Annotated in this window: 51 protein-coding genes and 3 pseudogenes; 28 read left to right on the top strand and 26 right to left on the bottom strand. The window is 61.8% G+C overall.

The genetic code is table 11. The annotated features are described in order from the left end of the window. Positions 1-163 precede the first annotated feature (163 nt). Positions 164-691, top strand: a complete 528-nt coding sequence (locus AC0L3O_RS05370) for a gamma carbonic anhydrase family protein (RefSeq protein WP_473609172.1) — start codon at positions 164-166, stop codon at positions 689-691. Positions 692-745: 54 nt separating this feature from the next. Here AC0L3O_RS05370 and AC0L3O_RS05365 read toward each other — a convergent pair whose 3' ends face one another. Further along, on the bottom strand, positions 746-1306 hold the full coding sequence (locus tag AC0L3O_RS05365) for an ankyrin repeat domain-containing protein (protein WP_473534516.1): 561 nt from the start codon (positions 1304-1306) through the stop codon (positions 746-748). Between the two features lie 534 nt (positions 1307-1840). Between AC0L3O_RS05365 and AC0L3O_RS05360 the strand changes: the two are divergent. The 3 genes and pseudogenes from AC0L3O_RS05360 to AC0L3O_RS05350 all read left to right on the top strand — a co-directional run. Continuing rightward, positions 1841-3852, top strand: a pseudogene (locus AC0L3O_RS05360) (BTAD domain-containing putative transcriptional regulator). A gap of 1129 nt (positions 3853-4981) precedes the next feature. Next, positions 4982-6451, top strand: a complete 1470-nt coding sequence (locus tag AC0L3O_RS05355; RefSeq protein WP_473534515.1) for a hypothetical protein — start codon at positions 4982-4984, stop codon at positions 6449-6451. A 1200-nt stretch (positions 6452-7651) separates the two neighbouring features. Then, a pseudogene (locus AC0L3O_RS05350) lies at positions 7652-7816 on the top strand (SAM-dependent methyltransferase); the annotation flags it as partial. 236 nt (positions 7817-8052) lie between these two features. Here the strand turns inward: AC0L3O_RS05350 and AC0L3O_RS05345 are convergent. From AC0L3O_RS05345 to AC0L3O_RS05335, 3 genes are all read right to left on the bottom strand, one after another. Continuing rightward, positions 8053-8661, bottom strand: a complete 609-nt coding sequence (locus AC0L3O_RS05345; RefSeq protein ID WP_023798174.1) for a transglutaminase-like cysteine peptidase — start codon at positions 8659-8661, stop codon at positions 8053-8055. Between the two features lie 262 nt (positions 8662-8923). Further along, positions 8924-9541: a PilZ domain-containing protein gene (locus AC0L3O_RS05340; RefSeq protein ID WP_027154470.1), complete on the bottom strand. Its 618-nt coding sequence runs from the start codon at positions 9539-9541 to the stop codon at positions 8924-8926. Positions 9542-9658: 117 nt separating this feature from the next. Beyond that, complete coding sequence (locus AC0L3O_RS05335) at positions 9659-10297, bottom strand: PAS domain-containing protein (RefSeq protein ID WP_091591271.1); 639 nt, start codon at positions 10295-10297, stop codon at positions 9659-9661. Between the two features lie 421 nt (positions 10298-10718). On the opposite strand from AC0L3O_RS05335, the gene AC0L3O_RS05330 reads away from it, so the two are divergent. The 5 genes from AC0L3O_RS05330 to AC0L3O_RS05310 all read left to right on the top strand — a co-directional run bounded on the left by AC0L3O_RS05330 (position 10719) and on the right by AC0L3O_RS05310 (position 15055). Further along, on the top strand, positions 10719-11477 hold the full coding sequence (locus AC0L3O_RS05330) for a rhomboid family intramembrane serine protease (protein ID WP_027154468.1): 759 nt from the start codon (positions 10719-10721) through the stop codon (positions 11475-11477). Between the two features lie 102 nt (positions 11478-11579). Then, the gene (locus AC0L3O_RS05325; RefSeq protein WP_128168516.1) at positions 11580-12011 is read left to right on the top strand and encodes a CBS domain-containing protein; all 432 of its coding nucleotides are present in this window, start codon (positions 11580-11582) and stop codon (positions 12009-12011) included. A 343-nt stretch (positions 12012-12354) separates the two neighbouring features. Continuing rightward, positions 12355-13854 (top strand): Asp-tRNA(Asn)/Glu-tRNA(Gln) amidotransferase subunit GatB, encoded by a 1500-nt coding sequence (gene gatB / locus AC0L3O_RS05320; protein WP_023798169.1) that lies wholly within the window; start codon positions 12355-12357, stop codon positions 13852-13854. Positions 13855-13858: 4 nt separating this feature from the next. Next, positions 13859-14347, top strand: a complete 489-nt coding sequence (locus AC0L3O_RS05315) for a GNAT family N-acetyltransferase (RefSeq protein ID WP_473534655.1) — start codon at positions 13859-13861, stop codon at positions 14345-14347. Between the two features lie 255 nt (positions 14348-14602). Further along, positions 14603-15055, top strand: coding sequence for a phasin (locus AC0L3O_RS05310; RefSeq protein ID WP_027154463.1), 453 nt, complete (start codon positions 14603-14605; stop codon positions 15053-15055). Between the two features lie 152 nt (positions 15056-15207). On the opposite strand, the gene panC is transcribed toward AC0L3O_RS05310, so the two are convergent. After that, positions 15208-16059 carry a pantoate--beta-alanine ligase gene (gene panC, locus AC0L3O_RS05305; protein ID WP_473534513.1) on the bottom strand — a complete coding sequence of 284 codons (852 nt, stop codon included), beginning with the start codon at positions 16057-16059 and terminating at the stop codon, positions 15208-15210. A gap of 13 nt (positions 16060-16072) precedes the next feature. Continuing rightward, positions 16073-16915, bottom strand: coding sequence for a 3-methyl-2-oxobutanoate hydroxymethyltransferase (gene panB / locus AC0L3O_RS05300; RefSeq protein ID WP_473534512.1), 843 nt, complete (start codon positions 16913-16915; stop codon positions 16073-16075). A 248-nt stretch (positions 16916-17163) separates the two neighbouring features. Between panB and AC0L3O_RS05295 the strand changes: the two genes are divergently transcribed. The 3 genes from AC0L3O_RS05295 (at position 17164) to AC0L3O_RS05285 (ending at position 18996) form a co-directional block, all read left to right on the top strand. Beyond that, positions 17164-17562 carry an NADH:ubiquinone oxidoreductase subunit NDUFA12 gene (locus tag AC0L3O_RS05295; protein WP_023798164.1) on the top strand — a complete coding sequence of 133 codons (399 nt, stop codon included), beginning with the start codon at positions 17164-17166 and terminating at the stop codon, positions 17560-17562. A gap of 374 nt (positions 17563-17936) precedes the next feature. Then, the gene (locus AC0L3O_RS05290; protein ID WP_473495175.1) at positions 17937-18530 is read left to right on the top strand and encodes a DUF2155 domain-containing protein; all 594 of its coding nucleotides are present in this window, start codon (positions 17937-17939) and stop codon (positions 18528-18530) included. Positions 18531-18627: 97 nt separating this feature from the next. Further along, positions 18628-18996: a hypothetical protein gene (locus tag AC0L3O_RS05285; RefSeq protein ID WP_473534511.1), complete on the top strand. Its 369-nt coding sequence runs from the start codon at positions 18628-18630 to the stop codon at positions 18994-18996. 25 nt (positions 18997-19021) lie between these two features. On the opposite strand, the gene aat is transcribed toward AC0L3O_RS05285, so the two are convergent. From aat to AC0L3O_RS05255, 6 genes are all read right to left on the bottom strand, one after another. Then, positions 19022-19639, bottom strand: a complete 618-nt coding sequence (gene aat / locus AC0L3O_RS05280; RefSeq protein WP_473534510.1) for a leucyl/phenylalanyl-tRNA--protein transferase — start codon at positions 19637-19639, stop codon at positions 19022-19024. Between the two features lie 29 nt (positions 19640-19668). After that, positions 19669-21012 (bottom strand): acetyl-CoA carboxylase biotin carboxylase subunit, encoded by a 1344-nt coding sequence (gene accC, locus AC0L3O_RS05275; protein WP_473615030.1) that lies wholly within the window; start codon positions 21010-21012, stop codon positions 19669-19671. 19 nt (positions 21013-21031) lie between these two features. After that, positions 21032-21490 carry an acetyl-CoA carboxylase biotin carboxyl carrier protein gene (accB, locus tag AC0L3O_RS05270; RefSeq protein WP_023798158.1) on the bottom strand — a complete coding sequence of 153 codons (459 nt, stop codon included), beginning with the start codon at positions 21488-21490 and terminating at the stop codon, positions 21032-21034. Between the two features lie 26 nt (positions 21491-21516). Then, positions 21517-21951 carry a type II 3-dehydroquinate dehydratase gene (gene aroQ / locus AC0L3O_RS05265; protein WP_031254564.1) on the bottom strand — a complete coding sequence of 145 codons (435 nt, stop codon included), beginning with the start codon at positions 21949-21951 and terminating at the stop codon, positions 21517-21519. Between the two features lie 307 nt (positions 21952-22258). Then, the gene (locus AC0L3O_RS05260; RefSeq protein ID WP_473534509.1) at positions 22259-23062 is read right to left on the bottom strand and encodes a DsbA family protein; all 804 of its coding nucleotides are present in this window, start codon (positions 23060-23062) and stop codon (positions 22259-22261) included. Positions 23063-23180: 118 nt separating this feature from the next. Then, complete coding sequence (locus tag AC0L3O_RS05255; RefSeq protein WP_128168522.1) at positions 23181-24575, bottom strand: M48 family metalloprotease; 1395 nt, start codon at positions 24573-24575, stop codon at positions 23181-23183. Between the two features lie 207 nt (positions 24576-24782). Between AC0L3O_RS05255 and AC0L3O_RS05250 the strand changes: the two genes are divergently transcribed. Further along, positions 24783-25931 carry a pyridoxal phosphate-dependent aminotransferase gene (locus AC0L3O_RS05250; protein ID WP_473615029.1) on the top strand — a complete coding sequence of 383 codons (1149 nt, stop codon included), beginning with the start codon at positions 24783-24785 and terminating at the stop codon, positions 25929-25931. A gap of 4 nt (positions 25932-25935) precedes the next feature. Then, the gene (locus AC0L3O_RS05245) at positions 25936-26865 is read left to right on the top strand and encodes a glutaminase (RefSeq protein ID WP_473615027.1); all 930 of its coding nucleotides are present in this window, start codon (positions 25936-25938) and stop codon (positions 26863-26865) included. Between the two features lie 94 nt (positions 26866-26959). Here the strand turns inward: AC0L3O_RS05245 and AC0L3O_RS05240 are convergent, their stop codons facing one another. Then, a complete protein-coding gene (locus AC0L3O_RS05240; protein ID WP_473534506.1) occupies positions 26960-29992 on the bottom strand; it encodes an Rne/Rng family ribonuclease in 3033 nt (1010 codons plus the stop codon). A gap of 687 nt (positions 29993-30679) precedes the next feature. On the opposite strand from AC0L3O_RS05240, the gene AC0L3O_RS05235 reads away from it, so the two are divergent. The 6 genes from AC0L3O_RS05235 (at position 30680) to AC0L3O_RS05210 (ending at position 38303) form a co-directional block, all read left to right on the top strand. Continuing rightward, a complete protein-coding gene (locus tag AC0L3O_RS05235) occupies positions 30680-32005 on the top strand; it encodes an N-acetylmuramoyl-L-alanine amidase (RefSeq protein ID WP_473534505.1) in 1326 nt (441 codons plus the stop codon). A 212-nt stretch (positions 32006-32217) separates the two neighbouring features. Beyond that, complete coding sequence (locus tag AC0L3O_RS05230; RefSeq protein ID WP_473534504.1) at positions 32218-34674, top strand: penicillin-binding protein 1A; 2457 nt, start codon at positions 32218-32220, stop codon at positions 34672-34674. A gap of 243 nt (positions 34675-34917) precedes the next feature. Next, positions 34918-36049 (top strand): peptide chain release factor 2 gene (gene prfB / locus AC0L3O_RS05225; RefSeq protein WP_128246558.1). Its coding sequence is split into 2 segments (ribosomal slippage): positions 34918-34983 and positions 34985-36049, totalling 1131 coding nucleotides; the frame shifts between segments, so codons are not numbered across the junction. 443 nt (positions 36050-36492) lie between these two features. Next, complete coding sequence (locus AC0L3O_RS05220) at positions 36493-36879, top strand: hypothetical protein (RefSeq protein ID WP_128168528.1); 387 nt, start codon at positions 36493-36495, stop codon at positions 36877-36879. Positions 36880-37083: 204 nt separating this feature from the next. After that, on the top strand, positions 37084-37452 hold the full coding sequence (locus AC0L3O_RS05215; RefSeq protein ID WP_473615026.1) for a GFA family protein: 369 nt from the start codon (positions 37084-37086) through the stop codon (positions 37450-37452). Between the two features lie 200 nt (positions 37453-37652). Further along, positions 37653-38303, top strand: coding sequence for a YiaD family glycine zipper/OmpA-like lipoprotein (locus AC0L3O_RS05210; RefSeq protein ID WP_128246555.1), 651 nt, complete (start codon positions 37653-37655; stop codon positions 38301-38303). Between the two features lie 102 nt (positions 38304-38405). Here the strand turns inward: AC0L3O_RS05210 and AC0L3O_RS05205 are convergent, their stop codons facing one another. From AC0L3O_RS05205 to AC0L3O_RS05175, 7 genes are all read right to left on the bottom strand, one after another. Continuing rightward, positions 38406-40031, bottom strand: coding sequence for a DEAD/DEAH box helicase (locus AC0L3O_RS05205; protein WP_288142059.1), 1626 nt, complete (start codon positions 40029-40031; stop codon positions 38406-38408). 190 nt (positions 40032-40221) lie between these two features. Beyond that, positions 40222-40995, bottom strand: a complete 774-nt coding sequence (locus tag AC0L3O_RS05200; protein ID WP_128246554.1) for an NAD kinase — start codon at positions 40993-40995, stop codon at positions 40222-40224. Positions 40996-41476: 481 nt separating this feature from the next. Beyond that, positions 41477-42238, bottom strand: a complete 762-nt coding sequence (locus AC0L3O_RS05195; protein ID WP_473534503.1) for an MBL fold metallo-hydrolase — start codon at positions 42236-42238, stop codon at positions 41477-41479. Positions 42239-42241: 3 nt separating this feature from the next. Beyond that, positions 42242-43306, bottom strand: a complete 1065-nt coding sequence (locus AC0L3O_RS05190; RefSeq protein ID WP_128246552.1) for an ABC transporter ATP-binding protein — start codon at positions 43304-43306, stop codon at positions 42242-42244. After that, the gene (locus AC0L3O_RS05185) at positions 43303-44085 is read right to left on the bottom strand and encodes an ABC transporter permease (RefSeq protein ID WP_128246551.1); all 783 of its coding nucleotides are present in this window, start codon (positions 44083-44085) and stop codon (positions 43303-43305) included. Before AC0L3O_RS05185 ends, AC0L3O_RS05190 begins: the two co-directional genes overlap by 4 nt. 2 nt (positions 44086-44087) lie before the next feature. Next, positions 44088-44975 carry an ABC transporter permease gene (locus AC0L3O_RS05180; protein ID WP_128246550.1) on the bottom strand — a complete coding sequence of 296 codons (888 nt, stop codon included), beginning with the start codon at positions 44973-44975 and terminating at the stop codon, positions 44088-44090. Positions 44976-44988: 13 nt separating this feature from the next. Continuing rightward, complete coding sequence (locus tag AC0L3O_RS05175) at positions 44989-46095, bottom strand: polyamine ABC transporter substrate-binding protein (protein WP_128246549.1); 1107 nt, start codon at positions 46093-46095, stop codon at positions 44989-44991. Positions 46096-46186: 91 nt separating this feature from the next. Between AC0L3O_RS05175 and AC0L3O_RS05170 the strand changes: the two genes are divergently transcribed. Continuing rightward, positions 46187-46801 carry a TetR/AcrR family transcriptional regulator gene (locus tag AC0L3O_RS05170; protein WP_287062035.1) on the top strand — a complete coding sequence of 205 codons (615 nt, stop codon included), beginning with the start codon at positions 46187-46189 and terminating at the stop codon, positions 46799-46801. Between the two features lie 509 nt (positions 46802-47310). On the opposite strand, the gene AC0L3O_RS05165 is transcribed toward AC0L3O_RS05170, so the two are convergent. The 3 genes from AC0L3O_RS05165 to AC0L3O_RS05155 form a co-directional block, all read right to left on the bottom strand. Further along, on the bottom strand, positions 47311-47556 hold the full coding sequence (locus AC0L3O_RS05165; protein ID WP_128246547.1) for a hypothetical protein: 246 nt from the start codon (positions 47554-47556) through the stop codon (positions 47311-47313). A gap of 221 nt (positions 47557-47777) precedes the next feature. Continuing rightward, the gene (locus AC0L3O_RS05160; protein WP_128246546.1) at positions 47778-48056 is read right to left on the bottom strand and encodes a hypothetical protein; all 279 of its coding nucleotides are present in this window, start codon (positions 48054-48056) and stop codon (positions 47778-47780) included. Between the two features lie 149 nt (positions 48057-48205). Continuing rightward, on the bottom strand, positions 48206-48520 hold the full coding sequence (locus tag AC0L3O_RS05155) for a hypothetical protein (protein ID WP_236393095.1): 315 nt from the start codon (positions 48518-48520) through the stop codon (positions 48206-48208). 259 nt (positions 48521-48779) lie between these two features. Between AC0L3O_RS05155 and AC0L3O_RS05150 the strand changes: the two genes are divergently transcribed. From AC0L3O_RS05150 to AC0L3O_RS05120, 7 genes are all read left to right on the top strand, one after another. Next, positions 48780-49016, top strand: a complete 237-nt coding sequence (locus AC0L3O_RS05150; RefSeq protein WP_023798134.1) for a hypothetical protein — start codon at positions 48780-48782, stop codon at positions 49014-49016. Positions 49017-49303: 287 nt separating this feature from the next. Then, entirely contained in the window at positions 49304-50647 is a 1344-nt protein-coding gene (locus AC0L3O_RS05145) for a tyrosine-type recombinase/integrase (RefSeq protein WP_288142074.1), read from the top strand. A gap of 311 nt (positions 50648-50958) precedes the next feature. Then, positions 50959-51141, top strand: a complete 183-nt coding sequence (locus AC0L3O_RS05140) for a helix-turn-helix transcriptional regulator (RefSeq protein ID WP_128246544.1) — start codon at positions 50959-50961, stop codon at positions 51139-51141. A gap of 193 nt (positions 51142-51334) precedes the next feature. Then, positions 51335-51520 (top strand): hypothetical protein, encoded by a 186-nt coding sequence (locus AC0L3O_RS05135; RefSeq protein ID WP_128246543.1) that lies wholly within the window; start codon positions 51335-51337, stop codon positions 51518-51520. Next, complete coding sequence (locus AC0L3O_RS05130; protein WP_287237655.1) at positions 51517-51864, top strand: hypothetical protein; 348 nt, start codon at positions 51517-51519, stop codon at positions 51862-51864. Before AC0L3O_RS05135 ends, AC0L3O_RS05130 begins: the two co-directional genes overlap by 4 nt. Next, complete coding sequence (locus AC0L3O_RS05125) at positions 51857-52294, top strand: hypothetical protein (protein WP_287237656.1); 438 nt, start codon at positions 51857-51859, stop codon at positions 52292-52294. Before AC0L3O_RS05130 ends, AC0L3O_RS05125 begins: the two co-directional genes overlap by 8 nt. 386 nt (positions 52295-52680) lie before the next feature. Then, the gene (locus tag AC0L3O_RS05120) at positions 52681-53334 is read left to right on the top strand and encodes a hypothetical protein (RefSeq protein ID WP_128246541.1); all 654 of its coding nucleotides are present in this window, start codon (positions 52681-52683) and stop codon (positions 53332-53334) included. A gap of 310 nt (positions 53335-53644) precedes the next feature. On the opposite strand, the gene AC0L3O_RS05115 is transcribed toward AC0L3O_RS05120, so the two are convergent. The 3 genes and pseudogenes from AC0L3O_RS05115 to AC0L3O_RS05105 form a co-directional block, all read right to left on the bottom strand. Continuing rightward, positions 53645-54079: a GFA family protein gene (locus tag AC0L3O_RS05115; protein ID WP_128246732.1), complete on the bottom strand. Its 435-nt coding sequence runs from the start codon at positions 54077-54079 to the stop codon at positions 53645-53647. Between the two features lie 587 nt (positions 54080-54666). After that, a pseudogene (locus tag AC0L3O_RS05110) lies at positions 54667-54906 on the bottom strand (recombinase family protein); the annotation flags it as partial. 76 nt (positions 54907-54982) lie between these two features. Then, positions 54983-55855, bottom strand: a complete 873-nt coding sequence (locus AC0L3O_RS05105) for an alpha/beta fold hydrolase (protein ID WP_128246731.1) — start codon at positions 55853-55855, stop codon at positions 54983-54985. Positions 55856-56651: the final 796 nt, after the last annotated feature.

The following is a 56651-nucleotide window of genomic DNA, read 5'->3' as shown; positions in this document are numbered from 1 at the left end:
CACACACTTGTTGCTTTTAGTGTTGCCTGACGGCGCTGATCTCTTGCGGTTGCACGGCGACGATCTTTGGCGTTGGGCGTCGTGCTGATCGACATTGCATCCCAGGCAGGCACTCACCTAGGGTCGACCGATCTTTCAGCCTGAGACGATTCGGAGGAGAAACATGCCGCTCTATGCGATCGACGGAAAAGCCCCCGGTTTCGAGGACGCCGACAGCAACTGGATCGCGCCCGACGCTACCCTGATCGGCGACATACAGATCGGCCGCAACGCGGGCTTCTGGTTCGGCGTCGTCATCCGCGGCGACGACGAGCCGATCATCATCGGCGCCGATACCAATGTGCAGGAACACACGGTCATGCATACAGATGTCGGTTTTCCCCTGACCATCGGGCAAGGCTGCACGATTGGCCATCGCGCCTTGCTGCATGGCTGCACGATCGGCGACAACAGCCTGATCGGCATGGGCGCCATCGTGCTGAACGGCGCGAAGATCGGCAGGAATTCGCTGGTCGGCGCCGGCGCCCTCGTCACCGAAGGCAAGGAATTCCCCGATAATTCGCTGATCATCGGCTCGCCCGCCCGTTTTGTGCGAACACTGGACGATGCCGCGGTGGCAAGCCTGCGCGCTTCGGCCGCGCACTACGTCGCCAACGGCAAACGCTTCAAGGCGGGGCTGACGAAGACCTGAGGCCAGCCTTGGTCAAATCTTCGGCTATATGGTTCACCGGCATCGTCGCCCAACTCACCGTCCATTGGAGCCACGCCTGGTCATTGCATCGCACAGCAACGAAGCGCCGGCTTCAAAGCCGGCATTGTGGGCGTCCTCAAGGGCTGTCGTATAGTCGTCGATGCGGGTTTCGAGCGATGGGTCGGCGCCCGCCGCCAACAGCAGGCGGATGGCATCGACGCTACGGATGGCGACCGCATAGTGAAGCGGCGTCCAGTCGTTTACGCCCCGCATGTTGAGGTCTGCGCCCCCATCGATCAGGGTTCGGACTATTTCCAGTCTGTCAGCCCGGTCGGCGGAGAGTGCCGCAATGATTGCCGGAAAACCGCCGTGGTGGTGATAGTTCGAGTCCGAGCCCGCATCCAGTAAGATCGAGATGAAAGCGGCGGGGCTCCAATAGATCGCATACTCCAGTGGATGCCCAAGGCCGAGTTCAAAGGGCATCTGCTCGTCGAACCAGCCGGGTGAGCCGCCGAGAGCCACACCGAGGGCCTCGAAGTCGCCCGCCTTGAACGCGTCATCGATGGCCTTGAACAGGCGGTGGCGCTCGCATCGATCTTCCGGGATTTCCAACATCGCAGCGATCCGGAGGTTGAATTGGCCGCCATATTGCTCCCATCCGCCGCTGCCTGAAAGCCCCATGGGCGGGTTGCGATTGGAGAGCAGGTCGATAGCTTTGCGCAGCCGTACGCCGAACTTATCGCATCGACATCAAGTTCGTGATCAGACCTGCCTTGATGTCGAGTGCGGGTCGATGGGCCTCCGGATGACCGATGTCGTTCAGCTGATCGGCCATCAAGTCGGCTAGTGCCCTGCGTCTTGCGACGGTCCGTCGCCACCCCCTGAAATCGGCGATCATCATTGTTACGCTTTTCAGGCTGGGTCCAAACAGATGTCTTTTCGACGTGCGGGCGGCGCGAGTTTGCGTGTCAGCCATTTTTAGTCTCCCATTTCGAGATTTGCGGATGAGAGCGTGCCATGCGGGTGTTTTCGGGCTGTTCGGCTGTGCGTGAAAAAAACCGAAAAGCCCGACGAGCTGCCGTTAAATCGGTGTTAAAACTATCCTCCGAAATGTATTCCGCCGCGGCGGTCAAAGTCTGGAGACCATCTGTGCGCATCAGGTTGCTGGGCGGCCTCGAGGTTACTTCGCCGGAGCGCCGGCCCGTCCGTTTCGCCACGCGCAAGACTTCGCTTCTTTTTGCTGCCCTGGTGCTGGCGGGCCACCGCGGCCATCGTCGCGAGCAGCTTTCCGAGGCCTTTTGGCCGGGACGAAGCAATGGCCAGGCCCGCAATAGTTTGCGGCAAGCGCTGGTCGACATCCGGCGCTCGTTCCCGACCAGCAAGGATGCCACCCTCTACATCGATGGGGATCAGGAAGCCATCGCGCTGATTGCCGGTCGGGATGACGCGGACATTTCGATCTTCGACCGGAAACTGGAGCAGGGCGGGGCGGCCGATCTCGCCGTCGCCGCCGACCTCTACCGCGGTGGGGTGCTTGCGGGGGAAGCCATTCCTGAGGAACTGGATGAGTGGTTTGGACCCTATCTGGACAGGTATCAGTGCAAGGCCCTGCAGTTGGTCGATCGGCTGAGCCTCGCGCTGCCGATACCCGGCTCAGCGGAAGAGACGGCCTGCGAAGGGCTCGCCGAGAGATTGCTCGCCTCAGATCCTACCGCGGAGGCCGCCCATCGGGCGCTGATCCGGATCCACGCGCATCGCGGCCACGAAAACGCCGCCTTGCGCCAGTTCGAACTTTGTCGGACTGCCCTGAAAAAGCAGCTGGATGCTGAGCCGGAGGCGCAGACAAGCTCGCTGGCGGCTTCTCTGCAGTCCCGCGAACGACCTGGGGATCAGCAGCCGGGGCCAAGCTCTGGCGTCGCGGCGCCGGCACAGGTGCTGGCAGTCCTAACGAGACACGGCGACCAGCCGTCAATTGCGGTGCTGCCGTTTCAGAATCTAAGCGGTGATATCGAGCAGGAATATTTCGCCGACGGAATGGTGGAGGACATCGTCACCGCCCTGGCTCACTTTCGTGCCCTGTTCGTAGTCGCACGGAATTCGAGTTTTACCTCCAAGGGACGTCGATAGACATAAAGCAGGTCGGGCGTGAACTGGGCGTGCGCTATGTGGTCGAGGGAAGTGTGCGGAAAGCGGGTGAGCGCCTGCGCATCACCGGACAACTTCTCGACGCTTCGAGCGGCCTCCACCTGTGGGCTGACCGTTTTGAAGGTACTCTAGCCGAGGTTTTCGATTTTCAGGACCAGATCGCCTCGAGCATCGTCGGCGCGATCACCCCAAAGGTCGAGGAGGCCGAAATTGAGCGCGCCAAGCGCAAGCCGACTGAGGACCTCGACGCCTACGACTATTATCTGCGCGGGTTGGCGTCCCACGACCGAGCGGTCAACACCAAGGAAACCATGGATGACGCTCTGCGGTTCTTCATGAAGGCGATCGGCTGTGACCCGGTGTTCGCTGCCGCCTATGCCCGGGCGGCGCGCTGCTATGCGGCGCGAAAGAGCAACCGCTGGATGATCGATCGCCTAGAAGAGACTGCCGAGGCGACCCGACTGGCAAAGAGAGCGATCGAATTTGGATGGGACGATGCAATTGCCCTTTCGTACGGCGGATACGTGCTCGGCTATGTAGGCGGCGATGTGGAGGAAAGCGCGGCGTACATCGAACGCGCGCTTGGCCTGAACCCGAACTTGGCTGCGGCGTGGGGTTACAGCGCCTGGGTTCAAGCGTGCTTAGGTGAGCCGGAGAACGCCGTCGAGCGCGCCGCGCAGGCAATGCGCCTCAGTCCGTTCGATCCTCGCTTTTTTGTTTGGGAATTTTGCACCGCACTCGCTCACTTTTGTGCCGGGCGCTACAACGATGCTGCTGAGTGGGCGAAAAGGTCTTTGCGCTCGCAACCAAACTACGCGAGTGCGACGCGTGTGGCGACGGCAAGTTACGTCTTGGCCGGTCGGCTTTCGGAAGCCGAGAAGATGATGGCCCGCCTGCGCGAACTCGACCCTACGTTGCGGCTTTCGAATCTCGCTGAGGTGCTGCCGCCGTTTTGTCGACCGGACGATCGCAGCAGATATATCGAAGGACTTCGCAAGGCGGGCCTGCCCGATTAACGCCGTGTCAGCGTGAAGCGAGGCAAACGGCTTCGGCACCAGATGGCCGACGTACTGCCGATGGATGCTAACTATAAGGTGACGGTTGACCGTGGAAGCCTGTGACCTAGCTTAAAGCTTAGCCGGACCGTCCAGAGCCGGAAATGGTGGGATGGTGCGCTACCGTGGGAGAACTCTCGGGACGTTGAGATGCAGAGGTGCAAGTCGGCTTTTCAGAGCCTGTGCGCCCTTGGCGGCCGACAATCGGCGGCCATGGCCTGTCAAGTTTCGTTTCAAACAAAAGTCATCTGCGCCGGCACGCCTATCAACGCGCGACCGCCGCTCCGCCATGCAACAACAATTCGAGCACTGGAGGGACCTCGAAGCAAGTGACAGCTTCGAACGCGACCAAAGGCTTTAGCCAGCACCAAGGCGAGGGGCCAACAACGCTTCACGATCTTAAGATTACACCCAAAACCGCACAGGCACGGCAATGCCAAATCATCTTGCCGAAATTTACGCAAACAGCGCAGATCTCGCCGTCCTGGGCGGGATAGCAGCATTTGCCTCGATGGGCCTCTATCTTGTGCTAAGGCGTATCCTTATCGGGGTGCAACGGCGTCGCCTCAAATCAGATGTGAGCGAACGCGGATCTGACCTCCCCGAGGAGGAGGTGTCTTGGGATTGGGAAATCCCGGTCGACCTTGCAACCGAGTCTGCTTCTTCTTCTTCTCAGGTTGCCGTGCCCTCAGACGCGGCAGACCTGGATATTCGGCGTCAGGATGCCAATTGCCTTCGGTTCGGGGTGCGAATCGAGTATTTCGACGTGATCTCCGAAGATTGCGAGAGCTCGTCTGTGACCCGGACCAACGCTTTCGCTTCCGCGACGAACATAGCGCAATCCGGCCGACTTGCGACATCGATCAGGGAAATCGCTGGCTATGTTCATAGGCAGGTGGCGGCAAATCTTGCCGCCCTAACTAGTCCAGTATTGACGGCTCTGAGCCGTATGCCAACACAACTCGCCCTCGCGGAGAATCCCGACCCCACCACAGCGACGGCCTCACCTCCTCGCATTCGCAGGCCGATCGGTCTTGTGCCCCGCTTTGGCGTCGCAGCAATCTGTCTGGCCGTGCCGCTTAGCTATGCGATGACGAGACAAAACTGGGTCGAAAGCGCCCCCGCCATTTCGCTGGTCCAGGGCAACGTCAATCCGGAGCTTTCGCGATCCTTCGAGCTTCCGGCGAGTGCTGCATTGGATGTGCGTAGGCCAGCCCAGGGAGACGAGCGCACGAGTGTCGAATTGCTCAGCCCGGATCTCACGGCTGCCCGGGCGCAAGTCGGAGCAGCTGGTGCTCAGGCAGCCGCAGCGAAGGAATTGGACGGCCAGGAGCGCCGGGCGGCGGGAGGTGAGCGCGCCAGGAGCGCCGCTCTGCAGCGAGCGCTGCTCGAATCGCGCAAGGAGATCGACGCGCTGAGGACAAGCATGGCAGCCGCCGCCAACGCACGCCAGGAGCAATTGCGCAACGAGCTCGCGGCAGCCCGTACAGCTGACGCATTGCGGCGCCTTGCGGGAGATGCCCGTACGATGCTGAGCGAGGCCACCAACTATGTCTTTACGGAGATGCCCGCTGCTCACCTGGAGCGTCAGCGAGCCGAATGGGTGGCGCGCGATCTATCGCGAGCGCAGGCGCAAATTGAGCGGCTTGAGACCGAGGCCGCCGAGGATCGCGCCAAGGCCAAGGCTTCGCTGGCGCAAGCGAGCGGAATGCTCGATGACGAACGCCGAAAGTCAGACGAACTTCGTGGCGAGCTCTCCAAAGTGAAACTGTCCAATGCTGCGCTCATGGAGCGCGCGGACGCGGCTGAGCAGGAATTGACCGGTGCCGTCACAGCGAGAGAACGAGTGGAGCAGACGGCAGCCGAGACGGAGCGGGCGCTGGCGCGACAACAGGCGGCAGCAGCGTCGACGCGTGAGGAGCTGAAAAAAGCTCGCCTCGAGCGCGACGCGGCTGAACAGGAACGAGCCAGGGCAGTCTCAGCGAGAAAGCGTGCCGAGCAGACTGCAACCGAGACATCGCAGGCTCTGGCAAGAGAACGCGCTGCAGCAGTCTCGACGGGGGAGGAGCTGAAAAAAACTCGCATCGAGCGCGACGCGGCTGACCAGGAACGAGCCAGAGCAGTCGCAGCGAGAGAACGAGTGGAGCAGACTGCAACCGAGACGGCGCATGCTCTGGCACGAGAACGCGCTGCGGCAGTCTCGACCCATGAGGACCTCGATAAAGCTCGCCTCGAGCGCGACGCCGCCCGAGCACTTTTGCTACAGGTCGCCAAGCTGAAGGAGGCTTTGGACAAGCAACGTGACGTCACTGTTTCTCTTTCCCGCGACCTGGCCGCCGCGCGCGCGGACAATGACAGGCTCAGGGCTGAGCGTCGCAGCGCCAAGATTGAGCCGCCGCTGAAGCGGCGCGCTGGCCGCGCAGCCGCCGCTGCCGGCGGGGTGAAGGCTGTCAGCCAGAAGACTGCACGCAGCAAGGCTCGCGACCCGGCGCGGATTGCGGGGGTGCGTTCTCTCACACTTCCCTATCCCCTCAGGCCAAGACAGGCGACATTGGAGTGATTTCCAAAACGACTGCGCGGTCCTCCTGTTGAAGGCCCAAGCTCTTTGAGATCATTGCGACACGTGTGTATTGCGAGAGTAGACTAGGATGAATCGAATCACCCCATTCGAATTCATTCTGCTCTCGTCGGCGAGTAGTTCTGCGCGATACGCTATGTCAGCCCGATCACACTGCCTGTAGCATTCAATTCGCATTTGATCGGCGCCTGCCGCGTCTCCACGTTGCCTTGCCGTCCATAGTCGATGCTGACCTCGACGGGAGCTGAGATCGTATCCGGGGTCAACCGACGCATGGAACCTGCGCTGCTGACGCGCACACTGGTCGCGCCAAACGGGGCGGCGGCTGACTCGATTGCGTCATGGCAGGCGCGAACGACTTCATCCGGGACGCCCGGCAGCGCCTTGATTGGACTGACCGTTGCTGGACTGTCGACGTCACCAGGAGGCTGAAGGCTGGACGGAAGGTCGAGCGACCGTCCACTTGCGGACCGGGCGACACTGACGGCAGTGGCGGCCGTGGTTGCCGCAACTGCCGCCGTTGCAGTGGTGCTGGTCCCATCGTCATCCACCGGTGACCTGCTGCTGGAGCCGCTGGGTCCTTTGTGCGCGCCGTCTTTGCGGCCTTCACCGTGATGGCTGGCAGCGCTATTGCCTCCGCCACCCTGGCTGGCAGCGCTATTGCCTCCGCCACCATGGTTGCCACCGCTTTTGCCTCCGCCGCGCTCGCCGCCGGCGGTAGCTCCTGCGCAAGCTACCGCGATCGAGCAAACGAATACGAAATATGCCCAGCTGGATTCAGAGGATTGACGCACGACCACCTCCATAAAGTGCGTCGGTCGAACCGTCTTTCCGCGCCATGCAGTCAGAAAAGCGCAACCGCCGCCGCCCCCAGGCAAACCTCGCGACTAACCGCCCACGGAGAGTAACTAGGGGATCAATCCGGTGTATCAAGGACGCTGTACGCGGTACGTGCGTCGTCCCGGCTACCGGCGGGAGGGGAGGCCACGATCTGACCACGTCGCTGACATTCTGAGGTGCAGCGTTAGAGAACTGCAAGCGTCTCTACAACTAGCCGACTCGCCTTTTGATGAGATGGTCTGCGAGGCCGGCCGCCTCGTCGGCGATTGCCGGTATTGTCTCCCGATTTCCGCGTCGATCCGGAAAAACGAGGCCGGCAAATAGAGGCCCGGAAGAATGCCCACATTCGTGTGCACGCCCGCCTCGCTGTCGCAGGAAGTCTGGCTTGGGCTTGGCGCCCAGGCCGGCGAGGCGAGGTTGCGCAAGGTGGTGACCGGCGGTGGCTTCAAGCGCTTCCGTCGCGCCGCCGAGACGCCGTTCAACATGGTGCTGGAGGCTCGCCCCTAAATGCGAAACAACGACCTAAAGCGCGTCGCATGAGGCCGCTCAAACGCGACGCGCTTTAGAGTGCGGACGCTATCTGGCGCGGCCGTCGCAAATGCATGTCGCGCAAAAACGCGCGGGGCTTCCGGGACAGCGTGCCGCTTCAAAAAAGTGGAGCCGGCCCGGGGACGGGGCCGGCTCCTAAACCCGGTCGTTGGGGACGGGGAGGTGGGGCTCGACCGGGCTTTTGCGTCGCGTCCTTAGCGGACGCTGGCAACCGCGCCGGAGCGGCCGTCGTTGATCGTTACCCAAGCGCCAGAATTCTGGCTCGATTGGCGCTTCAGATAGGTGTAGTCGGTGTTGGTCCAGGACAGCACCCTGGTTTCGAGATTGTCGAGGATGAACTCTCCGAGGCTGGTGCGCACGGTCAGCACCGCGTGGCCGTCTCCGTTCGGCTGGCGCGCAACCGTCATCAAGAGGTCGCCGGCCGGAACGCCGATGTTCATCAACGCGCGGCGCTTTTCCAGCGCATAGTCCTCGCAGTCGCCGAATTCGCTGTTGGAATAGGACCAGACCTCTTCCTTGCCCCACAGTTCCATATCGGTGCGCGGCGCGATCCTGCTGTTGACCGAATTGTTGATGCTCACGATCTTCGCCCACAGCTTGCGGGTCAGTTCGATCGGCGCCTGCTTCGGCGTCCGCTGATTGCATTCCTGCGGAATTTTCTGGCAGAACTCGTAATGGCCGACCGGCTGTGTGGTGCGGCTGCCGGTGTGCATGAAGGCAGGTCCCGCTGCATACGCTGTTCCCCAGGCGGTAAGCTGCGTCGCCATTGCCAAGAGCAACAGCTTGCCCCTCGTCTTCTTCATCGTCCAGTCTCCCCGTTTGAGGAGACAATGACACGATTGGATTTATTCGACGCAAAGGCTCGAAGTAGACATTAAGTAAAACGCCCGTAGAATAAACATAAAATTTGAATCATTTCAGTATAAAATTGTTGAGGTGGTTTTCGCCGGGATCACATCGGCGCGGCGCCTTGGCGCGGCATCGGTGGCAGGCTGCGTTGACCGGCGCTCCAACAAAAAAACCGGCCGAAATGGGCCGGTCGATTGCGGGAATGTGCGCTGTTTGTCAGGTGCCGGATGCGTTGAATTCGGAATCGAGCGTTTCCGGCCGCTGGATGACCGCGAACTCGATGGCGATGCCGTCCTCGAAATGGCGCACCACCTGGCCGCGCATGGTGCCCAGCATGACTTGGATGCCGATTGCCGGCTTGACGTCGATCTCGACCGCGGCGCCCGAAAGCGACAGGTCGATGATGCGGCACTGGTACTGGCGCCCGTCGCCGAGCTGAAGCACGCTGGTCGGATTGCGCGGCGCCACGCGTTCGTGGCGGCGGTCTTCCGGCAGATCGAGCTCGTGCTTGTTGGCAAGCCAGGTCAATTGCGCTGCAAGCTTGTCCTTCTTGCGTTCCGACGCGATGACCGTCATCGCGAAACCGTCCTGCAGGATACGGGTGACGACGCCTTCGATGCGGCCGATGTGATCGATATAGGCGATGACTTTCTCGCCCGGCATGCCGATGCGCTCGGTGCGAAGCGCTACATTGCCCGGCGACATGTCGACCACCTGACACGGATGTTCGGTGCGATCCTCCAGCATGAAGCGTCCATAGATTTTCACGCGGACGCGCTGAAAGTTGCGCCTTTCAGCTTGGGACGGCGCGGTGTCGACCGCCGCTGACCTCATGACTGCCTACACCCCGTTTGGCATTCCGCGCGTTGATGCGAGGAACTTCGCCGGAAAGCTACAGCGAAGCGGGTTAACAAAGGGGAAAGCCTGGCGCCGCTACTTTAGGATTTTGGATTATTCCCCGCGCCCGCCGTCGAATACGACCAGATGACGGATGCGGCGTGCCTGGCCGAGCGCCGAAATCGTCTGGGACGGATCGAGTTCCGACGGGACAAGCGAGGGAACGTCGATGGCCGGCCGGTTCTTGAGGAATTTCGGTTCCTTCTCCGGATCGACGAGACGGATCGAATCGATCAGGGCGTCGGCGATCGGATCCGCGCCCAGCCAGAAGGGTTTTTCAGCGGCGCTTATCACGCCGAGGCAGCGCGGATTGTCGACGCCGCCGTCGAGCGGCAGGGCGAGCAGCTCGAACTTGCTGGAACGGTCGGTGCGGCTGAAACCTTCATAGGTGATGAGCACGACGGATTTTTGATCGAAGACGCCCTGGATCAGTTTCGAGATAAGCCGCTGGTCCTTCTCGCGCCAGAGCGAGGGAAAGGAAAACCCCTTGAGTTCACGGCCATAGACCGCGCAAAGCCTGGTGCCGGCGAGCCGGAATACCGCTTCGCCGCGCGTATCTTTTTCCAGGATGAATGTGTCGGCCAGCAGCGACTTGATATCGGCCGGCTCGACTTCCGAACGCTTCGGGGCAGGGCGCCCGTCACGCAGCCGGTTCCAATAATGGAACAGCGTGATCGATCCGTTCTGGTTCATGTTATGCTGCTCCGCGCAATCTGTCGTCTGATGTCCCATCGGTGAACAGAAGGGCGCCCTCCGAGGACCTACATGCGTTGCGGAGCAGGATGCGTGCCAGCATCGTTAACACTTGTTCACGGGTCGGGGCCGTTAAGGTTAACAAGTGGTTTACGTTGCGCTCCGCCCAGGCCCGTGGCACGTTAAAACCACTCCTAGAAGCGGTCGTTTCGCAGCGATCGGCAGCATTTCAGTCAAGAGTTTGGGGGAGCATGGGGGCTCGACCAGCCGTTCAAGGGCAACCTTGGACGGCTTCTTTTTGATTCGCGCCAATTTTGATTCGCGCCGTTTTGATTTGCGTGGGGCGATTCGCCCTTTGTGAATCGGGTGACCGTGATCTACATGCTCGCGAAGTCGAAACCAGCGACTGAGTGCGAGCCATATGAGCGAACCAGCAAGCCCCTCGGAAATCGAACAGGGCGAGGGCGGACCTGTCGGCCGTGAGCCGGAGCCGCGCCGCGAGCCGGTGTTCAACATGCCGCCCGTTGTGCTGGCGGTGATCGGCATCTGCGTCGTCCTCTATCTCATCCAGGAATACGTGCTTAGCCAAAGCCAGTTGCTGACATTGTTGTACGATGCGGCCTTCATTCCAGTTCTTTATACTGGCCAATATGGCTTCGACTGGTTCCTGTTTTCCCGGCCTTTCACCTATGCCTTCCTGCATGGCGGCTTTGCTCATCTGGCCGTCAACATGGTGTGGCTGGCGGCTTTCGGCTCACCACTGGCGAACCGCTTCGGCGCGCTTCGTTTCAGCCTGTTCTTCGCCGCGACCGGGCTGGCGGCCGTGGTGCTGTTCTGGGCCGTGCATCCGCTCGGCGAGGCGCCGCTGGTCGGCGCATCGGGGGCGATTTCCGGCATGATGGGGGCCGCCGCGCGCTTCGGCTTCCGCACCGACCGCTCGTCCGGCAAAGCCGCCTTCGCCGGCGCGCCGCTGCCGATGGCGGCGGTGTTCCGCTCGCGCGGCGTTGTGACTTTTCTTGCCATCTGGATGGTGATCAATCTCGCCACCGGCCTCGTTGCCTTCGCGCCCGGCATCGACAGCCAGATCGCCTGGGAGGCTCATATTGGCGGTTTTGTCGCCGGCTTCTTCGGCCTGCGGGCTTTCGATCGGCGGCAGCAGGCCGACGAGTTCAGGGCCTGAGCCTCGCCGCACTTGAAAACCAATCGATCGCGGCGCACGATGTCTGGCACTAGGGAAAGCCGGTCAGGGCAGGAACCGGCAAGGTGAACTGAGGAGGACGCCATGACTGTTAAGGCAATTCTCGAGCAGAAGGGCCACGACGTGTTGACGCTCGGGCCGAACGAAAAACTGAGCGAGGCCATTCGCATCTTGGCCGAGCACAGGATCGGTGCGCTGGTCATCACCAATGGTGATCACAAGATCGTCGGCATCCTTTCCGAGCGCGACGTCGTGCGGGTCCTCGCCAGGGAAGGGACCGCCGCATTGGATATCGCGGTGCGTTCGGCGATGACCCCCAAGGTGAAGATCTGCAATGAGAACCACACCGTCAACGAGGTCATGGAGATCATGACCAGTGGCCGTTTCCGCCATCTGCCGGTGGAAAAGGACGGCCTGCTCGACGGCATCGTGTCGATCGGCGACGTGGTCAAGCGGCGCATCGAGGATGTCGAGCGCGAGGCCGCAGAGATCAGGGCCTATATCGCGACGGCGTGAGATCGCCAGCAAGTTTTGTCGAAGTCGGCGCCGCCCCCTCATCGCCCTGCCGGGCACTTCTCCCCGTATAGTGACGGGGAGAAGGGGCCGGCCGCAGCCTTGGCGGCTTTTCTTGCTACAATGGAGATTGGCGAAATCGTTGATGCGGGCGCCCCTCTCCCCGTCACTATCGGGGAGAGGATGCCGGCAGGCAGGTGAGGGGCAGCGCAAACGTTTCCAATAACGGTTGCCCTACCAGCCTGCGGCTTCACGCTTGTCTCCTTTTGCGGTTTGCATTAGCGCATGACTTCACTTTAAACGTCGAATTCACGTGAATTCCGTCACCGATAACGCGCAGGCCGCCATGACCCTCATCGACACCCGCACACCCGACGCCAAGCGCCTGATATCAGGCGCCACCGGCGACTGGGAGATCATCATCGGCCTCGAGGTCCATGCGCAGGTGACCTCGCAGGCAAAACTGTTCTCCGGCGCCTCGACGGCGTTCGGTGCGCCGCCAAACGCCAATGTCAGCCTTGTCGATGCGGCGATGCCGGGCATGCTGCCGGTCATCAACGAGGAATGCGTCAAGCAGGCGATCCGCACCGGCCTCGGGCTGAAGGCCGAGATCAACCACAAATCGGTCTTCGACCGGAAAAACTATTTTTATCCCGATCTGCCGCAGGGCTATCAGATTTCACAGTTCAAGCAGCCGATCGTCGGCGAGGGCAAGGTGATCGTCTCCGTCGGTCCCGACCGGCAGGGCGAGTTCGAGGACATTGAGGTCGGCATCGAGCGCCTGCATCTGGAGCAGGATGCCGGCAAGTCGATGCACGACCAGCATGCGACGATGTCCTATGTCGATCTCAACCGCTCCGGCGTGGCGCTGATGGAGATCGTCTCCAAGCCCGACATGCGATCCGCCGACGAGGCCAAGGCCTATGTCACCAAGCTGCGGACCATCGTGCGATACCTCGGCACTTGCGACGGCAACATGGACGAAGGCTCACTGCGCGCCGATGTCAACGTCTCGGTGCGCCGGCCCGGCGGCGAATTCGGCACGCGCTGCGAGATCAAGAACGTCAACTCGATCCGCTTCATCGGCCAGGCCATCGACTACGAGGCGCGCCGCCAGATCGCCATCCTTGAGGACGGTGGCAAGATCGACCAGGAAACGCGGCTGTTCGATCCCAACAAGGGCGAGACCCGCTCGATGCGTTCCAAGGAAGAAGCGCACGACTACCGCTATTTCCCGGATCCCGACCTGTTGCCGCTGGAATTCGACCAGGCCTATGTCGATGCGCTGGCAAAGGATCTGCCTGAACTGCCCGACGCCAAGAAGGCGCGGCTGATCTCCTCGCTCGGCCTGTCGACCTACGACGCCTCGATCCTGGTGTCGGAAAAGGCGGTCGCCGACTATTTCGAGAAGGTGGCCGCTGGTCGCGACGGCAAGCTTGCCGCCAATTGGGTCATCAACGATCTGCTCGGTGCCTTGAACAGAGCCGGCAAGGGTATTGAAAATGCTCCGGTTTCGCCCGATCAGCTCGGCGCGGTCATTGACCTGATAAAAGAGGGCACCATCTCCGGCAAGATCGCCAAGGATCTGTTCGAGATCGTCTGGAACGAAGGCGGCGATCCGCGCCAGCTGGTCGAAAGCCGCGGCATGAAACAGGTCACCGACACCGGCGCCATCGAAAAGGCGGTCGACGAGGTGATATCAGCCAATCCCGACAAGGTCGAGCAGGCGCGCGCCAAGCCGAGCATGGCCGGCTGGTTCGTCGGCCAGGTGATGAAGGCGACTGGCGGCAAGGCCAACCCTCAGGCCGTCAACGACCTCGTCAAGGCCAAGCTCGGGATCGAATAGGATGATGTTCGTTCGCACCGCTGGCGAGCGCGATCTTGCCGCGGTCCGGGCGTTGCTGGTCGAAACGTGGCACGCCACCTACGACGCCATCTATGGTGCTGCCAAAGTCGCTGAGATAACAGATGAATGGCATTCGATCGCCTCGCTCAAGGCGCGGCTGACACGGCCGAACTCCGAATTCCTGGTCGCAGACGATGGCAACCGCATTGGCGGGATGGCGTTCGCCGCAGCCACCACGGATGCGAGGATCGTCATGCTGAACCAGCTCTACGTGCATCCGGCCTGCCAGAGGCAAGGGATCGGCCAGGCGCTGCTGGAAGAGGTCGAGGCCAGCTTTCCCGAGGCGCGGACGCTGCGTGTCGAAGTGGAAGAGGCAAATGCTCCCGCCGTCGCCTTCTATCACTCAAAAGGGTTTTTGCCAGCCGGGAATACTGCTGACTGTGGCGGTGGCTCAGGGCTGCCGGCGCTGATTTTGGAAAAGGCGATCGAATAGATTTGCCTGGCCTGACAGGTCGCAGTCAGTTGCGTTTTTACGGGGCTGCGCCGGTCGGTTGCGGGCTGAATTGCGGAATGGCGGTCCGCAAAAAACACGCCCGAAGGTAGAAATTCACCAGTGGCTAACGCTGAGGCAAAAAGCATGGTGCGACGCACAAAAATATTGCAATGCACTGCAGATGCCGTAACGTCAGGTTCTAGATGAACGAGACGGCCTTTCTACAAAGGTCGCCCACCGCAAAGGATGGAAACTATGACCAAGACCGCTGATAAAACTGCTGAAAACGTTGAGAATGCAGAAGTCCAGACCGAGGTAACCGATCAGTTCCGTGCTGTCGCCGAAAAGGGCGTCGAGCAATCGAAAGAAGCCTTATCGAAATTGGCGACCGGCGCCGAGGCGACCCAGAAGGCTCTTGAGTCATCCTTCGAAACAGCCAAGACCGCTAGCAATGAGCTGTCGCTGAAGACGATCGCCGCTTTGCGCGCAAATGTTGAGGCCAGCTTTTCTCACCTCGAAGCCCTGGTTACCGTGAAATCGCCCTCCGAGTTCGTCGAACTGCAGACAGACTTCTTGCGCAAGCAGGTGGAAAAGACGGTCGAGCAGAGCAAGGAGCTTCAGGCGGCGGCGACGAAAGCCGCGGAAGACGTATCCAAGCCGATCAAGGATGTCTACGAGAAGGCGATGAAGGATCTCAAGGTCGCCTGATTGGCCTTGATGCCTGATTGGCCCTAAGGCATGTCGCGCAAAAGCACGCCCTCGGGCTTGAACCGAGGGTGCGAAGCGGTTTTGCAATAGCGACATGCGTCAAAGCAACAACCTGAAGCGCGTCGCATGAATCCATCCAAACGGCACGCGCTTCAGGCGGAGGGAACTTCCACATTGTCGATCAGCCGGGTCTTGCCCAGCCAGGCGGCTGCGAGCAGGCGTCCGTCGCGGTCTGGCCGCCACGGGGCGAGCGTCAGGCTCTCGCGCGCCGCGACATAGTCGACTTTGTCGAAGCCGGCCTCGACCAGCGCGCGGCTGGCCTCAGCGGTCGCACTGCCTTCATCCGCGCCTGCCGCGAGTGCCGCCGCCGTTCGGCGCAAGATGGCGTTGAGCTGGCGCGCCACCGCGAGCTCGGTTTCGCCGAGATAGGCGTTGCGTGACGACATGGCGAGCCCGTGCGCGTCGCGTATTGTTGGCGCGCCGATGATGTCCACCGGCAGATCAAGATCGCTGCAGAGCTGCCTGACGACGCAAAGCTGCTGATAATCCTTTTCGCCAAAGACCGCGCAGTCGGGCGACGCCTGCAGGAAGAGCTTTGCCACGACGGTTGCGACGCCGTCGAAGAAGCTCGGCCGGAAATCCGATTCCAGCCCGGCGGCTGGCCCGCCGACCGAGATCCTGGTGGCGAAGCCGGCCGGGTACATCTGCGCCACACCAGGGGTGAAGGCAAGTTGTGCGCCGGCCTCGGCCAGCCGATCGAGGTCGCGGCCGAGCTGGCGCGGATATTTGTCGAGGTCTTCGCTCGGCGCGAACTGGGTTGGGTTGACGAAGATCGAGACAACGCAGCGATCGGCCTTCTCCAGCGCGATCCTGATCAGCGAGATATGGCCGTCATGCAGCGCACCCATGGTCGGCACCATGGCAAGGCTAAGGCCATCGCGACGCCAGTCGCGGATTTGCGCGCGAAGGGCGGCGACGCTGTCGACGACGAGAGGTCGGCTCATGCTTCGCCCCGGCTCATGCTTCGCTCTTGTCGGCTGCGGCCGAAAAAACGTGGCTCGGGCCGGGGAATGTCCGGCTGCGCACCTCCGCTGCATAGCTGGCTGCCGCCTGCGATATGACGCTGCGCAGGTCGGCATATTGCTTGACGAATTTCGGCACCCGGTCGACGGTCAGGCCGACCATGTCGTCGATGACCAGGATCTGGCCGTCGCACTCGCCGCTGGCGCCGATGCCGATGGTTGGAATGGAAATGTGCCGGGTGATATCGGCGGCGACGGTCTCGACGGTGCCTTCGATGACCACCGAAAACGCGCCGGCTTTTTCGACCGCCTCGGCGTCGCGATAAAGCGCAGCCACATTCTCGTCGGTCCGGCCCTTGATCCTGTAGCCGCCGTCGCTTTCCACCGATTGCGGCTGCAAGCCGATATGTCCCATGACCGGAATGCCGGCAGCGACAATCGCCGCAATCTGTCGGGCAACTGTGACGCCACCCTCCAGCTTGACGGCCTGGCAACCGGTTTCGCCGACAATCCGCCGCGCCGAGGCGACGGCTTGGCGCGCCGTCGCCTCATAGCTTCCGGCCGGCATGTCGACCACCACGCAGGCCTTGGCTGACCCTCGCATCACCGCTTGACCGTGGGCGATCATCATCTCCAGCGAGGCGCCCAGCGTGGTCTTGTGGCCATGGAGAACCATGGCCACGCTGTCGCCGACCAGAAGCAGGTCGACATGATCGTCGAGCAGGCGAGCGATGGGATAGGTATAGGCGGTGAGGCAGACGATCGGCTCGCCGCCCTTGCGCAGGCGAATGGAGCTGGCACTGATCCGCGGATCGGCGCCGGATGCGTGTGGGGCCATCATTCCCTCCCTCAACCGTCAATCAGGCAGGGTACCTGCATGCGGCGCGCTGAGCTTTAGAAAGGCCAGGCAGCCTTGGCAAGGCATGCCTCGACAGGACGCGAAAGGCTTGCCACGGTGCGTCGGTTTTCCGACGGCCATTTGCACGGCTCATGCGGCAAAACCCTTGCCTTGGCGATGGCCTGACGCCATAAGCAGGAAACAGGCGCCGCCGCTGCCGCCACGAGGACTTGCCGCGAGGATTTTGGATGAAGACTTTCCTTCTGCAGTTTTTCACCTGGTGGAACAGCCAGACGCTGGGCACGCGCTTCCACACCTGGCGGCATGGCAAGAAAGTCGGGCAGGACGAGGCTGGCAACGTCTACTACGAGGGTGGTGTCGATTCGGAAGGCCGCACCCGCCGCTGGGTCATCTATCGCGACTATTCGGAAGCCTCGATGATTCCGCCCGGCTGGCATGGCTGGATGCATCACCGCGTCGATGTCCCGCCGACGAGCGACACCTACAAGCCACGCGACTGGCAGAAGCCGCATCAGCCGAACCTCACCGGAAGTGCCGCGGCCTATCGCCCCAAGGGCTCCATACTCAGCAATCAGCACCGCCCGCAGGTGACCGGCGATTACGACGCCTGGACGCCGGGGTCGTAAGAGACTGTTTCGAAATTCGCTCTGGCGAGTCATATGGTGGTGGTTTCGAGAACCGGCGCGGAGCGGACATTTGGGTCCGTGAGCCCGCGCATGACCCCGAAAATCCGAAAGATTTTCGGAAAGGTTCATGCGCAAAACCAAAAGTGCTACAGCGTCCTTTGCGCGTCCAAAGGACGCGCGGCGCTGTAGGTAAGCGCAGAAAACGCCGTCAGATGGCCGCCAGAGTAGAGTTTCCAAACGGTCTCTAACCGCTCGCCAAGGGCGGATCGATCCTTTATCGCCACAATTGGCGTTTAGCTGCTTGTCGATCTGACAGCAGCGACTAGCCTTGGGCGCGACAGAATCACCCCGGGCGCAAACCACCGGATCCCTGCATGAGCATTTTCAGCCGAATTTCGATGGGCGGACTGACGACGGCCGCCGCTTTTGTCGCTTGCGCCATGGCCGCCGCTCAGACGCTGGAGGCGCCAGTGGACCCGGGGGCGCCGACGGAATTTGAGGCGCCAGTGGACCCGGGGGCGCCGACGGAATTTGAGGCGCCAGTGGACCCGGATGCGCCAATGGAACCGGATGCGACAGTGGAACCGGATGCGACAGTGGCGCCGGCGGCACCGGCCGCACCACAACGCATCACCAATCCTGTCGCCGAATTCGCCGGCATCGACAAGATCACCGGCCGCATCATCACGTTCGATGTCTATATCGACGAAACGGTGCAGTTCGGCGCTTTGCAGGTGACGCCGCGCATCTGCTATTCGCAGCCGCAAACCGAAGAGCCGAAGACCGATTCTTTCGTCGAGGTCGACGAGATCACGCTGGATCGCAAGATCCGCCGTATCTTCACCGGCTGGATGTTTGCCGAAAGCCCCGGCCTCAACGCCGTCGAACACGCCGTCTACGACGTCTGGCTGAAGGGCTGCAAGCAGAAGTCGGAAGTGCCGGCACCCGACGCGGCCAAAACCAATTAGCCAAGACCAGTTATAATGCCTGGCGTGCGGGATCGCCTGTTCGGAACCGCCTTATTCTCCGTGCGTTGGTCATGGCTGGCGTTACGGAGATGTTCCCATGATGGCCAACAAGAACGAACTCCTCGATCTCGAAAAAGGGTTCTGGACCGGCGACGCAGCCTATTTCAAAGCCAATGCCGACACCAAATGCCTGGTGGCTTTCCCACAGATGGCGCAAACGATGAGCAACGCCGATCTGGCCGAAACCGCGACGGGCCTAAATCGCTGGCGCGATCTCGACATCGACCCCAAGGGCATCATCGAGCCGGGCAGCGACATTGTCATGCTGACTTATGAGGCCCATGCCACGCGCGAGAATGGCGAGCCCTATGCGGCGCTGGTCAGCACCGGCTATGTCCATCGCGTCAATGGCTGGAAGATGATGTTCCACGCGCACACGCCTCTTGAGCCTGCCGCAAAAACCTGACCAAAAACCCGACCTTTGGCGCAGATCATGGGAAAAACACCGTCTCGCCCTTCAGCGCGTCGGCCAGCATCTTTTCGTATTTGCCCCTTGGCACGTCGACCGCGCCGAAGCGTTTGAGGTGCTCGGTGGTGAACTGCGTGTCGAGCAAGGCGAAGTGTCGATCCTTCAGGCGTTCGACCAGGTGCACCAGGCAGACCTTCGACGCGTCCGTTTCCCTGGCGAACATGCTTTCGCCGAAGAACACCCGGCCAAGAGACACGCCGTAGAGGCCGCCAACCAGCCGACCCTCGCGCCAGGCTTCGACCGAATGGCAATGGCCCATCCGATGGAGTTCGACATAGGCCTCGCGGATCGGCGCGTTGATCCAGGTCGACCGGCGTTCCTCGCGCCTCTCGGCGCAGCCGTCGATGGTCGCTTCGAAATCAAAATCGAAACGGATATCGAACAGGTTTTTCCGGATCGCCTTCCTCAGGCTTTTGGGCGTGTGAAAACCATCCAGCGGGATGATGCCGCGCGTCTCCGGCCGCACCCAGAACACTTCCGGATCGGTGGCGCTTTCGGCCATCGGAAAGACGCCCGAGGCGTAGGCCTTGAGCAACAGGTCGGTCGGGATGCGATAGCCTGGCGCGTAAGGACGGGTCATCGCATCATTATATTCTATAAGTTCACGTCCTAATCCTCATCGGCCAGATATTTTTCCAGCCAGTGGATGTCATACTCGCCATTGGCGATATCGGCATTGCCGACGAGATCGCGAAACAGCGGCAGCGTCGTCTTGATGCCGTCGACGACGAATTCGTCGAGCGCCCGCCGCAGCCGCATCATGCATTCGACGCGATTGCGGCCGTGCACGATCAGCTTGCCGATCAAACTGTCGTAGTAAGGCGGGATCTTGTAGCCGGAATAGACGCCGGAATCGACACGGATGCCGAGGCCGCCCGGCGTGTGGAAGTGGGTGATCGTGCCGGGCGAGGGGGTGAAGGTGCGCGGATCCTCGGCATTGATGCGGCATTCGATGGCGTGGCCCTGAAAGCGGATCTCTTCCTGGCGCATGGAAAGCCCGCCGCCCGAGGCGACGCGGATCTGCTCGTGCACGAGGTCGATGCCGGTGATTGCCTCAGTCACCGGATGCTCGACCTGCAGGCGCGTGTTCATCTCGATGAAGTAGAACTCGCCGTTCTCATAGAGGAATTCGATGGTGCCGGCGCCGGAGTAGCCGAGATCGGCGATCGCCCTGGCACAGACGCCGCCGACATGCGCGCGCTCCTCGGCATTGAGCGCCGGCGAGGGAGCCTCTTCCCAGACTTTCTGGTGGCGGCGCTGCAGCGAACAGTCGCGTTCGCCGAAATGCACGCCGCGGCCGGCACCGTCGCCGAACACCTGGACCTCGATGTGGCGCGGCTTTTCGAGATACTTCTCGATGTAGACGGCGTCGTCGCCGAAAGCGGCACCGGCTTCCGAGCGCGCCGTCTGCAGTGCGACCAAAAGATCGGATTCGCTGCGCGCCACCTTCATGCCGCGTCCGCCGCCGCCGGCCGACGCCTTGATGATCACGGGATAGCCGATCTCGGCGGCGATGCGTCTGGCTTCCTTTTCCTCGGTGACCGCCCCGTCGGAGCCGGGCACCACCGGAATGCCGAGGCGCTTTGCGGTGCGCTTGGCCTCGATCTTGTCGCCCATGATGCGGATGTGATCGCCGGACGGGCCGATGAAGGTGATGTTGTGCGCGGCGAGGATATCGGCGAATTTGGCATTCTCCGACAGGAATCCGTAGCCCGGATGCACCGCGTCGGCGCCAGTGATCTCGCACGCCGCGACGATCTGGTGGATGTTGAGATAGCTGTCGCGCGACGGCGGTGGGCCGATGCAGACGCTCTCGTCGGCGAGCCGCACATGCATGGCGTCGGCGTCGGCGGTGGAATGCACCACCACCGTCTGGATGCCGAGCTCCTTGCAGGCGCGCAACACCCTCAGAGCGATTTCGCCGCGATTGGCGATGAGGATTTTCTGGAACATTTTTCGGCTGTTCCCGGCTCTACTCGATCACGACGAGCGGCATGCCGTATTCGACCGGCTGCGCATCCTCGAACAGGATCGCCGTCACCGTTCCGGCACGCGGCGAGGGGATCTGGTTCATCGTCTTCATCGCCTCGATGATCAGCAGCGTCTGGCCTTCCTTGACCTGTTGGCCGACTTCGATGAACGCCTTGGCGTCGGGCGATGGCGCCAGGTAGGCGGTGCCGACCATCGGCGAGGCCACTGCGTTCTTGGACACGTCGGCCGCTGCCGGGGCGGCTGCGCCAGCCGGCTGCGCGGCCGGCGGCGCATAGGCGGGCTGCGCTGCGGCGACCGCATGGACAGCCGGCGCCTGTCGCGACACGCGCACCTTCAAGTCGCCCAGCTCGACCTCGATCTCGGTGAGGTTGGTGTCGTTCAGTATGCCCGCCAGATCGCGGATAAGCTGCTGGTCTACACCATTCTTCTTTATCGACATTTTCGAGCCTTCTGTTTGTTGGCCGGTCATAGGCGTGCGGCCAGCGCCTGCAGCGCCAGTGTGTAGCCGAGCGGCCCGAACCCGCAGATCACGCCGACGGCGACCGGCGAGACCATGGAGACGTGGCGGAATGATTCCCGCGCATGGATGTTGGAAAGATGAACTTCGGCGACGGGCAATGGCGCGACGGAGCGGATGGCGTCGTGAATGGCGATCGAGGTGTGGCTGTAGGCGCCCGGATTGATGACGATGCCGACAGCCTTGTCGGCGGCTTCCTGTATCCAGTCGACGAGGTCGCCCTCATGGTTCGACTGACGGAAATCGATCTCGAGCCCAAGTGCCGCACCTGCCTGCTTGCAATCGTCGGCGATCGCGGCCAGCGTCTTGCCGCCATAGATGCCCGGCTCGCGTTTGCCGAGCGCGTTGAGGTTGGGACCGTTCAGGACGAAAACCGTTTTCAAAATGCCGACCTTTTCCCGGTGTGGTTTCGAATCCGAAATTCGCAATACCTTGGAGCAGCGCTTTGAACGAATTTCGGCTTCAAAGCCACACTGGCAATTTATACATTTCTGATGTGGTGGATTTAAAGTTCCTGAACACTGACGCCACCAAAGCAGCAGGAACTTCAAATCCACCACATCAGCGCCGGCATCAGTCGGCGCACCGGGCCTCTATAATGGGCTTAGACGCCTGCGAAAAGAGCGCAAGTGGGTTCTTTCGCTGTCCACAACAGGCGGAAAATGGCTTGCGCAGAAAGCCAGCCGCCGATCAGAGTGCGGCCTTGGCCGCTTCGATCTTCTTCGCCAGCACGTCTTGGCCGAGCGCACCGAACACCACCTCGTTGCCGACCACATAGGAGGGCGTTCCGGTGATGGCCAGCTTGTTGGCAAGATCATAGGTCTTGGAGAGGGCCTCGGCGATCGACGGATCCTTCATCTTCTCGCGCAGCGTCGCTTCGTCGGCGCCGAGCGAAAGCGCGACCTTGATGGCCGCCGCTTCGGTGGCGCGTCCCTGGGCGCCGAGCAACGCGTTGTGGAACTCGCCGTATTTCTCCGGCATCATCAGGTGGAAGGCCATCGAGACGACGCTTGCCTTCTGCGAATCCGGGCCGAGGATCGGGAACTCCTTGAGCACGAAGCGCAGCTCCGGATCGGCTGTCGTCAGCGTCTGCATGTCCTCCATGGCGCGTTTGCAGTAGCCGCAATTGTAGTCGTAGAATTCGACGATGGTGACCTTGCCGTTCGGATTGCCGACGACGCCGTCGAAGGCCGAGTTGAAGATCTGATCCTTGGCATCCTTGATGACGTCGAGACTGGCGACGCGCTGCGCCTCCTTCTGCTTGGCCTCGAGCGCCTCCTGAGCTTCCAGCAGCACTTCCGGGTTCTTCAGCAGATAGTCGCGGATGATGCCTTCGACTTCAGCCCGGTCGATCTTGGTGTCGGCGGAGGCTGCTTGGGCGATCTGCGCGGCATCGGCCTTTGCCGTCTGCGGACTTCCGGTCACGAACCCGAAACCCAGCATGGCGAGAGCGACCGCCACGCCCGTGGTGCCCAGCAGAATTGCCTTCTTCATCATCCTGATCCTCTTGCCTGGTTTCCGGCCGGGTTGTCCGACCCGATTGGCCCGACTACCCGATTGGTTCGACTACCCGATTGGTCCAACCACTTGTCGCCGCGCACGGCCGGAAGGTTCACTTTTTCTTGCCTGATGGTGCGTAGTTTATGATGTCCTGCGCGCGGATCCAGCCCGGCTCGCCACGCTTCATTTTCATCTGCGCGCGCATTGCGAAGATCTTGGCATCCTTGTAGGCGCCGGAATAGAAATGGCCTTCGGCGGTCGCAAGGTCGGCGGCCGGAATGTTGCCAAGCTCGCCATAGGCCTGCGCAAGATGGCGGTAACCGACGGCGTTTTCTCGGTCGCGCGCGAGACCTTTGTTGATCTGCACCACCGCTTTCTCCAGGGAATCGGGCGTGCCGACTGCCATCAGCGCCTGGCCGTAGGAAACCGGCAGCAGCCCGGATCGCGCTGGGTCGAGGCTGACCGCCTTGGCATAGGCTTCCGCGGCAGCCTTCGGTTTGTTCGCCTTCATCAGGATGTCGCCGCGCAATTCCTGGAAATAGGGGTTCTTCGGATGTGCCTTGATCAGCGCGTTGGTCTTGGCAAGCGCCCCGGCCAGATTGCCGAAAAGATAGCTCGTCTGCGCGTCGCCATATTGCGAGGCGAGGCTGCCCGGCATCTTGCGCATCAGCCGCGATGCGGCGGCCTGACCTCCCATATAGGCGGCGATCTTGATGCGCATCATGTCGTGCCGCTGTTGCAGCGCCGGCGGATCGACCTTTTCGACGTAGGGGCTTTTTTTGACCAGGACTTCGAGGTTGGCGATGCGTTCGCGCGGCAGCGGATGGCTGATCCGGTAGGGGTCGACCTGCGCCCCCGACAGCGAAAGTGCGCTCTGAAAGCGGCCGAAGGTCTTCAGCATGCCCAGGCCGGACTGGCCGGTGGCATTGAGATAGGTTATCGCCGAGCGGTCGGCGGTCATCTCTTCGGTGCGCTGATAAGCGAGGATACTGCGCTGCGCCATCTCGCCACCGCCAGCGGCAACCCCCATGCCGGCGCCGGCCAGGCCCCGGCTCTTGCTGGTGGCGCCGGCAACGATGGCACCGGCGCCAAGCAGCGTCGCGATGATGGCCATCGTCTTGGCGCGTTCGAGCTGGTTGCGCAATTTTTGCTGGTGGCCGCCGGCGATGTGGCCGGCTTCATGGGCGATGACGCCGATGATCTCGTTGGGCGTCTCCGCCGACATCAGGGCGCCGGTGTTGATGAACAGGCGGGACCCGGCAACGAAGGCGTTGAAACTCTGGTCGTTGACCAGCACGATGTCGACGCCGTCTTCCGGCAGGCCCGCGGCCCTGAAGATCGGCCGCGCATAGGCGCGCACCAGCGCCTCGATCTCGGCATCGCGCACCACCGGCACGTTTTGCGCAAAAGCGCTGACGGTGCTGCTCACAGCGACCGTCGCGGCAAGCGAAAGCGTCGCGAAGGCGCGCGCTGCCCTGGCTATCGTCGATTTGGGTCGGCTCAACATGGCAGGTCCACTGGTAGACGAGCGGGTGAAGGATGAAAAGTCGGCACTGAAACTTTTACTGAACTTGTGATCCTCACATCAATCGGGCATTTGTGCGGCGCGGGACGCCAAAGCTCGGCGCCGGCAGCCGGCAAGCGCCGGCCCATGGGCGATCTCAAAGGGCTGACCCAAAGGCCGGACCCAAGGGCGAACAAGGAATGAGGTCAAATGGTTGTATCGCTTTCGCGTCGCGGCGACGTCGAGCCGTTCCACGCCATGGACGTTCTGGCGGAAGCGAATCGGCTGAAGGCCAGGGGCGTGCCGGTCGTTTCCATGGCCGTTGGCCAGCCGTCCGATCCGGCGCCGGCCGGAGTCAGGCAAGCGGCGACGAACGCATTGAAGATGGGGCGCATCGGCTACACCGACGCATTGGGTCTTGCGGGCCTGCGCGAGGCTATCGCCCAGCACTATGCCGACCACTACGGGCTGGCCGTTTCACCCGGCCGGATCGCCGTCACCACCGGATCGTCGGCCGCCTTCAACCTGGCATTTCTGGCGATGTTCGATCCAGGCGACCGTGTCGCCATCACCGCACCCGGTTATCCGGCCTATCGCAACATCATGGCCGCGCTCGGCATCGAGATCGTCGAGATCGAGCTCGACGGTGATGCCTATCTCCACGCCGAACATCTGAAGGCTGCGCATCGCGAAAAGAATCTGAAGGGCGTGTTGTTTGCCAGCCCCGCCAATCCGACCGGGGCGATTATCCCCGCCGACGAGCTGTCGGCGCTGGTGACGACGGCACAAGAGCTCGGCATCGCCGTGATCTCCGACGAGATCTACCACCGGCTGGCTTACGCTGCGCCGGACAGCACAGCACTTGCCTGCGGCCCTGACGTGACGGTGATCAATTCCTTCTCGAAATACTACTGCATGACCGGTTGGCGCATCGGCTGGATGGTGCTGCCGGAACCATTGGTGCGGCCGGTCGAGCGCATCGCCCAGAGTCTCTACATCTCACCGCCGGAACTGTCCCAGATCGCCGCGATCGAGGCGTTCAAGGCAACCGCGGAATTGGAGGCTGTGAAGGCGCGCTACGCGGGCAATCGCGAGCTTTTGATGAAACGCCTGCCCGAACTCGGCTTTACCCTGGCGGCACCGATGGACGGGGCGTTCTACGCCTTCTGCAATGTCACCAGGCACACCAACGACAGCATGGCCTTCGCGCGCAAGATGCTGGCCGAGGCGCATGTGGCGGCGACGCCCGGCCGCGATTTCGATCCGCTTCAAGGCTATCGATCCATGCGCTTTTCCTACGCCGGCAGCCACGACGAGATGGTCGAGGCGATGATGCGCATCGAGCGCTGGCTGAGATAGCGTGATGCCGGACCTCGAGCAGGCTTTGACCGAGATTGCCGCCGAAATGGCCGAGCGCACGGATCGCGGCGACGTCGCGACCTACATACCGCAGCTCGGCAAGGTCGATCCGAAAAAGTTCGGCATTGCCGCGGTGACCAATGACGGTCGCGTGCTGATGGCGGGCGACGCCGATGAGCCGTTTTCGATCCAGAGCATTTCGAAGGTGTTCACGCTGACACTGGCGCTCGGCAATGTCGGCGACGCGCTGTGGCAGCGTGTCGGGCGCGAGCCTTCGGGCAACCCGTTCAACTCGATCGTCCAGCTCGAGCACGAAAACGGCATTCCGCGCAATCCGTTCATCAATGCCGGCGCCATCGTCATTTCCGACATTCTGCTCGCCGGTCACCAGCCGCGCGAGGCGATCGGCGAGATCCTGCGCTTCATCCAGTTCCTGGCCGACGACGAGACCATCATCATCGACCGCGAGGTCGCGGCTTCGGAACGAGCCACCGGTTTTCGCAACTTGGCGCTCGCCAACTACATGAAGTCCTTCGGCAATCTCAGCCACGCGCCGGATCTGGCGCTGGGCGTCTATTTCCACCATTGCGCCATCGCGATGAGCTGCCGGCAACTGGCTCTGGCCGGCCGCTTCCTCGCCAATGGCGGCAAGAACCCGGCGACTGGCCATTCCGTGGTGTCGGCCGAGCGCGCGCGCCGCATCGGCGCGATGATGCTGACCTGCGGCCACTATGACGGCTCCGGCGATTTCGCCTTCCGCGTCGGCATCCCCGGCAAGAGCGGCGTCGGCGGCGGCATTTTGGCGATCGTCCCGGGCGTGGCCTCGCTCGCCGTCTGGTCGCCCGGCCTCAACGCCAACGGCAATTCCAGGCTGGGGTCGATTGCGCTGGAAAGGCTGGCGAAGATGATGAACTGGTCGGTTTTCGCGTCATAGAGATTTGCCCGCTTCAGACAAGAAAATCCCGCGCTGTCGACAGGAGCGCGCGGGATTTTTTTGTTCAAAAGATCAGGCTAAACTACCGAAAAGCTTAGAAAAAGCCTTTCCGCTGCCACCAGCCGGCACGCTTCGGCTTCTCCTCGGTCTTTTCCTCTTCGGCAACAGTCGAGGACACGATCGGCTCAGCCGGAGCATCGACCGGTATGGGCTTGCGTCGCGATGGGCGGACCTTCGGTTTCTCGTCGACGGCGGCCACGGCTGTTTCCTCCGAAACAGCTGCGGGAGCCTCGGCAGAAATTTCCGGCTCGGCTACCGGCGTCTCGGCAACGACGTCCGCCGCAGCCTTCTTCGGCTTGGCGGCGCGGCGCGGCTTCTTCGGCTTTTCGGCGCTTGGCATGTCGTCATTGGCCGGAGCAAGGTCGACAGGCTCTTCGACCGGCGTGGCTTCGACCGGCGTTGCTGCTGCCCGTTCGCCGGAGACGGCCTCCAAGACCTCGGGACGGTCAGCCGACTCGGCAGTGCCTGCATCGACCTCGCCTTCGCCGTCTTCACGGCGATTGCGCTTGCCGCCGCGCTTGCCGCGCCGACGCTTCTTGCCCAGACCTTCATCAGGCTCCGGACCTTCATCAAGCTCCCGACCTTCAGGCTCTTGCCCCTCATCCGACGCTTCCACCGCCTCGGTGACGCCGACCTGGTCCTCGTGGTCTGCTTCGGCGCCTTCATCGCTTGCGGCTTCGGAGACGCCATCGGCAGCGGCCGAGATGGACGCGCCTTCCACGGGGGCGCCATGCTCGCGGTCGCGATCCTTGCCGCCGCGCCGTCTGCGGCGCTTGCGGCGCTTGCGGTCGCGGCCTTCGCCATCCTCGCTGGGCCTTGGCTGCTGCGCCTGGCGCGGTTGTTCCGCCGGTGCAACGACCTCGTCTTCCTCCTCCTCGATTTCGTCGGCGGGCTCTTCCGGCTCGACATAGGCGGGCAAGGTCCGCACCTCGACGAAGCCTTCAGGCTTTTCGGCCAGCGCGCCGCGGAAGATCGCATAGTGCTGGGCGCCGACCGTGTCGTCGGCCTCGACGGTGATGGTCAGGCCGAAGCGGTTTTCGAGCTCCACCAGCGTGCCGCGCTTGTGGTTGAGCACATAGAGCGCGGTCGCCGCCGGCGTCCGCACCGTGATGTGGCTGCGCGAATCCTTGAGCAGGAATTCCTCGATCGCCCGCACCACCATCAGCGCGACGGACGAATCGGACCGCACATGGCCGGTGCCGCCGCAATGCGGGCAAGGCTTCATCGTCGATTCCAGCACGCTGGCACGGATGCGCTGGCGCGACATCTCCATCAGGCCGAAATGCGAGATGCGGCCGACCTGGATGCGGGCGCGATCGTTCTTGAGGTGATCCTTCAGCCGCTTCTCGACGGAGCGGTTGTTGCGGTTCTCCTCCATGTCGATGAAGTCGATGACGATCAGGCCGGCGAGATCGCGCAGCCTCAGCTGCCGTGCGACCTCCTCGGCCGCTTCCAGATTGGTGTGAAGCGCTGTGTCCTCGATCGAGTGCTCCTTGGTGGAGCGGCCCGAATTGACGTCGATGGCGACCAGCGCTTCGGTCTGGTTGATGATGATGTAGCCGCCGCTCTTCAGCGTCACCTGCGGCTGCAGCATGCGGTCGAGCTGCGCCTCGATGCCGTTGCGCACGAAGATCGGCGTCGTGTCGCGGAACGGCTGCACGACCTTGGCGTGGCTCGGCATCAGCATGCGCATGAAATCCTTGGCCTCGCGATAGCCCTCTTCGCCGGAGACCAGGATCTCGTCGATGTCCTTGTTGTAGAGGTCGCGCACCGAGCGCTTGATCAGGCTGCCTTCCTCGTAGACGAGGGCAGGGGCCGTCGACTGCAGCGTCAGGTTGCGGACGTTTTCCCAAAGCCGCATCAGATATTCGTAGTCGCGCTTGATCTCGGCCTTGGTGCGGCTTTCGCCGGCCGTGCGCAGGATGACGCCCATGCCCTGCGGCACTTCGAGATCGGCGACGACCTCCTTCAGCCGCTTGCGGTCCTGTGCGTTGGTGATCTTGCGCGAGATGCCGCCGCCGCGCGCCGTGTTCGGCATCAGCACCGAATAGCGGCCGGCAAGCGACAGGTAGGTGGTGAGCGCCGCACCCTTGTTGCCGCGCTCTTCCTTGACGACCTGCACCAGAAGGATCTGCCGGCGCTTGATCACTTCCTGGATCTTGTACTGGCGGCGCACCGGCTTGCGGCGGTTGCGCGCTTCTTCCAGCGCATCCTCGGCGCCGACCGATTCGACTTCATGGTCATCCGAATGCGATGACTGCACCTCTTCCAGCATGCCGCGATCATTGTCGGTGGAGGTGGCTTCGCCGGCCGCCTCAGCCTGCGGCACGGCTTCGGAAATCACATCCGATTCGATGCTGGCGGCGATGGAGTTCGGACTGCCTTCGGAAGGCCCAGTTTCGTCACCGCCAGTTTCGTCACGGCCATGGCCCGTCTCGTCACGGCTCGTCTCATCAGGACTTGCCTCGCTATGACTGGCGACATCCTCGCCATGTTCCGAAGCAGCGGACGGCGTGTCGACGTTTTCTGAGGCATCGACGTTCTGCGCGACCGCATCCTCGCCGTGTTCGCCGCCCTCATTGGAGCCGCTGTCGTTGGACCCGCTGTCATTGGACCCGCTGTCATTGGAATCGCCAGAAGCGTCCGAATCGGCCGCACCTGCATCACGCTTGTGTTCGCCTCGGTCGCGGCTCTTGCCGCCGCGGCGGCGTCCGCGCCGGCCGCGATCGCGGTTCTGGCGATCATCGCCATCGCCGTCCTCATCGTCCTCGTCTTCAGCCTCCTGCGCTTCCGCGCGCAACAGCGCCTGACGGTCGGCGACCGGAATCTGGTAGTAGTCGGGATGAATTTCACTGAAGGCGAGGAAACCGTGACGGTTGCCGCCGTATTCGACAAAGGCTGCCTGAAGCGAGGGTTCGACGCGGGTTACGCGGGCGAGGTAGATATTTCCTTTGAGCTGCTTCTTGTCCTGGGATTCAAAGTCGAATTCTTCAATACGGTTACCGCGAACGACGACAACTCGTGTTTCCTCCGGGTGGGAGGCGTCTATCAGCATTTTGTTGGGCATTATTTCGTTTCCCCCCGGCAGCCGTCAGCCGCAGCTTGCGAGGCAAAGCCCGCCGCTGTGAGTGTGGATGAACATGGGTGCCGGGCAATTGAATGTCCGCCGGCCGCTGCCTGAGCGCCATGGCGGTGCCGCCCGCAGCCATAATGGCGCGGTTTGCTGCGGACCTTTCCATGATTGCGCTTGAAGCCATCGTAACCAGCAGAACCTTTTTGAACCAAAGCCCGGGAAAACCGGACCAGCTTGTTTGCTCGTACAGAGCCGGCGCGGGACAATCCCGGCCGTTTTCCTCACGCAGGCGCTTCCCCCGCCACGGGCTTACACCTGCGAAATTCGTCGCGATCACCTGTTGCCTTTTCGCCTGACGCGAAAGGAGCCGTCGTTCATCTCACCTGTAGCAGGAAGCTGCGGAGAAGGACGGTTCCAGGATTGCAGTGATCCACCATCGCTTTTATGATTTGGCGGGTTGGAAGGCAACCCCGATTTCCGATGCCGGCAAAATGCAGTTCCGCAACGGAAGCACGGCTTTAAGCGTTGCGTGAAAAGGCTTGGTTAACCTTCTCTGGTTACCAACCGTTAATCGAGTTCGCGGCCTGACCGGCGTTTCGACAAGACGACGACACTCCGACAAGCAAGATTGGCCGACAACAGGATCGGGCGCCTCACGCCAAACCGGAGCGACTGGAAGAGATGGCACTGGCAGTCTTCACGCACATGAGTGGTCGCGCCGGAGGCATTTTTTTCTACGCCGCGTACTTCCGCGCTGCCCACTTGCGAGGTGCCCGCTTCCGCGCTGCCCACTTCTTCCGCGCTGCTTGTCTGCTGTTGCTGGTTGTCGCATGCCTGGCTCGTTCGCCAGTCTCCTTTGCCGCCGACGCGCCGCTGGCAGTGACGAGCTACAAAATGGCCGGTGACGCCACCAAGATGCGCATCGTCATGAATTTCGATCGTGAGCCCAACGTCAAATGGTTCCTGCTGCGCGGCCCCCACCGTCTGGTCATCGACCTGCCAAGCACGAGATTCGCCATCAATGCCAAGGATGTGAAGGCGCGCGGCCTGGTCAGGAGCGTGCGTTACGGCGATCTCGGCGAGGGGGTATCGCGGCTGATTCTCACCGGCAAGGGCCCGTTCGCCATCGACAGGTTCGACGTGCTCAAGAACGATGACGGCAACGGCTACCGCATCGCCATCGACATGTCGGCGGCGTCCGTGCGGGAGTTCGACGCCGCTCTTGCCAATCAGGCGTTGACCACCGGCTCGACGGTCTCCTCCGACAAGGGCGGCAGGGTCGGCACCGGCCCGGTCTCCAATCCAGGCCATCGCTTCACCATCGTCATCGATCCAGGCCATGGCGGCATCGACGGCGGCGCCGAGGGCATGAACGGCACCGTCGAGAAGAACGTCACGCTCGCTTTCGCCACCGAATTGCGGGACAAACTCGCCGCAGTCGGCAAATACGACGTGTTCTTGACGCGCGAGACGGACCAATTCCTGCGGCTGGACGACCGCGTGCGCATTGCCCGCCAGCACGAGGCCGATCTGCTCATTTCGATCCACGCCGACACCATCAGGGTCAAGGGCCTTCGCGGCGCAACCGTCTACACCGTCTCCGACAAGGCTTCCGATCCCGAAGCGCAGGCGCTCGCCGACCGTGAAAACCTTTCCGACCAATTCGCCGGCATGGAAATCAAGGACGACGACAAGGAAGTAACCGACATCCTGATCGACCTGATTCGCCGCGAGACGCACAGTTTCTCGATGAGCTTTGCCCAAACGCTGGTCGGCCAGCTTTCCACCAGTGTCGGCCTCATCAACAATCCGCAGCGTTCGGCCAGCTTCAAGGTGTTGAAGGCGCCGGATGTTCCCTCCGTGCTGGTCGAACTCGGCTATCTGTCGAATGCCAAGGACGAGGCACAACTGCTCAGCGCCGATTGGCGCAGCAAGGCGGCCCAGAGCATAACCAATGCCATCGCCCTGTTCGCTTCAGCCAAGGCCGGAGCCCGAACCGGAGGCTGAGATGCCAGCCCTCGCCACAACCAGAGGCAGCGTTGCACGACGACAACACTTTGCACTTATATTTTCGCCATTCGAAGCCGAAATTCCAGGCTGCCGCATTTTGCCCACATGGTGGCGACATGGATTTTCGATTACCGGTCGGGATCGTCTCGAAAGCTTGCGCGAAAGGCGGCTTCGTTTAGGCAATTCCCGAACCAAGGACTGGAGCGGGCATGATTCGTCTTATTGGCTATTTCTTCGGCATCGGCACCGCGCTGGCCCTTTTGGTCGCGGCCGGGGTGGCGATCTATATCAGCCATTTGTCGAAGGATTTGCCCGATTACGAGGTCCTGGCCAAGTATGAACCGCCGGTGACGACCCGCATCCATGCGTCCGACGGTGCGCTGATGGCCGAATATGCGCGCGAGCGGCGCCTGTATTTGCCGATCCAGGCGGTGCCGGATCGTGTCAAGGCGGCATTCCTGTCTGCTGAGGACAAAAACTTCTACAATCACCCCGGCATCGATATGACCGGCCTTGGCCGCGCAGTCATGGTCAATCTGCAGAATGCTGGCTCGGGCAAGCGCCAGGTCGGCGCCTCGACGATCACCCAGCAGGTGGCGAAAAACTTCCTGTTGTCCTCGGACCAGACCTACGAGCGCAAGATCAAGGAGATGATCCTCGCCTTCCGCATCGAGCAGGCCTATTCGAAGGACCGCATCCTCGAGCTCTACCTTAACGAGATTTTCTTCGGGCTTGGCGCCTATGGCGTCGCCGGCGCAGCACTCACCTATTTCGACAAGGCGGTGAATGAACTCACCGTGGCGGAGGCGGCCTATCTGGCGGCTTTGCCGAAGGGCCCCTCCAACTATCACCCCTTCAAATATGCCGACCGCGCCATCGAGCGCCGCAACTGGGTGATCGACCAGATGGTCGGCAACGGCTACGTTACGCAAGAGGAAGGTGCCAAGGCCAAGGCCGAGCCGCTCGGCGTCAAGCCACGCCGCTCCGGCACCTATCTGTTCGCCGGCGAATATTTCACCGAGGAGGTGCGTCGCCAGATCAGCGCGCGCTACGGCGAGAATGCGCTCTACGAGGGCGGCCTGTCCGTCCGTACGACGCTTGATCCCAAGATGCAGCTCATCGCCCGCAAAGCCATGCAGAACGGCCTGATGAAGTTCGATACGCTGCGCGGCTATCGCGGGCCGGTGAAGACCATCGACGTATCCGGCGACTGGGGCGTGCCTTTGAGCGAAGTCAAGGGACTGGACGACGTGCCCGAATGGTCGCTCGCCGTCGTGCTCGACAGCTCGGAGAGCGGCCTGTCGATCGGCCTTCGGCCGACCCGGCAGATCTCGGGCGAACTCGTCAAGCATCGCATCGAAGGCACCGTCAGCCGCGAGGACATGAGTTTCGCCATGCGTCATGTGGTCGGCGGCAAGACAGTCAAGGCCAAATCGCCGGCGGACGTGCTGAAGCCTGGCGACGTCATCTTCGTGCAGAAGAAAGAAGGTACGGATGGGGCCTATATCTTGCGCCAGGCCCCCGAAGTGGAGGGCGGCCTGATCGCCATGGATCCGCATACCGGGCGCGTTCTGGCCATGGTCGGCGGGTTCTCCTATTCGCTATCCGAATTCAACCGTACCACGCAGGCCATGCGGCAGCCGGGTTCGTCGTTCAAGCCGATCGTCTATGCGGCTGCTCTCGACAATGGCTATACGCCGGCTTCGGTGATCATGGATGGCCCGATCACCATCAAGAGCGGCAACACGACCTGGACGCCGAAAAACTACGATGGAAGGACTGCGGGCCCGGCGACCTTGCGGTCCGGCATCGAGAGGTCGCGCAATCTGATGACTGTGCGCCTGGCCAACGACATGGGCATGAAGCTGGTCGCCGAATATGCCGAGCGCTTCGGCGTCTATGATCGACTGGCGCCGTATCTGCCGATGGCGCTGGGGTCGGGCGAGACGACCGTGATGCGCATGGTATCGGCTTATTCGATCATGGCCAACGGCGGCAAGTCGATCAAGCCGACGCTGATCGACCGGATCCAGGACCGCTACGGCAAGACGGTCTACAGGCAGGACGAACGTGGCTGCAAAAATTGCAATGCGGCTGAATGGCAGAACCAGCCTGAGCCGGAACTGGTCGACAATTCCGAGCAGGTGCTCGATCCGATGACCGCCTATCAGATCACTTCGATGATGGAGGGCGTCGTCGAGCGCGGTACCGGCGCTACCGTTGCCGAACTCGGCCGCCACATCGCCGGCAAGACTGGAACGACAAACGACGAGAAGGATACCTGGTTCATCGGCTATACCCCCAACCTCGTTGTCGGCCTTTATATGGGCTATGATCAGCCCAAAGGTCTTGGCAAGGGCGCGACCGGCGGCGGCCTTGCTGCGCCGATCTTCAAGGACTTCATGCGCGTGGCGCTGGACGGCACGCCCAATGTCGATTTCCAGGTTCCCGAAGGCATGAAACTGATCGCCATCAATCGCAAAACCGGCATGCGGGCCAACCCGGACGACGCCGGCGCGTTTATCGAAGCCTTCAAGCCGGGCACCGGCCCCGCCGACAGCTATTGGGTGATCGGCATGGGTGAGGACGGCTCCAACGCCTCCGGCGGCGCGCTGTCGCCACAGGCCAACCAAGCCATCCAGTCCGGCGGCGGCGGGCTCTACTGACATAGGTTCGAGCAATTCCAGGAAAAGTGTGAAACGGTTTTCCGTCCGGAATTGCGCAAAAACAAAAAGATAGAGCCGTTCGGCGTTTCTGTGAAACGATGAACCGCCCTAAGGTATTTTGGCCGGCTTTCGAGCCGGCCCATTTCGCTTTACAGGCGGCGGTGCCGTCCCTATGTATCGCGCCAACCCAAGCTCTGCTTAAGCGACAGGGCACCATTTCAGCACAGGACAGAACGGCCAGCCATGCGCGCGGAAACGCAGAATATTGTCGACGAAATCAGGCAGGCGATAACCCTGCTGAGGAGGCATCTTTGACTGGGATCAAGCCATAAAGCGGCTTGAATACCTGAATGTGCGTGCCGAGGATTCGAGTCTCTGGAACGAGCCGCTGGAGGCGCAGAAGCTGATGCGTGAGCGCCAGGGCCTCGAGGAAGGCATCGCCGCGGTCAAAGGCCTCACCCAGGCGCTGGAAGACAATATCGGCTTGATCGAGCTTGGCGAGGAAGAGGGCGATGAGAGCGTCGTCGCCGAGGCGGAAGCGGCGATCCGCTCGATGCGCGGCGAAGCAAAGGCCCGCCAGATCGAGACGCTGCTTTCGGGCGAGGCCGACGCCAACGACAGCTATCTCGAAATCCATGCCGGCGCCGGCGGCACCGAAAGCCAGGACTGGGCCTCGATGCTCCTGCGCATGTACACGCGTTGGGCCGAGCGGCGCCGCTTCAAGGTCGAGGTGCTGGAGGTGCATGACGGCGAAGAGGCCGGCATCAAGTCCGCCACGCTGCTGATCAAGGGCCACAACGCCTATGGTTGGCTGAAGACGGAATCCGGCGTTCACCGTCTCGTGCGTATTTCCCCCTATGACAGCAATGCGCGCCGTCACACCTCCTTCGCCAGCGTCTGGGTCTATCCCGTGATCGACGATACGATCGACATCGACGTTTCCGAATCGGATGTCCGCATCGACACCTATCGTTCGTCCGGATCGGGCGGCCAGCACGTCAACACCACCGATTCAGCGGTCCGCATCACCCATCTCGCCACCGGCATCGCGGTCGCCTGCCAGGCTGAGCGCTCCCAGCACAAGAACAAGGCGAAGGCCTGGGAGATGCTGCGTTCGCGGCTCTACGAGGAAGAACTGAAGAAGCGCGAGGCGGTGGCCAACGCCACCGAAGCGTCGAAGAGCGATATCGGCTGGGGCCATCAGATACGCTCCTACGTTCTGCAGCCTTATCAACTGGTGAAGGATCTGCGCACCGGCGTCGAGAGCACAAGCCCGTCGAGCGTGCTGGACGGCGACCTCGACGATTTCATGGAGGCCTCGCTGTCGCAGCGCATCGAGGGCGGCGCCGGCGAAGTGGTGGCCGATATCGACTGAAGCTTCTACGCCCAAGCAGCAGGAACATCACGCTAGAGTAACAGGCTCTTCACTGTAATTGAGCGGCTGCTTTATGGCTTTGTTTTTTCATCCAATTTTCGACAATTACTTCTACCTCCGGGTTCATTGTTGCAGGCCTGCCGTCGCCTGGCCCGGAACCACCGCGAGCTGATTCTCGTTATCCGCGCGATCCCACTGCCGGGGTTGATGAAGTCACTCTCGTCAGCCTCGGCAGGCTGGTTCCGGCTGCAGATGTCGGCGCTCGGTTGCACAGCAATTTCTTGCGACAGCAAAGGAATCAGCCCAGCATCCGAACGCTGGGGGAAAAAGCATTTATGGCCGGACGCGGCGTATCTGCGACCTGACGAGCCGGCCACTGGGAAGTTACGTTCCAAGAACGGGCAAGCGAAACGCTTGATAACTCGGTGATAGGAATTGCGCCCATGCCTGCTTCCACAACCCGACTGGCCTCTGCCGTCAAGACGGCGCGCCGCCTCCTGAATTCGATCAATGCGGTGGTGGTTCTGACGGCCGCCACCATTGTATTTGCAGCGCCGGCTTTGGCGCACGACGCCACGCCGACTGCAGCGAAGCCGCAAGGCTGGAGTTACCCATTCTCCTGTTGTTCCGGCTATGATTGCCGCGCGGTCTCGCAGACGTCGATCAGCGAGCGTCCAGAGGGCTATGTCATCAAGGGAACTGGCGAGGTCGTGGGCTACAGCGATGCACGGATCAAGAATTCGCCCGACGGCGAATATCACTGGTGTTCGGTCGCCGGCGCCAATGACGGAAAGACCATCTGCCTGTTCGTGCCACCGTCGTCGTTTTGATGCTTGTCGCCCAAAAGCTTGCTCCGAGAGCCATGGCCTGACCCGAGGCTGCGCAGCGGTTTGGGATAACGACATGCATCAACAAGATTGAAGCACGCCACGCGTCCGACGCAGGCACCCCGAGTCTGCCGACAGACGGATGTCAACAGCGCCTCTTTATGTTGCCTTACCGCGCTGGCGGGAAGCAATCGCGAGGGAGGCGTCATGACCATAAAGGCAAGCTGCCACTGCAGGGCGACGATGTTCGAGGTTTCGGAAGCGCCGCTAACCGTGACGCAATGCACCTGCTCCTTCTGCTCGAAACGCGGCTCGTTGTGGGCCTATTACGTCCCGTCGCAATTCAAGCTCACCAGCCCGCTCAAGAATGTCTCTTTCTATCAATGGGGCTCGAAAACGGTAAAACATGGTTTCTGCGCCACCTGCGGCTGCGGCACCTTCACCGAAACGCCGGACTGGTCGACCGGCAAGCCGAATTTCGACAATCCGAAAATCAGCGTGAATTCTCGCCTGTTCGACGATTTCGACCTCGATCAGGTCGACGTCGTCGTCATCGACGGCAAGAATCTCTGGTAGCCGACAGTCTCTGCCAGCCCATCGGAATTGCGCAAATAGCGGCGGTTGGATTGACCGGGAAAAGCCGTGGCCAGCCGCTTTTCCCCTTCCATTTTTCGCCGCATTTCATGTTACAAGCATAGAGCGACGTGCGTCAACTTGGACGCACAAGGGATGCGGCGCGCCACTGGTGGGACCGCGGACTGGAGAGGGACTACCTGATGAAAAAGACTGTGTTCGTCGCAGTGGCGACGGCTGTGCTCGTGAGTGCCTGCACCACAACCGATCCGTATACCGGACAGCAGAAAGTTTCCAACACTGCGGCCGGCGCCGGCATCGGCGCGCTGGCGGGTGCGGGGCTCGGCCTGCTCGCCGGCGGCAACGATCGCCGCAATGCGCTGATCGGCGCTGGCGTCGGCGCGCTCGCTGGCGGCGCCATCGGCGCCACGATGGACCAGAACGAGGCCGAACTGCGCCGCCAGCTTCAGGGTTCCGGCGTCAGCGTCACCCGCAGCGGCGACCAGATCATCCTCAACATGCCGTCCGACATCACCTTCAACGTCGACCAGGACGCGGTGAAGCCCGGCTTCTATCAGGTGCTGAATTCGGTAGCACTTGTGCTGAACAAGTTCCGCCAGACCACCGTCGACGTGTTCGGCCACACCGACTCGACCGGTGGCGACGAACACAATTTCGACCTGTCGCAGCGCCGCGCGCTGGCAGTCGCCAATTATCTGTCCGGGCAGGGCGTCGATACCCGCCGCTTCGCCGTCACCGGCTTCGGCAAGACGCGTCCGATCGCCTCCAATGCGACGGCCGCCGGCCGCGCCCAGAACCGCCGCGTCGAAATCCAGCTCTCGCCGCTCACCTGAGCAAGGCAGGCAGAAGACGGCATTGCACATGAAAACGGCCCCGCAAGGGGCCGTTTTGCTGGTATTTGAGAATTTCTGCTGTGATCAGCCCAATTTCTGCTGTTAGCCCTTGGCGACAATGCGCATGAACGCGGGCATGTCGTCACCGAATCCGACGGTACCATCGTTGTCTTCCTGGCGATGGCGGGCCGGGCGATTGCCGTCGCGCTGCGGCCTGGTGTCGCCACGTTCCGGCGCGCGCTGTTCGTTGCGATGGCGATCGGGCGAAGCCTTCCGTTCGGGTGAAGCTTGGCGTTCGGGTGAAGCTTGGCGCTCGGTGTTTTCCGAGCGGATCGCTTCCTTGCGCGCGCGCCGCTCACCGGCATCGGCGACCGCGGTCTCGGCCGCCACTGGCTGTTCCTCGCGCGCCGCATCCGGTGCGGCAGCTTGGCTTTGCTTGGCGTGGCGTTCGCGTGGTCTGCGTTCGGCCCTTTCCTTGCCATCGTCCTTGCGGCCGGCGCGGCGCGGGGCGCCGCGGCCACGGCGGGGAGCATCGTCGTCTCCGCCCTCGCTGGCGACGACCGTCGACAGATCGCCGTCATGCCACTCGATCTTGTTGCCGATCAGCCGTTCGATCGCGTCGATGTATTTGGTGTCGGACTTGGTGGCGATGGTGAAGGATTTGCCCGAGCGGCCGGCGCGGCCGGTGCGGCCGATGCGGTGGACATAGTCCTCGGCATGGATCGGCACGTCGTAATTGAAGACGTGGCTGACATCGGGGATGTCGAGGCCGCGCGCCGCTACGTCCGACGCAACGAGGTAGCGCAGTTTGCCGTCACGGAAATTGGCCAGCATCTGCATGCGCGCGCGCTGGTCCATGTCGCCATGCAGCGCGCCGGCGTCGAAATCATGTTTCAGCAGCGAGCGGAAAAGCTCCGAGACCTCGATCTTGCGGTTGCAGAAGATGATGGCGTTCTTCAGCTCCGCATCCTCGGCCTTTATCAGATTGCGCAGCGTCTCGCGCTTGTCCCAGGGTTTTGAGCCGGATTTCACCAGCCGCTGGACGATGTTGGTCGCGGCGGACGCCGCCTTCGAAACCTCGACGCGCACCGGCGCGTGCAGGAATTTCTCGGTGAGCTTGGTGATCTCAGGCGGCATCGTCGCCGAGAAGAACAGCGTCTGCCTGGTGAACGGGATCATCTCGCAGATGCGCTCGATGTCGGGAATGAAGCCCATGTCGAGCATGCGGTCGGCCTCATCGATGACCAGGATCTCCACGCCGTTGAGCAGAAGCTTTCCGCGCTCGCGATGATCGAGCAGGCGGCCTGGCGTCGCGATCAGCACGTCGGCGCCGCGCTCCAGCTTCTTGTCCTGCTCGTCGAAGGACACGCCGCCGATCAGCAGCGCGATGTTGAGCTTGTGGTTCTTGCCGTATCTGATGAAGTTCTCTTCAACCTGCGCGGCAAGCTCGCGGGTTGGCTCGAGGATCAGCGTGCGTGGCATGCGGGCGCGTGCCCGGCCTTTTTCGAGGCGGGTCAGCATCGGCAGCACGAACGAGGCGGTCTTGCCGGTGCCGGTCTGGGCGATGCCCAAAATATCCTTGCCGAGCAAGGCGTGCGGAATGGCGCCGGCCTGGATCGGCGTCGGTTCGGTGTAACCGGCGTCGGTGACTGCGGAAAGGACCTTCGGCGACAGGCCGAGGTCTGCGAAGGTCAACACGTCTTGAGCGATCTGGGTGTCTGAGGACAAGTTTGGCTGTCTTTGGCTGGTTCGGGGGCGCAACGCAAGCGGTCGCGGCAAGCGCCGCGCGCCTGCAAGATTGGTATTGCAGGTAGGCGCAAGCCCACGATTTGTCAACACAAACAGGCGGGGGACGGCACGATTGTGAAGTCGTAACCTTAATCGCGATGCTTAATCCATCTGCTGTCGCTGCGCCGGCTCAATAGCGGAACTGTTCGGCGAGAATGCGCTCGTTCCACGAGTGGCTCGGATCGAACAGCAGCGTCGCCGTTACCGTTGGCGATTCCTGCACCGTAACCGAGGTTACGGCCTTCACCTCGGTATGGTCGGCGGCGGCGTTCACCGGCCGCTTTTCCGCCTCCAGAATGTCGAAACGAACGGTCGACTTGTTGGAGAGCAGCGCGCCGCGCCAGCGGCGCGGGCGGAACGGACTGACCGGAGTCAGCGCCAGCAGCGGCGCATCGAGCGGCAGGATCGGCCCGTGCGCGGATAGGTTGTAGGCGGTCGAGCCGGCCGGCGTCGCGACCATCACACCGTCGCAGTTCAATTCCTCCAGCCGCACTTGCCCGTCCACGGTGATACGGATCTTGGCTGTCTGGTAGGACTGGCGCCACAGCGCAACCTCGTTGATCGCCAACGCCGAGATCGTTTCGCCCTCAGCCGTCACCGCCTGCATCTCCAGCGGACGGATCGTTTCGGCAACGGCCGCCGCGATGCGCCCGGTCAAACCGCTGGCGCGATATTCGTTCATCAGGAAGCCGATGGTGCCACGGTTCATGCCGTAGACCTTTTTTCCCGTGCTCATCGTGTCGCGCAAGGTCTGCAACAGGAAGCCGTCGCCGCCCAGCGCGACGACGATCTCTGCATCCTCGATGGATGCCTGGCCATAGCGCGCCGAAAGGCTCTCCAGCGCCGCCTTGGCGTCGGCGGTGTCGGACGAGACGAAGGCGAAGCGGCTGGCGGCTTTGTTCATGGCTCCCAATGGCGATGTTGATGGCGACCGGTTGGTGGCGACCGGTTGCTTGGGCCGCGCCAGCGCCGGGTTAGCATGGGCGGGCAAATCTGCAAAGCGAGACATCTGGCGCCGCTTGATACAGCGCCGGGAGGAACTGCCGGCCTGCTGCTCGCGCATCGTGTCGAGTGACAAGCGAATGTGATGGTTAAGACGGGGATTAAACTCTCGTAAAGCCGGATCGACCATGTTAGCCGGCAGCGGATGGGCGGCGTGGGGGCCAGCTAGTCGGACCGATTTATTGCCGGTAACACGCCTGATTGTCATCGTCCTGATGCTGGGAAGTTTCGCGCTTGCCTTTGCCCAACTGGTGCGCCAGTCGGAACAGACAAGTTTGAGACCCCAACCAACGGCTTCACGCTGCGGCGATGCCGCCGGCACGCCGTGCCCGCAAAGGGCGTTGTAATTCGCCAGGCACTTCCCGCGATCCAGAGGCCGGTGCTTATCGCGCCTGCAGCAGGTGGCAGCCGGCCTGCCGCTTTTGTGCGAGATACTCGTCGATAAGCTGGCGGTAGCGCACCTTGCCGAAGCTCGGGAAGTGGCCGCCATGCACGACCGCAACATCGAGGTCGCGCATCCGCAGCAGCGTCTCGACATAGTCGTCGACAGTGGAATGATAGACATCGTCGATCAGCGGGCCGTCATAGACGATGTCGCCGGAAAGCAGGATGCCGGTCTTCCTCTCGTAGAGCGCTATGCCACCGGGTGAATGGCCCGGTGTGTGGATCACCTCGAAGGCACGGTCGCCGAGATCGACGAAATCGCCTTCTCCAAGCAAACGATCGGCCGGCGCCGGCTGGATCCGGTAGCGCGTGGCATCCCAGCCCTGCGGCATTGCGTCGAACATGGCGTCGGTCGCGTAGCGGTCGGCGACCGTCCATTCATTGCGCGGATCGGCGAGGATTTCCGCTTCGGCCGCATGCACGCAACGGTCCGGAAATTCGTGATGGCACCCGATATGGTCGAAATGCGTGTGGCTCGCTACGCAAACGAGCTTTCTCTCCGTCACCAGCGGCACGTGGCGCCGCAGGCTGAAATGGCCGAGGCCGGTGTCGAACAGGAGATCGCGATCGCGGCCGCGCACATGCCAGATGTTGCAGCGGAAGAACGGCCTGATCCACGGCTCGTGGATCAGCGTCACGCCATCGCTCATACGGATGGCTTCATACCAATTCGCAGCGTCGATGATCGGAAGCGTGCCCATGGCTCAGCTCGCCAGAAGGATGACATCGCCAGCCTCGCACGAAACCGCAGAGATGTCGCCCGGCTGGACGACCGTTGCTGCGGGAACCCTGGCGATGAAGTGCAGCGCCGGGTCTTTCTCGGAGACAGCCAGCACGCGTTTGAAGCTGCCTTGAAACACCACGTCGCTCACCTTGGCCGTTCCGAGCCTTACCGCGCCGCCGGTTGCGCCGAGGACAAGGTGCTCCGGACGGACGGCGAGGGCGACAGAAGCGCCAGCAGGCATTGTACCGGGCAGCGAAAGCGGTCCGACCTGGGTCGCGACTGTGATTGTTCCATGCTTCGCCGCCGTCACCGTTCCCGATATCAGCGTGCTCTCACCCATGAAGGTCGCGGAAAAGCGCGTCGCCGGCCGCGCATAGACGCGCTCCGGCGGGCCTTCGTCCTCGATGCACCCGTCATTCATCACGACGCAATGGTCGGCCAGGGCCATCGCCTCTTCCTGGTCGTGGGTGACATGGATGAAGGCGGTGCCGACGCGTTTCTGGATCGCTTTCAACTCGTCCTGCATCTGCCGGCGCAATTTTAGGTCGAGCGCGCCGAGCGGTTCGTCGAGCAGCAGCACGGCCGGCTCGACGACAAGGGCGCGGGCCAGCGCGACGCGCTGGCGCTGGCCGCCGGAAAGCTGGTGCGGCTTCTTGTCGAAGGCGGTGGCGAGCCCGACCAGCGCCAGCGCGTCGCGCGCCCGCGCGGTCCGTGTCGCGGCATCGACGCCTTGCATGCGCAGGCCGAAGCCGACATTGCTGCCGACGCTCATGTGCGGAAACAGCGCATAGTCCTGGAACACCGTCGTCGTCGGGCGCTTCGCCGGCGGCACCGCGGTGCAGTCCTCGCCGCGGATCAGCACCTTGCCTTGGCTCGGCGTGACGAAGCCGCCGAGAATGGACAAAAGCGTCGTCTTGCCGGAGCCCGACGGTCCGAGCAGGATGGTGTAGCTGCCCGGCTCGATTTGCAGCGAGACGTTCCTCAACACGGTGTGCTGGCCGAAGCGGTGCGAGACAGCGCGGATATCGACCAGTGGCGCGGTCATGCCGGCTTCCTCCGCAACAGCATCAGCTCAAAAAACACCACCAGCACGATGGAGACGGCGAAGACCAGCGAGCCGACGGCGTTGGTCTTGGGATTGAGGCCGGAGCGCAGCAGGTTCCAGATCTCGACCGGCAGCGTCGTATCGAAGCGCGTCAGCAGGAAGGAGATCACGAATTCGTCCCAGGAGAAGGTCATCGACAGGAAGAAACCGGCGAAGATCGCCGGCGCCATGACAGGCACGGTGATCAGCAGCAGCACCTTCCATTCGGGCGCACCGAGGTCGCGCGCGGCACGCTCGATGTTGATCTGGTGGTCGCCCATCTGGCTGTAGATGATGGCAAAGCAGAGCGGCAGGTTAATCACGACATGGCCGATGCCGGCAGCAAGCAGCGACTTCGGTATGCCGGCCCAGTTGAACAGCACCAGCAGCCCCATGCCGATGATGAGATAGCTCACGGTCAGCGGCAGCGTGATCAGCCCGCGCAGCAGGGCCGAGCCCGGCAGGACGAAACGCGCAAAACCCCAGGCAGAGAGGAAACCGAGCGTGACGGCGGCAGCCGAGGAGAGGGCCGCGACCAGAAGCGAATTGACCAGCGCCGAGGTCAGCCGCGTGTCGGCGAGCACGGCGTCGTACCAGCGCAGCGACGGCCCGGTGAAGGGCGGGATCGGAAACGACGTCGCCTGAAGCGAAAACAGCACCAGAACGACCACCGGCAGGAAGATGAAGCCATAGATGGCGATGGCGTAAAACCAGGAGACGATGCGGACAAGGGCGCGCACGGTCAGGCCCGCTCGATCTTGAGCCAGCGGGCGCAGGTGAGATAGGCAATGGTGACAACCGCCATCAGGATGATCGACAGCGCCGAGGCGAGCGGAAAATCGCCGCGCCGGCCGATCTGCATCATCACCAGCTGCGGCATCAAAAGCTCGTTGTTGCCGCCGAGGATCTGCGGCGTGATGTAGTCGCCGATGCACAGCACGAAGGTGAGGAAGGCGCCGACCATGATGCCGGGCAAGGTCAGCGGCAGGACGACATGCAGGAACGTGCGCACCGGCCCGGCGCCGAGATCGGCGGCTGCCTTGCGGTAGCTCGGGCTGAGCTGCTTCAGATTGGCGAAGATCGTCAGCGTCAAAAGCATGACGAAGAAGTGCACGAAGCCGATGACCGTGGCCAGCCGCGTGTTGGCGAGCTGCAGCGGCTCGCTGAACAGGCCGGAGCCGGTCAGCGCGCGGTTGATCACGCCGTTCTGCGCCAGCACCAGCAGCCAGGAATAGGAGCGCACGACATAGGAGGTCCAGAACGGCAGCACCGCCAGCATCAGCGCCAGCCGCTGCCAGCGTTCCGGCACCTGTTCGGCCAGGATCCAGGCGAAGGGGTAGGCGAGCAGCACCGAAATCACTGTGACGATCACGGTGACCTGCAGCGAATTCACCATCGCCTGCCAATAGGCCGGGTTGGTGAAGAATTGGCTGTAGTTGGCAAGCGTAAAGCCGCCGCCGTCATGCGCCGTCAGGCTGGAAAACCCCATGGCGACGAACGGCAGCACGAAGAACAGCAGCGTCCAGCCGAGCGCCGGCGTGACCAGCGCCCAGCGCAGGGCACGGCCCGTCCGAGGCAGGGCATAGCCCGCCCGGGGCAGGGCACGCCCGCTGTTCGTGGCAGAGTTCACGACCGGCGACCGGTCACTGCGCCTGCAGCATTTCGGTCCAGACGTCCTGCATCTTCTTGTCGAGATCGGCATCCGGCGCCGGGTAGGGCTGGGCGCGGGCGAGGAAATCCGGCTGCTCGTCGAAGCGCAGGATTTTCTTCTGTTCATCGGTCAGAGCCGCCTTGGTATTCGCCGGCATGCCCCAATAGCAGGCAGAGGTGGCAAGCCGCGCCTGGCCTTCAGGGCTCATGATGTACTGGATGAATTTTAGCGCCATGTCCTTGTTTTTGGAATCCTTGAACATGGCCAGCGACTGCGACCACAGCACAGCACCTTCTCTGGGGATCGAGAAGTCGAGGGCAGGGTTCTCCTTGGCCAGCCCGGCCGTCACCCATTCGCCGCCGCCGACCAGAATGTCGACCTCGCCGGTCGCCAGCGCGGTCTGGCTGGCGGTCACTTCGCCGACCAGCTTGGCATTGGCCTTCATCTTGAGCAGCTCTTGCTTGATGGCCGGAAGGTCGGCTTCGGTCAGCTCGGCGGTCTTCTTGCCGATCGCCAGCGCTGCCATGCCGATGACCGGCAGGTAATAGTCGTAGATGGCGATCTTGCCCTTGTATTTGTCGCCTGTCAGCGCGGCCAGCGACTGCATGTCGGCCGGATCGACCTTGGTCTTGTTGTAGCCGATGGTGTTGTAGCCGAATTTTTCGGTGATGCCGTAGCGCTTGCCGTCGACCACGGTGGAGCTGTCCATCTTCACCTGGGGAAAGAGGTCGGCCAGCGGCAGCTTGTCTTCCGGCAGCGGTTCGAACAGGCCCTTTTCGACGCCGCGCGGTATGTCGATGCTGTCGATCACCATCACGTCCCAGTCGCCGGGCTGCGACTGCTCGACAATCGCCATGCCGGCGCCGGTGCCTTCGAATTCCTTGACATTGACCTTGACGCCGTTGGCCTCCTCGAAGGGCTGCAGCAGCGCCGGGTCGGCGTGATCGCACCAGATCAGGGCGTTGAGATCGGCGGCCTGAGCGAGGCTGCCCGTCGCCAGCAGCAGCGCTGTCGCCGCACACGCGGCGTGGAGGTGGCTCTTCAGAACCGAAAGCGGCTTCCTGGTCGTTGGATTCGGGGTGTTTGGATTGATGGTCATCGAGTGTTCTCCCTTGCCTTTCTGGCTTCTGGCGAAAAATTGAACCAATTCTAAAATTGAGTCAATTCTGTTTTTATGGCAGATAGCCGACATGAGCGGATTGCGGGCAAGGCAAAAGGCGGATCGGCATCGCCGCATTATCGAGGCGGCGGCGGCGCTCTTTCGCGACACCGGCTATGAAGGCGCCAAGATCGAGACGATCGCGGCGCAGGCGGAAGTCTCGGTCGGCACGATCTACAACTATTACCAGAACAAGGGCGACATCCTGGGCGCCATCGTCTCGATGGAGGTCAACGAGGTGCTCAATGCCGGGCGCGGCGTGGTTGCCAACCCGCCGGCCAATGTCGGCGATGCGCTCGACACGCTGCTCGGCATCTATATCGAGCATTCGCTGCATTATCTCAGCAAGGAGATGTGGCGGCAGGCGATGGCGATCTCGACACAACTGCCCGACAGCCCGTTCGGCCAGGCCTATACCGCGCTCGACCGGGCGCTGACCGAGCAGATCCGCGCGCTGATCGCCCGGCTGCAGGGGCTCGGCCTGGTCCGCCGGGATATCGATGGACACGCCTTGGGCGAACTGGTGTTCAACAACATGAACATGATGTTCATCGAATTCGTGAAGCGCGATGAGGCGAGGATTGCCGAACTGCGCGCCGCGATACGAAGGCAGAACCGGATTCTGGTGGCGGCGATCGCGGCGTGAGGGCTCCCGATGGGATTTCTGATGGCCCGGACGCCGCCAGGCCGCAATCGCGCCGGTTCAATTCCGCTGGTGGGAGCACTTCCGCTGTTGACTAGATTGGCGGTGTTCTACCGAGCATGCCTGGGTGGCCGCGCACGTGGGAACGGCACGACGGTCAAGGGCGCCTTACGGAATTCCGCGATGGCTATTTCTTCAATCAGCAAGTCCAGCGCCTCGCTGACGCGCTGGCTCGTTTCATCCATGCCGCAGAGCCGGTTTTGGGCGCACTCCAAGAGCTCGCGCGCCGCAGCGAAGTCGCTTCGCATGACACCACCCGTCGTTTAGCCCACCGCCCGGACATTGTCAGCGCGCTAAATTGAGCGATTGCTAATATACACAGGGGCATTTTAATCGAATGGCATTAATGGCCGGGAGCGGGAGATGCCGGCCGGTCCGCATCCCTGTTGCATCCATTGGTTCTGATGCCACGGACCGGAGGCATGGCGCTTTGCTTTGCGAAACGCGGGGGTTTAGTCTCGATACGATCTTGGGCGGCTTAGAAATTCTCTGGCGGCAGCAATCTGGCGTCGATGCTCGCGAAGGAAGGTCAGGCTGAAACAGATCGAAAAGGCCACTCCCGAAAGGGCTATCGTTGCTTGCGAGGTCGGATCTGGATCGCGAATCATCAGGAAGCGGAAACCGAACGCCAACGCGAGGGCAGCAAGACCACCATACATGCCACCAATAAAGGGGGCGATCGTGCGTTTCTGCTCCAACGGCGACTCCTATGGTTTCCACTGCGGAATACCTGTGGTTCCTGCTACGGGATACCTATGCTCCACAAGGGGACTACCTGTGGTCCGCTAGCGAATATATCCGTTGAAGCTGATGGGCTATGGCCGCGGCCTGTGGAAATCGGGGATGAGCAGGTTTCGACCGACCCTGGCAGGTAATCACAAGAAGCCGGTTGTTTGCTGCCCCCGGACGGCGTCTGTTTTCAATAGCGATAGATGTAAGCCGGCCTCCTGAAGCCGCGCTTGCACTTCACCTCTTCCTTGTATTCATCGCCCTCCCAGTTGCGCTCAATCTTGCAATTGCCGCGCCGAAATTCTTTTTTGTAGCTGTAGCGTTCGCGCTTCCGCTCATAATCATCTTCGTCTTGGTAGCGGCCCTGCCATTTGCCATGACCGCTCTCGTCCTTCCACGGATCGGCAGCGGCCATGCTGATGCATCCGGCCATTGCAATGCCGCCCAGGAGGGTGACGAGCACCTTCATAGGCGATCCTCCTTTGCTGGTCTGCGCAACTGATTGAAACTCCGTCGAAGATTTCTGTTGCGTGGGCCGCTTTGCAGAGTGTGGACGGCCGTCAACGTTTTCATCAAGCCCGGAAGCTCATCCCGCCGGGCCCGTATCCGATGGCACAATCAGCCGCCGTTAGCAGGTGCTGCCGGAGCGGGTGCTGCCGGAGCAGGTGCGGCCGGCTCTGCCGGAGCGGGCGCGGCTGGGGCAGGTGCGCTCGGCTCTGCCGGAGCGGACGCGGCTGGCGCTTCGACGTTGGGCGCTTCGACCGTAGGCGCTTCAACCTTTACGTCGACGTCCTTTCCGGTGCCCCCGCCGTTGATGTTGATAACGCCGGTGAACAACAGCAGGATCACGATTGCGATAATTGCGAGAACGACGGCGACAGCGGTGCCGGCGCCATTTCCGCCTGAGTTAACAACGGTGGGACCGTCAGCCATGACTATCTCCTATTCTCAATTATCACTGGTCGGCAACGGGACCGGCGGGCACTTAGTTCCGGCGTCGGGCTATGGTCCATGACGCAGTAAGACTGAAGTTTGTGCGTTAAAGACAGAGGGCTGAGGCTGGCAACCAAGATCTTGGCAAGGGATTGGTATTTGGCCGCCGAGCAAAGTCCCTTCATCGGTGGTTCCGGGTGGCCCCGCTGTATACTCATCGGCGGGCACCCGATGTGGCACCCTAACGGCGGAGAGAACTGTGACCCTTATCCAGAGCCAACAGAATGCCGATGCGGTCGCAAGCCGACCCGCCAATGACAATCAAACTCCTGACCCAACAGATTTCTCGGCGGTTGATCTTGTTTCATCGAGCGACGACGACGTCGTTGCAATCGTCAGGCGAACAGAGCGCCTGGCCCTCGCCGTGATTATAGTAATGGCGATCTTCCTGATCTTTGCACCGGTATTCTTCATTGCCATGATGTATGGGATCTAGAGGTCCCGATTAGCCTTGCCCCCCTCGCGCAGCGCGGCAAAATCCGAAAGGCCAGCCTCATTCAAGACGACTGGCTTTGGTGCCCCCGGACGGAATCGAACCGCCGACCTTCGGTTTACAAAACCTGAAACTCCGGGTAACGCGACATAACAAAACCGAACATCTAATGTTGTTCAAACCCTTGTTCTGCCTTGCTTTGCTGGATTTGTTACCCTATGTTAGCAACATCGGGTAACGGCGCATAACACGCGTTTGCGTTACCCCGTTGTTACCCAGGGGATTTGGACATGGCAAAGGCACTTACGGCGGCATCTCTTCTCAAGCTCAAGGCAGACCCCTCCAAGCGAAGAGAAATTGGGGACGGGATTTTGACCGGCCTGTATTTCGTGATTCAGCCCACGGGGCGGAAATCTTGGGCGGTTCGCTACCGGGCCTCGGGCATTCCGAAAAAGGTCACGCTCGGCAACTCTCTCTTCGGTGACGACGCCGACTGCGCCGGTGAGGAGTTGACCCGCATCCGCAGAGAAGCAGCGCACATACTGGAGCGCGTCCGGCGCGGCGAAGATCCCGGTGCGGAAAAGCAAGCCGCCAAGCGAGAGGTAAAGGACGAGGACGCGGCGAACCGCGACAAGTTCAAGACCATCGTTGAACGCTACCTCAAGGAGTATGCATCGAAGCGCCGGAACTATCCCGAGAAGGCGAGGCTCCTCGGCTTGAACCTCAAGGACGAAGTGAACGCGCACCGTGCCGTCGGTTTGTGGGGCGAGAAGCGCATTCAAGACATCACCCGCCGCGACATCAGAGAGCATCTGGAGAAGCTTGCCACAACAGCGCCGATCGGCGCCAACCGTACATTTGCGGAGCTGCGCAAGTTCTTCAACTGGACAGTCGGCAAGGACATCCTGCCGGCTTCGCCAATGACGGACCTGCAGCCGCCGTCCGAGGAAAACGACAGCCGCAATCGCGTCCTGATCCGGCGCAAGGAAGTCCCTGGCTCCAGCGACAATGAACTGCGCTGGTTATGGCAGGCCTGCGAAGCCTATGACGGTGCAGCGGGCAGGGGACCGTTCGGCCCGCTCCTGCACCTCTTGATCCTGACCGGTCAGCGCCGCACCGAGGTTTCCGCAATGACCTGGGGCGAGATCGACATGGACGCCGCAGAATGGGTCATTCCCGCCGCGCGGTCGAAGAATGGCGAGCCGCATGTGGTGCCGCTGTCAGAGCAGGCGCTGGCGGTCCTGCGGGCGCTGCCACGGATCAAGAGCAAGGCAGGCTACGTTTTCACCACGGACGGCGAAAATCCCGTCAGCGGCTTCTCCAGGATGAAACAGCGCATCGATAAGCTGATGGCCGAGATTGCTGGCGAGGTCGAGATCCCTGACTGGACCGTGCACGACATCCGCCGCACCGTTGCCGCCGGCATGCAGCGCATTGGCGTGAAGATGGAAGTCACCGAGAAGGTGCTGAACCACAAGTCCGGCTCTTTCCGTGGCATCGCCGGCATCTACCAGGTTCACGACTACGCCGACGAGAAGCGGGCCGCGCTCGACGCATGGGGCCGATTTGTCATCGACTTGGTCGAAGGCAAGGCGGCGCAGAATGTGGTGCCGTTCCAGCAGGAACGCGCCTAATCATCCTGTGCATAGCCTGTGGAAAAGTTCAAAGCCTGTGAACAGCGGGTACGGAGCACGTTTTGCCCGTGGGAAAACCGGGTACGGCTGCCGATTCTCTTGCACCCCCCGAATCCCATAGGCTAACTTGTTAGCTAACGAGCCGATTTGGTTCGGAAATTTGAAACAGCCGGGCTTGGCCCTCAGAAAGCTCGCCCGGCTGTTTCTTTGAACAGAAAATCACACTCGTTGGTGTGTTCTCCCTTTTGCGCAAGGATTCCTCGCACATGGTTTTTATGCCCCAGCCTGCAGATGCAGGCAATACACAAAATATGTTCATCCCGGCCCGCCACGTCCGGGAGCGCTACAAGGTCAGCGACATGACCATCTGGCGCTGGCTCCGCGACGAGCAGATGGCGTTTCCGCAGCCGCTCTATCTTGGCCGCTATCGGTATTGGCGGATTGCCGAGATCGAAGCCTGGGAACGTGCCCACGCTGGAAAGGGTGCTGCCTGATGGGACAGCCTCTCACCGAAGATCACGCCGCCTGCGAGTCCGCCAACATTGAGCGCGGCCTTCGATTCCTGTCAGAGACTCCGCGGCACATCCGGGGCGCAGCTATACCGGCGCTGCGGCATCTCGGCCTCAGCCCCAAAGAAGCCTGCGAGGTGGTACGCCAGCACAACATGGCGATGGCGAGGGCGGGCTGATGTCTGAAAAGCAAAGCTCCCAGGCCAAGTGGAAAATGGCGAACCCGCAAGCCGTCTGGCTCGCCGCGAACTGGTTCAAGGCAGAGCGCCCGCTGCTGCCTTTCCTGCGCAAGAGGTTCGGCCTTTCCCCTCATGAAGCCGTCGAGGCTGCGCGAATCCGCAAGGGTAAGGGGGCTCACCAATGAGAAACCCTGAAATGGAAACCGCCGCCCCGAGTGGCATCGGGAACGGCGGCAATTTCGAAAGCATCAACACAGCGAACCTAACAGAAGCCAGGCGTCGTCGCAACTCGATGACACCGCAAGACCGCTGGAAGGCGGCGCACCCGAAAGAGACTTGGGCGCATGCGGCCCTGCGTTCCGCGCTGAAGAAGGGATTGATCGAAAAGGAGCCGTGTGAGGTCTGCGGCGCCCACGAGGTCGATGGTCACCACGATGATTACGCTCGCCCGATGGATGTTCGCTGGTTTTGCCGCCGGCACCCTAAGCAGGAACATCGCCGGCTGAAATGCGAGGCGATCAATGGGTAAGATGGTCCGGCAGTTCCACAAGGTCGGCCCGACCGTCTGGCGATCAAGGCGCTTCCTTGCCCTGACAAACGACCAGAGGCTGCTCTGGTTCTACTTCAGCACTGGCCCGCACCAAACGAGTGCGGGTTGTTGCCTAGTGCCGCCTGCCTATGCCGTGGCCGATCTCGGCTGGACAATGGACCATTACCAACTCTGCCTCGCTGCCTTGGCTACGGCTGATCTGATCTGCCACGACGAGGAAACCAACGAGATCTACGTGTGCCGCTGGTTCCAGACCTCACCTCCTACCAATGGCAAGCACGCCGCCGGCATTGCCAGCCACATCTACAAGCTGGACAGCGACAGAGTTCGGGAAAAAGTCGAGGCCGAATTTGATGAAACGGAATGGGGAGCCCAGTTCATGACCTCGCCATCCATAGCCTCTCGATAGCCTATGCAAAGGGTATCGATACAACAGAACAGAAGCAGAAGCAGATTAGATCCAGAAGCAGAGATCAGAAGCAGAAGACAAACGGGCTTTTGAGGGAAGGAAGGCAACACGAGGAGCCCCGCGTACATTCAATGAGCGCTCGACCTTTTTCCTGATCGGCCTCGCGCTCGCCGGCCTGCAACTTCCGGGCATTAAACTTTCTCCTGAAATCGGGGCGTCGGTTATTCAATCCGCTGCTCATACTCTCTGAATGCCTTACATTAAAAGGGATTTGGCTGTATCTTCGCTCGTGATTTGGCGGATTGGGTAAAAAGTGGGTAACAAATCGGCGAACATCGGATCTGATAGCGATCGGTATTCCAGCAGGCGGGTATGGTGAGGCACTGATGACAGTCGTTCCGATGCCCAAGAGAGGCAAGACGGTAAAACCGGTTGCAAAGCCGCACGAGCCGACGCAACTGGAACTTGCATCACGGGCCGCCTACGCTAAGCGCCGCGAGAACAGGCGTCCGGTTCCGCAAATAAAAATCTCGATGAGCGACGGCGATGGTGGTAAGCGCATCGCTTCGATCGCGGTGGACCACCCTGACCCGGCACTAGGCTATGAGCTACTGGCCGAAGCCGTAGGGGCCGATAGCGGCACTTTCCTTGCCGGCACTCTCGATTCACTGGCCAAGGCTGCTCAGGTCGGCTCCGTGGTACGTGAGGGTGAAATGAATTATGCCCTCTCCATGGTATGCGGGCTCCGACCGAAGGACCAGATCGAAGCGACTCTTGGTGTCCAGATGGCCGCCATCCACCTCGCCACGATGAATACCGCTTTGTGCATGGGAGAAGCCAAGACGTGGGAGTTGAGGGAATCGCAGGAACGGGCATTAAACCGCCTCGCCCGTACATACGTGGCCCAGGTTGAGGCTCTGAAGCGTTATCGCAGCAAAGGAGAGCAGCGCGTGATTGTCGAGCGCGTGAACGTTGAAAAAGGGGGCCAAGCCATCGTCGGCAACGTCGCCCATGGGGGGCAGGGTGACGGAAAAAAATAACGTCAACCTCATGAACCTAGCGCCTCGGTGTCATGCTCGGTCGAAGCGGACGGGTTGCCAGTGTCGATCGCCAGCGGTGAGGGGCAGCGCAGTCTGTCGCATGCACGGTGCGGGCGGTGGCGCACCTGAAGGCAAGCGGAACGGCAACTATCGCAACGGAGGCAGGACGAAACGCACAATGGCAGCCTTGGCGGTTGTCCAGGCAATGGCGCGGATATGTCGGCAGACGATCGATGATCTACCGGATTAACTGGGAAGTAGTCGCCATGCTGCTCGCCGCGGCTTTCATTCTGGCGTTGTGCCTGCGTCCTTAGCTTGCGGGCTCAGGTGGTTCTACCTCGGCTTCATTGCCGGGGGCTTCTGCGTCCTTTTCGAACTGCGTTGCGGATGGCAGAGGACTAAGCCAGCTTTCGCGACGTACGGTCCAGAGTTCGTATTCGGGTGTTAGGTCCGATGGTACCTCGTCGAGGGCCCCGATCATAACCTCCACTTCGTCGTCGCGGATCGACGGCACGCGTCCGCCGCAAGTCGAGCAGAAGCTTCTGCCCGCGTACGTACTGGTGAAACCCGTCATTTTCTCAAATGCCCCTCGGGGCCACACTGCAAACGCAGAGAAAATCGACCCGCTGGCTTTGCGGCAGTCGCTGCAGTGGCAAATGCCAACCCGAAGCGGATCGCCGGTCACGCGAAACGTTACGCCGCGGCAAATGCAGCTACCAGTTCGAACTTGCGCGACTTGGTCCACCACGAGCGTTCTCCCGACCGCTTCAACGGCAAGGAGGGCGAAAACGTTCCACCTTCCCCAAAGGGGCCGCCGACCGGTCTCTCAACCCGGCTCCTTCCGTCGGCGCTTATTGCGAACGCTGATCAAGACATCGGCAAGTCAAGGAATTTGCAAGCGCTGCGCTCGTGCCACCGTTTGGTCAGCGCGGCGAGGTCGGCATCGCAAAGTCTTGAGATGAAGGCCGGAGAGCCTGTCACAACAGCCTCTTGTTCAATCAGGTGTACTTCATCTTACTCCCTATCCAAGGAAATTTGATGGCCGCAGGCCCCGCTTTCCGGAAAGCAAAACTGGGAGCGGATTTTTCCAATGTTTTCCCCGGTGTGGGAATTCCCACAGCCGAGCCTGGTCCGACTGGCATATCCTTGTTTGCAACATCCAGGCCTGCGCAGAAGCCATAAGGTGTCCCGCGATGGGTCAATAAGTCTGGCACGGCAGTTGCATGGTCAGGTATGGGGGAATGGGGCGGAGGCCCGTCGCTTCGCAAATGTAGCGGCGGGTCTTCTGCATAGAGGTCGCGTCCCAGTCTACGCGCTGCCGTCCGTCTCGCTTATGCCAGTGGTCTTGCGCGAGGCGAGGGCCGTTTTGGTCCGTTCCGAGATTAACCGCCGTTCTTTCTCTGCCAACGCGGCGTAAAGGTGCAACATGAACGGATCGGCATCGGCGCCAAGTTCGGCGACGATAAACGGGACCCGCTGGACCATCAGGCCGGCTATGAAGGCGACATCTCGCGACAGGCGGTCGAGCTTGGCCACGACCGGGCATTTTGTCTGGCGAGCAAGGGGGAAGGCCTGCCCGATATTTCTATGGCCGACGTATGGACAGTCTATGCGGGCCCGGCCGCCTGGCCGGGCCCGCAGTCAAAGTTCACACCGCGGCAGCGGCCGCTCGCTGGTCTGCCTTCACCTTCGCCCCGCGAATGAACGCAAGTATCTCCGGATTTACGACCTCTGGATGGGTCTGGCACACGCCGTGCGGTAGGTCCTTGTAGCTCCTGAGCGTGCCGTTCTTCAGAAGCTTGACCGTCAGTGGCGCTGAATCGGCATAAGGCACGATCTGGTCATCCTCGCAGTGGATCACCAGCACCGGGACGTCGATCGCCTTCAAATCCTCGGTGAAGTCGGTCTCCGAGAAGGCCTTGATGCACTCATACCCGGCCTTGACGCTCCCCATCATGCCCTGTCGCCACCAGTTGCGGATCAGACCCTCCGACGCCATCGCGCCTGGCCGGTTGAAGCCGTAGAAAGGGCCGGTCGGAATATCGAGGTAAAATTGGGCGCGGTTGGCGGCAAGCACAGCACGGTATCCGTCGAACACCTCGATTGGCGTCCCGCCCGGATTTGAATCTTTCTTGACCATCACGGGAGTCACCGCGTCGATCAACACGGCCTTGGCCACGCGTCCTGGTTCCGCGCGCGCCACATAACGTGTGGCCTCGCCGCCACCGGTCGAGTGGCCGATATGGATCGCATTCTTGAGGTCGAGGGCCGTGACCAGCTCGGCGACATCGGCTGCATAGGTGTCCATCTCGTTGCCGCCGTCGGTTTGGTCCGACCGCCCGTGGCCCCGCCGGTCGTGGGCGATGACGCGATATCCTTCCGCCAGGAAGAACATCATCTGGTTGTCCCAGTCGTCGGCACTCAATGGCCAGCCATGGTGGAAGACGATCGGCTGAGCGTCTCGGGGGCCCCAGTCCTTGTAGAAGATCCGGGTGCCGTCTTGGGTGGTAATGTAAGTCATGGGGATGTGATCCCTTGTCACGGAGCCGGCCGGCAGGACCGGCGCTGTTGTCTCGTGATGGGGTCGATGGCGGGTTAGGTAAGCGTCCGTCGAACGATTCGGGCCCGGTCGCGACGACAACAGCAACATAGCAAATTTGCCGGCATAAGGCAGCTTGCGAGTGTCTTCGACCAATTCAAGAATTCGTACACCCTGTAAGACAGGAGGACATGCACGGCTGTTATCCAATCTTCCAGACGGACACTTGCATTAAGCCTACCGGCAATGTCCTCGCGCGTTTTGAAAAGTTACGCTCCTGGCGCGTCGTTGCCGAGAGCGAGACTGTCAGACGGCCGCTTTCCCACTCGAGTCGGTCGTCCAACTCGCTTGTCGGTGCGATGAGCGTCTGACGCGAACTTCGCCTCGACAGCGGCATTTCCTGACGTTGGCTTTGGACGAATGCAAGGTCTCGATCCGAATCCAATGCGGACGTTCCCTTCCTCTCAGCCAACCAACGCCGCTGCTGCACTCCCTTGTCACTGTCGAATGCGCGTATACGAACCCGGCGCCGCTTCCGGTGCTGTCTTTCAAACGCGAGCCGTTATTGGCCGCCGCCGACGTTTTGGAACTGCTCTTGAAGCCGCTCCTGGATCTGATCGATCGAGAAGCTCGCCGGACGGTCGCAAGAATCGGATGTTTAGGCAGCGGAAGCGCTGGCGATGACAACATCCATTCGAACAGATGAAAGGCTGCGCCTCTGGCGGAGAGAGCGGGCCGATCGGGTCGCTGTTCCGAGTTTTATGACACTCGACCGAGA

Source organism: Mesorhizobium sp. WSM4810 (assembly GCF_055811235.1).
The sequence above is the reverse complement of the archived record's forward strand: the minus strand, read 5'-3'. Positions and strand labels throughout refer to the sequence as shown.

What these genes read in the sequence shown, in the direction of transcription:
- AC0L3O_RS05210 (WP_128246555.1), top strand. Translation starts at nt 37,653, where the DNA reads ATGAAAAAGACTGTGTTCGTCGCAGTGGCGACGGCTGTGCTCGTGAGT.
- AC0L3O_RS05250 (WP_473615029.1), top strand. Translation starts at nt 24,783, where the DNA reads ATGGTTGTATCGCTTTCGCGTCGCGGCGACGTCGAGCCGTTCCACGCC.
- AC0L3O_RS05340 (WP_027154470.1), bottom strand. Translation starts at nt 9,541, where the DNA reads ATGAGGTCAGCGGCGGTCGACACCGCGCCGTCCCAAGCTGAAAGGCGC.
- AC0L3O_RS05370 (WP_473609172.1), top strand. Translation starts at nt 164, where the DNA reads ATGCCGCTCTATGCGATCGACGGAAAAGCCCCCGGTTTCGAGGACGCC.
- AC0L3O_RS05345 (WP_023798174.1), bottom strand. Translation starts at nt 8,661, where the DNA reads ATGAAGAAGACGAGGGGCAAGCTGTTGCTCTTGGCAATGGCGACGCAG.
- AC0L3O_RS05155 (WP_236393095.1), bottom strand. Translation starts at nt 48,520, where the DNA reads ATGGCTGACGGTCCCACCGTTGTTAACTCAGGCGGAAATGGCGCCGGC.
- AC0L3O_RS05285 (WP_473534511.1), top strand. Translation starts at nt 18,628, where the DNA reads ATGATGGCCAACAAGAACGAACTCCTCGATCTCGAAAAAGGGTTCTGG.
- AC0L3O_RS05130 (WP_287237655.1), top strand. Translation starts at nt 51,517, where the DNA reads ATGAGAAACCCTGAAATGGAAACCGCCGCCCCGAGTGGCATCGGGAAC.
- AC0L3O_RS05295 (WP_023798164.1), top strand. Translation starts at nt 17,164, where the DNA reads ATGAAGACTTTCCTTCTGCAGTTTTTCACCTGGTGGAACAGCCAGACG.
- AC0L3O_RS05125 (WP_287237656.1), top strand. Translation starts at nt 51,857, where the DNA reads ATGGGTAAGATGGTCCGGCAGTTCCACAAGGTCGGCCCGACCGTCTGG.
- AC0L3O_RS05220 (WP_128168528.1), top strand. Translation starts at nt 36,493, where the DNA reads ATGCCTGCTTCCACAACCCGACTGGCCTCTGCCGTCAAGACGGCGCGC.
- AC0L3O_RS05290 (WP_473495175.1), top strand. Translation starts at nt 17,937, where the DNA reads ATGAGCATTTTCAGCCGAATTTCGATGGGCGGACTGACGACGGCCGCC.
- panB (WP_473534512.1), bottom strand. Translation starts at nt 16,915, where the DNA reads ATGGCCCCACACGCATCCGGCGCCGATCCGCGGATCAGTGCCAGCTCC.
- AC0L3O_RS05245 (WP_473615027.1), top strand. Translation starts at nt 25,936, where the DNA reads ATGCCGGACCTCGAGCAGGCTTTGACCGAGATTGCCGCCGAAATGGCC.
- aat (WP_473534510.1), bottom strand. Translation starts at nt 19,639, where the DNA reads ATGACCCGTCCTTACGCGCCAGGCTATCGCATCCCGACCGACCTGTTG.
- AC0L3O_RS05310 (WP_027154463.1), top strand. Translation starts at nt 14,603, where the DNA reads ATGACCAAGACCGCTGATAAAACTGCTGAAAACGTTGAGAATGCAGAA.
- AC0L3O_RS05330 (WP_027154468.1), top strand. Translation starts at nt 10,719, where the DNA reads ATGAGCGAACCAGCAAGCCCCTCGGAAATCGAACAGGGCGAGGGCGGA.
- AC0L3O_RS05135 (WP_128246543.1), top strand. Translation starts at nt 51,335, where the DNA reads ATGTCTGAAAAGCAAAGCTCCCAGGCCAAGTGGAAAATGGCGAACCCG.
- AC0L3O_RS05255 (WP_128168522.1), bottom strand. Translation starts at nt 24,575, where the DNA reads ATGTTGAGCCGACCCAAATCGACGATAGCCAGGGCAGCGCGCGCCTTC.
- AC0L3O_RS05160 (WP_128246546.1), bottom strand. Translation starts at nt 48,056, where the DNA reads ATGAAGGTGCTCGTCACCCTCCTGGGCGGCATTGCAATGGCCGGATGC.
- AC0L3O_RS05240 (WP_473534506.1), bottom strand. Translation starts at nt 29,992, where the DNA reads ATGCCCAACAAAATGCTGATAGACGCCTCCCACCCGGAGGAAACACGA.
- accB (WP_023798158.1), bottom strand. Translation starts at nt 21,490, where the DNA reads ATGTCGATAAAGAAGAATGGTGTAGACCAGCAGCTTATCCGCGATCTG.
- AC0L3O_RS05365 (WP_473534516.1), bottom strand. Translation starts at nt 1,306, where the DNA reads ATGTTGGAAATCCCGGAAGATCGATGCGAGCGCCACCGCCTGTTCAAG.
- accC (WP_473615030.1), bottom strand. Translation starts at nt 21,012, where the DNA reads ATGTTCCAGAAAATCCTCATCGCCAATCGCGGCGAAATCGCTCTGAGG.
- AC0L3O_RS05235 (WP_473534505.1), top strand. Translation starts at nt 30,680, where the DNA reads ATGGCACTGGCAGTCTTCACGCACATGAGTGGTCGCGCCGGAGGCATT.
- AC0L3O_RS05215 (WP_473615026.1), top strand. Translation starts at nt 37,084, where the DNA reads ATGACCATAAAGGCAAGCTGCCACTGCAGGGCGACGATGTTCGAGGTT.
- AC0L3O_RS05335 (WP_091591271.1), bottom strand. Translation starts at nt 10,297, where the DNA reads ATGAACCAGAACGGATCGATCACGCTGTTCCATTATTGGAACCGGCTG.
- AC0L3O_RS05120 (WP_128246541.1), top strand. Translation starts at nt 52,681, where the DNA reads ATGACAGTCGTTCCGATGCCCAAGAGAGGCAAGACGGTAAAACCGGTT.
- AC0L3O_RS05140 (WP_128246544.1), top strand. Translation starts at nt 50,959, where the DNA reads ATGTTCATCCCGGCCCGCCACGTCCGGGAGCGCTACAAGGTCAGCGAC.
- AC0L3O_RS05200 (WP_128246554.1), bottom strand. Translation starts at nt 40,995, where the DNA reads ATGAACAAAGCCGCCAGCCGCTTCGCCTTCGTCTCGTCCGACACCGCC.
- panC (WP_473534513.1), bottom strand. Translation starts at nt 16,059, where the DNA reads ATGAGCCGACCTCTCGTCGTCGACAGCGTCGCCGCCCTTCGCGCGCAA.
- AC0L3O_RS05260 (WP_473534509.1), bottom strand. Translation starts at nt 23,062, where the DNA reads ATGAAGAAGGCAATTCTGCTGGGCACCACGGGCGTGGCGGTCGCTCTC.
- AC0L3O_RS05315 (WP_473534655.1), top strand. Translation starts at nt 13,859, where the DNA reads ATGTTCGTTCGCACCGCTGGCGAGCGCGATCTTGCCGCGGTCCGGGCG.
- AC0L3O_RS05190 (WP_128246552.1), bottom strand. Translation starts at nt 43,306, where the DNA reads ATGACCGCGCCACTGGTCGATATCCGCGCTGTCTCGCACCGCTTCGGC.
- AC0L3O_RS05355 (WP_473534515.1), top strand. Translation starts at nt 4,982, where the DNA reads ATGACGAGACAAAACTGGGTCGAAAGCGCCCCCGCCATTTCGCTGGTC.
- AC0L3O_RS05325 (WP_128168516.1), top strand. Translation starts at nt 11,580, where the DNA reads ATGACTGTTAAGGCAATTCTCGAGCAGAAGGGCCACGACGTGTTGACG.
- AC0L3O_RS05145 (WP_288142074.1), top strand. Translation starts at nt 49,304, where the DNA reads ATGGCAAAGGCACTTACGGCGGCATCTCTTCTCAAGCTCAAGGCAGAC.
- AC0L3O_RS05175 (WP_128246549.1), bottom strand. Translation starts at nt 46,095, where the DNA reads ATGACCATCAATCCAAACACCCCGAATCCAACGACCAGGAAGCCGCTT.
- AC0L3O_RS05230 (WP_473534504.1), top strand. Translation starts at nt 32,218, where the DNA reads ATGATTCGTCTTATTGGCTATTTCTTCGGCATCGGCACCGCGCTGGCC.
- AC0L3O_RS05195 (WP_473534503.1), bottom strand. Translation starts at nt 42,238, where the DNA reads ATGGGCACGCTTCCGATCATCGACGCTGCGAATTGGTATGAAGCCATC.
- AC0L3O_RS05105 (WP_128246731.1), bottom strand. Translation starts at nt 55,855, where the DNA reads ATGACTTACATTACCACCCAAGACGGCACCCGGATCTTCTACAAGGAC.
- AC0L3O_RS05170 (WP_287062035.1), top strand. Translation starts at nt 46,187, where the DNA reads ATGAGCGGATTGCGGGCAAGGCAAAAGGCGGATCGGCATCGCCGCATT.
- gatB (WP_023798169.1), top strand. Translation starts at nt 12,355, where the DNA reads ATGACCCTCATCGACACCCGCACACCCGACGCCAAGCGCCTGATATCA.